Below are 50,994 nucleotides of genomic sequence, written 5' to 3'. Positions count from 1 at the left end.
TCACAGATAACACAGATAATTTATGTCACACAGAAATCACGGAAATCACAGAAATTTTATCTCACACAGATCTCACAGATAACACAGATAATTTATGTCACACAGAAATCACGGAAATCACAGAAATCTTATCTCACACAGATCTCACAGATAACACAGATAATTTACTGTGACTCACGGTATTTGCCTTCGTCCTTATCATCAAGCATGGAGAGGTAGGACTGGTAGCGGCTCTCGGCAATATAATGGTCCTCGAGGGCCTTGAGCACGGCACAGCCCGGTTCGTGGGTGTGGGTGCAGTTGGAGAAACGGCAGTCCTTGGAGAAATGGAAGATATCCTTGAAATAGCCGGTAATCTCCTCAGGCTCCATGTCGAAGGTGCCGAAACCCTTGATGCCTGGAGTGTCAATGAGGTATGAAGGTGAAGGGTGAGAGGTGAAAGGTGAAAGGGGAGAGGTGAAAGGTGAAAGTTGAGAGGGTGAAGGGATGGGAATCATCTCGGAGAAGGTGGTGGTGTGCATGCCCATGTTGTGGGCATCGGAGAGCTCGGCGGTGCGGAGGTTGACGCCTGGCACGAGACGATTGATGAGGGTGGACTTCCCCACCCCACTATTGCCGCTGAGTACGGTGATCTTGTTTTCGAGCAGCGGACGGAGGTCGTCGATGCCCTGACCCGTCTCAGCGGAGATCTGCCGACACTCATAGCCGATGGTCTCGTAGAGGTTGACCATCGCCTCCTGATAACGTCGTTCATCCTCGTCGAGCAGGTCGGTCTTATTGAAGATGAGCACCACCGGCACACGGTAGGCCTCGGCCGACGCCAGGAAGCGGTCGATGAATGTGGTGCTGGTCTGCGGGTTGGCCACGGTGACCACCAGGAAGGCCTGATCCACATTGGCGGCGATGATATGACTCTGCTTGGAGAGGTTGATGCTCTTGCGGATGATGTAATTACGGCGGTCCTCGATAGACGAGATAAAGCCCCCATCAAACTCTACCCTGTCGCCCACGGCCACAGGGTTAGTAGAGCGAATGCCCTTCAGTCGGAAATTTCCCTTTATCTTACAATCAAACAGTTGGCCATCGTCTGCCTGGACGGTGTACCAACTGCCTGTGTTCTTTACGACAAGACCTTTCAATTAATTGAGAATTGAGAATTGAGAATGGAGAATTAGACTGTCATAATCTCCTTGTTCTTTGCCTCGATGAGCACATCCAGTTTCTTGATGTACTTGTCGTGCAGCTTCTGCAACTGGTCCTCGGCATCCTTCTCGTTGTCCTCAGAGAGACCGTCTTTGATGGCCTTCTTCAGTTTCTCCTTGATGTCGCCACGAACGTTGCGCACCTCAACCTTAGCCTTCTCGGCAATCTTGTTGCACTGCTTCACCAGGTCGCGACGGCGCTCCTCAGTGGGCTGCGGGATGGCCAGACGGATAACCTCACCATTGTTTTCGGGCGTGATGCCTACGTCGCTATCCATGATAGCCTTTTCAATATCACGGATCTGCTTCTTGTCCCAAGGCTTGATGGCGATGGTACGCGCATCGGGGCAGTTGACCGTAGCCACTTGGTTGAGGGGCACGCGGCTACCATAGGATTCCACACGGACGCCATCGAGGATGGCGACATTAGCTCGGCCGGCACGGATGCGGTTCAGTTCCTCTTCCAGGAACATGGCAGCCATCTCCATGCGTTCCTCAGCCTGCTGTAAAGTCTCTTTTACGTCTATCATAATTATTACGTTTAGTTGATTCTGCTGACAAATTTAGCACTTTTATTTGAATTGTACAACAAAATACAGAGTTTTTTACAAAAAAAAGCAAGGCAAAGGCGCTTTTTACCAAATTATTTCATATCTTTGCACCAAAATGTTAAGCTTATGAAAACAATAAGAACCCTTTTGACTCTTCTTGCACTCGTGTTTAGCGTCAGTGGTTTTTCAGACAACTACAAATATTTAGCCATCAGTCAGACCAATAACGAGACACAATATGAGTTGAGTCAAATTCAGAAGATAACCTTCGACAGCAACGACATGATCATGACGTTGACCAATGGCGGCGAGCAACGTCTGCCACTGGCCTCACTGCAGAAACTGTTCTTTTCGAACGGCAGTGTCGATGCCATCACAACGACTAAGAACGACCTGTCGACTGTGAGGGTGAAAGATGGGCAACTCCATGTACAGGTGGCCGATGGCGAACACCTTATTATTTATAATATGAAGGGCGAGGCCGTGTTCAGCGCCTCGAAGCCCACAACAAGTATCATCGACAACCTGCCTAAAGGCATCTATATCGTCAAGACCGGTCATAAGAGTCAGAAGATTATCAAATAGCCTAAGACATGGTATTTGTATTGCTGTTCCTTTTAATAGCGTTTGCTGCACCAGTCCATGCTCAGACCACGGAGACACCGGAGGTTCCTGCCAAGGAATATACCGAAGAGAATCCGTTGGTGTATGAGGATGCCTGGGACCTGTGGCCTTACGTCTTCCTGAATGAGAACGGCGAGGCCGTGGGCTATAATATCGACCTGCTGAGGATGATCTTCAATGAGTTGGACATACCCTACCGTATAAAGCTAAAGCCCACACAGGATGCCCTGAACGACCTGAAGGCCGGACGTGCCGACCTGATGTGCGGCATGGATGCCCATTTCCATAATGAATATGCACAGTATGGCAAGAGCGTCATCCAGATCTTCACCCATAGTGTGGTGCATAGGAAGGACGAGCCCGTGGTTATCAAGACTATTGACGACCTGGCCAACCATCGTGTGCTGGTGCATGGCGGCAGCTTCAGCCACCACCTGATGCAAGGGCGCGGATGGGGCAAGAATGCCATCCCCTATAACGATATGCAGGAGGCTGTGCAGTATGTTCACAACCATGCTGGCAGTCAGATTGTGTGGAACACGATGTCGCTGAAGTGGTTGATTCATAAGTTCAACTATGAAGACCTGGAGCTGACACCGGTGAACGTCCCTCATGGCGACTATAAGTTCATGTCGAACGACACCCTACTGCTGGAGCAGATGGACAGCGTGTTTGCCTTGCTTAACTCCACAGGACGCCTGCAGCCCATCCAGAACAAATGGTTCTACCCTGAGCGCAAAGAAACAGGTATTCCCTCGTGGATATGGACGATTGCCGTTGTCATGCTGGTGCTGATTTTCATCACGCTGATGTTCTACATCTTCTACCGGCTGTATGAGCGGAAGGTCACCATGGACTTACAACGCACCATCACCCGTCTGACGCTTATTCTGAATACAAGTAAGGTGCATGTATGGCTGTTTGACATTGAAAAGCGCACCGTTACCAGCATCAACTCAGAAGGCAAGCAGAAAACATTCCCGCTGTCGCCCAACTTCATGCTGTACTATCTGATACCCGAGGATTATGAACACCTATGCAAGCTCATCGACGAGATAGCCCATCAAGAGAAGAAGGAACGTGAGAACCTTGAAGTGCGTGTGACCAAGGGTGACAGCAAGGACATCTACACCTTCTCGGTGGATTTTTCGGTGTTGCGGCGCAACAAGAACGGAGAGGCCACACATATCATTGGTGCCACCACGAATATCACGGAGAAAAGACTGCGCCAGCAGCAGCAGAAAGACAGTATGCTGCGCTATCGCCATATCTTCAACTCTGCTATGGTCGATAACGTGTCGTACGACGAACACGGCTTCATCAACGACATGAGCGAGAAAGCCTCCAAGGCCATCCCTGGCGGCGTACAGCGTGTGGTCGATGCAAAAATCTCGATTAAGGACGTGTTAGGAGACCCCAATCTGTCGATTGATGACATGGAGTACACCTACCTGACACAGATTTATAAGTCACCCGACGACCCCAGGACCTTGAACCAATTCTTGAAACGTGACGAGCTCTACTACGAGTTGCAGCTGTTGCCCGTCCGTGACGATGACGGAAAGCTGTTGGCTATCTACGGTACGGGGCGTGATGTTACGGAGATTGCAAAGTCGTATTCCCGTCTGCAGAAGAACATTGTTCAGATGGAGGAAGCTACGAACGAGCTGAAAGACTATATCCGCAACATCGACTATGTGATGACGAACGGTGGCGTGCGCATTGTGAACTATTCTCCCGACACCCATATGCTGACCATCTATAGCGAGATTGGTCGTGTGCAGCAAAGGCTGACGCAGACCCGCTTGCTGTCGCTGGCCGCTGAGGAGTCGAAGAAGACGGCCCTGCGTGTGCTGAACAGCATGGACACCCAGACACAACAGCCCGTGAAGGCTGCCGTCAAGTCAATACTGCGATTGAAGGGGCAGAAACGACTCTACCTGTATTTCTCGTTCGTGCCAGTCTTTAATGACAAGGGCGCGGTGAAATACTATTTCGGTATGTGCCGTGATATTAGTGACATCAAGGCCACTGAGGAGCAGCTGGCCCATGAGACGGTGAAAGCTCAGGAGGTGGAGACGGTGAAGAATGCCTTCCTTCGCAACATGAGTTTCGAGATTCGTACCCCGCTGACCTCTGTGGTGGGCTTTGCCGAGCTCTTTGACATGGAGCATAGCGCCGAGGACGAGCGGTTCTTTATCGAGGAGATCAAGAACAACTCACGCAATCTGCTCACCCTGGTTAACAACATCCTGTTCCTCTCACGTCTCGATGCCGGCATGATTGAGTTGAAGACCATGCCCATCGACTTTGCCGGTGTGTTTGAAGGTCGCTGTCAGTCCGTGTGGACACAACACCAGCAGCCTGGGGTGAACTATTTCATCGACTCACCCTATGAGCGTCTGGTGCTGGATATTGACCTGACTAACTTGTCTGTAGTCATTGACAATATCATTACCAATGCCGTACAGCAAACCACGAAAGGCTCTGTCCGAGCCAGCTATGACTATAATGGTGAAGACCTGACGGTGACCATTCAAGATACAGGTCGCGGCATTCCCGAGGATCAGATTGAGCATGTCTTCGGACGTTTTGTCACCACTGGCAGTGGTAGCAGCGGACTCGGTCTGGCCATCTGCCAGGAGGTGGTGAAGTTGATGGGCGGTAGGATTCGTCTGAAGTCCGAGTTTGGAAAGGGTACCATCGTGTGGATTACCATACCATGCATCTGTAGGGAGATGGTGAGGAAGTGAGGTGAAAAGTGAAAGGTGAAAGGTGAAAAGTGAAAGGTGAAGGGTGAAAGGTGAAGGCTGCGATTAAGCGAGAACAATGGCAAGTTTACTTGACCATTGTCGAGCGAGAGCAGACTAGACCGAAGGTCAAAGGTGAAAAGTGAAAGGTGACGGGAGGATAGACCAAAGGGCCCCGAAGGGGTCAAATAACCTAGCATAGGGGCTTGCCCCTATGACAGATAAGAGAAATGAATATGAGCATAAATATATATAGGTACGGAAGTGGAAAGAGGTTAATAGCGGTGCTATTATCCTTGCTGTCCTTTGCGACTGTCCCTGCCTCAAATAACTTCGGATATACAGAGGAACATCCGCTGGTTATGGTATGTGACTGGGACTTCCGCCCCTATGAGTTTATTGACAGTGAGGGACAACCCAGCGGCTATAATATCGACGTGCTCAACCTTATCTTCGATAAGCTTGACATTCCCCACGTCTTTGTCATGCAGGAATGGCATACGGCCACCGATATGTTTAAGAATCATGAGGCCGACCTGATTCACATGCTCTACACCTTCTATCAGAAAGCCCCTTACGTGACCACCCGTAAGTTTATTAACTACTACAACGTGAAGGTGGCACGACGTAGCACGACACCTGTCTTGAACAAGATTAACGACCTACATCATGGCGACACGCTACTGCTGAAGAAAGACGACTATGCTGCCACAGTCCTTTTTGAACGGGGAAAACTACCCATGACTGTTGAGTATCACTCGCCTAAAGACGCTCTGACGGGCATCAGTCAAGGCATTTACAAATATTACATCTGGGGCGAGGTACCACTCACCAATAAGATTAAGGAACTGGGACTTGACAGCATCGTCCTCGACGATATCGACATCCCCACAGGTGAGCTGCGTATCATTGGCTATAACAAGGAACTGGTTGACATCATCGACGACCAGTACACCCGACTGGAACAGGCCGGCGACCTGCAGAAGATCTACGACCACTGGTTCCATCCGGAACTGGAGCACGATGATGCCTCGCCAGTGGCACTATTGATTGTGGCCGGGCTCCTGCTGGTTTCTATCATCGTGGTGATGCTTACCCGTCTGGTGAGAAAAAGGGTGAACGACAGCGTGAGAGAGAGTGCCGACCTGAAGCAGATGATGGTTCAGGTGCTGAACATGGGCGACTACTTCGTGATAGAGTGGGACTTCAAGAGCAATATGCTCCGCAACAAATACGGCAAGCTGTTACCTGACGAAGGCATGAGACCAGAGGAATTCCTGAAGCACATGCCACATGATGAGGCAGAACGCCTTCATACATTCAACTCCCAGCTGGCCATGGGCACCTTGGATCACTTCGACATGCACCTCAGCTTCAACTATGGAACGGCCGAACAGCCCAATTGGAGGAGCTACTATGGCAGCGGCGTCGTGGAGAAGCATCATGGCAAACCGCAATATATTGTCTATACCATCAAGGACACTACCGACGAGGTGAATGAGGAACGGCTTATCAAGAACGACATGAACAAATATAAGCAGATGTTCGACACCAACCTCATTGCCATGTCGTTCTATAATGCTGACGGTGTGTTACTCGACATCAACAAGAAGATGCGTGAGCTCTGTGAGATTACAGATGATGACGATCTGTATTTCCAGAAGAGCATACTCTTCAGTTTCCCCAACCTCAAAGGCGTCTATATGCCTGGTTCAAGAGAGGTCATGTACGTCTGCCAGCATCTTAATGAACCGCTGTTGGGCATCAACAAATATATTGAGTTCCGCGTTCGTCCCGTGATAAACGATGACGACGAGCTGGTCTATTATATCGTTACCAGCCGCGACATCACCGCTGAGCGCAATATGTATCTGGAACAACGTAAACACGACCAACGACTCCAGACCATCAACGATACTATCAAACACTACGAGATTCAGCTCAGCTACCTGTTGGAAGAGAGTCTGATGTATATCTGGAGCTACCGTCCGGCCGAGAATGTTATCAACATCACACGTACACCAGGCAAAACGGAGTTTACGGAGACCATTGAGGATTATATTGAAACTATCAGACCCGATGCACGTCAGCAGGCCATGACAGAGGTGCAGAGTGCTATGCAGCAGGGCAAGTCATATACGGTCATCCTACCCTTCAACAGGACACCGCTCGACAAGGAACCCACCTGGTATTCCGTCTCAGGCATACCTATCTTCAACAAGGATGGTCAACTCGTAGAATATTTCGGACTCTCGAGAAATATCACCAGTTTGATGGAGGCTCAGGAAAAGTTGCGTGTTGAGACAGCCCGCGCCGAGGACTCCGGACGACTGAAGGCTGCCTTCCTGGCCAATATGACGCATGAGATCAGAACGCCTCTAAATGCTATCGTGGGCTTCTCAGACCTTCTACCAATGGTAGAGGATGCTGCTGACAAGCAGGAGTTCATGCGTATTATCCGTAACAACTGCGACATGCTCCTCAGACTGATTAACGATATTCTCGAGGCCTCGAATATCGAGTCACGTCCCTTGGCCATTGAGCCTGCCGACGTGGACTTCGCCCAAGCCTTCGATGATATCTGTCAGACGCTGGAACAGCGTGTGCAGGAGCCTGGCGTACAATTTATCAAGGAGAACCCCTACTCCACCTTCAATGCTTATCTCGACAAGGGACGTATCCAGCAGGTCATCACTAACTTCGTGACCAACGCCGTGAAATACACCCATCAGGGACATATCAAGGTGGGCTATAGACAGGAGGACAAGAATCTCTACATCTATTGTGAAGACACGGGTGCCGGCATTCCCAAGGAGAAGCAGGCGATGGTGTTTGAACGCTTTGTCAAGCTGAACGACTTTGTGCAGGGCACTGGTCTTGGACTGAGCATCTGCAAAAGCATTGCCGAGCGCTGTGGCGGTAATATCGGTGTGGAGAGCGATGGTGAAGGAACAGGTTCTACCTTCTGGATCCGTATTCCTTTTGAGAAGAGTGAACAACCTACGGTCAACCAGTAAAAAACACCACTATGCAGATTAGTAAGTACATGCTTGCCAACGAACGTGACGCCTTGTGGGGACTTACCGTCACCACCATCGGTTACGAGGAGATAGGTCCTAACGACCCCTACCCTACACGAGGTCATGCTGACGGCTATTACTTCGAGTTGCAGAAAGGACGTGTGCTGCCCGAGTATCAGCTCCTATATATTATAGAAGGTGAAGGTGTGTTTCATAGCAGGAATGTGAAGGAAGCCCCGCTGAAGGAAGGCGATTTCTTCCTGCTCTTCCCTGGCGAGTGGCACAGCTATCACCCCACCGGCAAGCAAGGCTGGAAGAAATACTGGATAGGATTCAAGGGACAGAATATCGACGACCGTGTGAGGGCGCAGTTCCTGTCGCCCACCAAACCCATCTATCATGTGGGCTATTCGGCGGAGATTGTGGCCCTTTACAAGCAGGCTTATGCTGCCGCCTTGGAGGAGGCCGCCTACTCACAGCAGTTGATGGCAGGCATCGTGAATCATCTGATTGGCATGATGTATTCACTGGAACGTAATATCCAACTGAAGAGCCGTAACCAGACCCATGTCGAGATGATCAGCAAGGCCAGACTCCGCATTCGTGAGTCGCTGGAGAGTCCACTGACCATCCAGCAGGTGGCAGAAGAGATGGGCGTGAGCTACTCTAATTTCCGTAAGCTGTTCAAGGAGCATACGGGACTCTCACCTGCCACCTACCAGCAAGACCTGCGTCTGCAGCGTGCCAAGGAGCTGCTGAGCACCACCGATATGAGCATAAAAGAAATAGCCTACCGACTCGACTTCGAGTCGCCAGACTATTTCTCTGCAAAATTCAAACTCAAGACGGGCCGGAAGCCCAGTGAGTTGAGAAATCAATAGAAGAGTTTCTCTACCCAGTAGCAACCGATACCGGCCAGATAGCCCACGAAGGCTATCCATGTTATCTTCTTCAGGTACCAGCCGAAGGATATCTTCTCCAATCCCATCACTACCACGCCGGCAGCCGAGCCGATAATCAGCATAGAGCCGCCCACACCGGCACAATAGGCCAGCAGTTGCCAGAAGATTCCGTCGATGGCCATAGCACCTTCGGCAGCCACAGGATACATACCCATACAGCCAGCCACCAGAGGCACGTTGTCGACGATGGACGACAGCACACCGATGATACCGTTGATGAGGTAGTAGTTGCCGGCAAAGGCTTCGTTGAGTCCCTCACCCATGGCTGTCAGCACACCAATCTCCTGCAGTACGGCCACTGCCATGAGGATGCCCAGGAAGAACATGATGGTGGAGAGGTCTATCTTTGAGAGCAGGTCGGTGACACGTTTTGCCATCGTGTCATCCTCACTTGTCTGCTGCATACGATGGAACACCTCCGTGGCGGTCCACAGCACACCCAACACCAGCAGGATGCCCATGAACGGCGGCATGTGGGTCAGCGTCTTGAAGATGGGAACGAAGATCAGACCACCCACGCCCAGAGCGAAGATTATCTTACGCTGGTTCTTGGTGAATGCCGACACCTCGTTGACCTTCAGGTTCTGTTCTTTGTCAAACTTTCCTTTCAGCGAGAGGCTCAGGATGAGTGCCGGAATCACTATGGATACGAGCGACGGGATGAATATCTCGGTCAGCACGCCTTGTGTGGTGATAACGCCCTTGATCCACAGCATGATGGTGGTCACGTCGCCGATGGGCGAGAAAGCGCCACCCGAGTTGGCTGCGATGATGATAAGACCTGCATAGATCAGACGCTCCTCGCGGCTCCGCACCAGTTTGCGCAGCACCATAATCATCACAATCGATGTGGTGAGGTTGTCGAGGATGGCCGACAGGAAAAACGTCATGAAAGCCACACGCCACATCAGTTTCCGCTTAGAGCGCGTCTTGATGGCGTCACGCACAAAGTTGAAACCACCGTTAGAGTCAACAATCTCCACGATGGTCATGGCACCCATGAGGAAGAACAGCGTCTCGCCTGCATCGCCCAGATGGTGCTGGATGCGAGATGAGACATAGCCGACGCCATCGGCCACCTCAGGGAAGAATCCCTGTACGCCCACCATCAGCAAAGTCCAGCATCCCACGCACATCAGCAGTGCGATGGCCGCCTTGTTGATTTCGAGCACACTTTCCAGGGCAATGCACAGATAGCCCAACACGAAAAGTGCAATAATCAATACTGTCAATGTCATCTTTTTACCTTATTATATTATCTTGTTTCAATTTGGCTGCAAAGGTACACATTTTCCACGTAACCTCCAAAACAAACTACCAAAAACCTCGGTCTAAATATCAAATTGTCATGTCCTATACAAGGATTTTGTCGTACCTTTGCCAGCAAATATTTCATAACCTAGAAAACAAGCATTATCGGATATGCAAGACAAGTCATATTTCTTTGCCATAGACCTGGGGGCTACCAGTGGACGCACCATCATCGGTCATATCGTAGACGGCAAGCTGCAGCAACAGGAGGTGACACGATTTGCCAACAACCTGATTGTGCAAGGCGGCCACTACTATTGGGATATCCATGCCCTGTATTTCGAGATGATACGTGGACTGAAAGAGGTGGCCAGCAGGGGGTTGGACATCACCTCGATAGGTATCGACACCTGGGGTGTGGACTTTGTATGCATCGGTGATGACGGTGCCATCCTAAGGAATCCAAGGGCTTACCGTGACCCGATTACCTTTGAGGCTATGGACGACTACCTGAAGACTGTCATTTCAAAAAAAGAGGTATATGACATAACAGGTATCCAGTTCATGAACTTCAACAGTCTATTCCAGCTCTATGCCATGCGGAAAGAGAACAACTCGGCCCTAAAGCATGCCGCAAAAATACTGTTTGTGCCCGATGCGCTGACTTGGATGCTAACGGGCGAGATGGTATGCGAATATACCATTGCCTCGACATCGCAGATGCTCGACCCCAGGACAAAACAGTTGGACGAACGACTGTTGGCTTCAGTAGGGCTGACAAGAGAGGCGTTTGGAAGGATGGTGATGCCAGGAACGAAGATTGGTGTGCTGACCGAGGAGGTGCAGCAGTTGACGGGTCTGGGTGCTGTACCTGTGATTGCCGTCGCCGGACATGACACTGGGTCGGCAGTGGCTGCGGTGCCCGCCAAGGATGAGCAGTTTGCCTATCTGAGCAGTGGCACGTGGAGTCTGATGGGCATTGAGACCCAAGATGCCATCATCAACGACCTAAGCTACGAACGAAATTTCACCAATGAGGGGGGCATCGAAGGCACCACACGTTTCCTGAAGAACATCTGTGGCATGTGGCTCTACGAGCGTTGCCGACTGGAATGGCCAGAAGAGGTGCGCCGTCTCTCCCACCCCGAGCTGCAGGGCAGTGCCATGAACGTAGAACCTTTCCGCAGTCTCATCAACCCCGACGATGCGCTCTTTGCGGCACCCACAAGTATGATTGAGGCTATCCAGCAGTACTGCCGTCAAACCAATCAGCCTGTGCCCGAGACACCGGCTGAGATCTGTCGTTGTATTTTTGATTCGCTGGCATTGCGGTATAGGCAGGTGTTTGAATGGTTGCAGGAGTTCAGGGGCTCGACAACGGAATCGTCGAGCACAGTGAGTGTGCTGCATATCATTGGCGGCGGCAGTCTGAATAAGTACCTCAACCAGTTTACGGCCAACTCCACCGGTGCCACCGTGCTGGCTGGTCCGCAGGAATGCACCGCCATCGGCAATATCATGCTACAAGCTCAGGCCGCCGGTATGGTGAAGGATATCTGGGAGATGCGTCAGATCATCGCCAACTCGACAGAGCTGGTTAGGTACGAGCCCCAGGACAAAGAGATTTGGGATGCGGCCTATAAGAAATTCTTAACAATCACTTCGAGATAACGAAATATCGTAATAACGAAATAACGTAATAACGAAATAACAAACTACAAAATAACAATATAAAAAAATGAAAGCAAATCTTATTGAACAGGCTTATGCCGTAGCTAAGGACCGCTATGCAGCCATTGGCGTCAATACCGACGCAGTATTAGAGCAGCTCCAGAAGCAGCAGATCTCCCTGCATTGCTGGCAGACCGACGATGTGGTGGGCTTCGAACGTAACGAGGCCCTGAGCGGTGGTATCCAGACCACAGGTAACTACCCCGGTCGTGCCCGGAATATTGACGAGGTGCGTCAGGACATCGAGTTTGTGAAGACCCTGCTGGGTGGCAACCATCGTCTGAACCTGCACGAGATCTATGGTGACTTCGGCGGACAGTTCGTTGACCGTGACGAGGTGGAGGTGAAGCATTTCCAGAGCTGGATTGACTGGGCTAAAGAGAACAATATGAAACTGGACTTCAACAGCACATCGTTCTCGCATCCCAAGAGTGGCAACCTCACCCTAAGCAACCCCGACAAGAGCATCCGTGACTTCTGGATTGAGCATACCAAGCGTTGCCGTCGTATTGCCGATGCCATGGGTAAGGCTCAGGGCGACCCCTGTATCATGAATATCTGGGTGCACGACGGTTCGAAGGATGTGCCTGTACAGCGTAAGAAGTATCGTGAGATTCTGGCTGCCTCGCTCGACGAGATTATGGCAGAGAAACTTGACGGCGTGAAGAACTGCTTCGAGGCCAAGTTGTTTGGTATCGGTCTGGAGAGCTATACCGTAGGCTCTCATGATTTCTATACTGCCTACTGTGCTACCCGCAAACAGATGTACACGCTGGATACTGGTCATTATGAGCAGACAGAGAACGTCAGCGACTTCGTTTCTACTCTCTTGATGTATGTGCCGGAGCTGATGCTGCATGTAAGTCGTCCCGTACGTTGGGACTCTGACCATGTGACCATCATGAACGACCAGACCCTCGACCTGTTCAAGGAGCTGGTGCGCTGCGATGCCTTGGACCGTGCCCATGTGGGACTCGACTATTTCGATGCTTCCATCAACCGTATTGGAGCATATATAATAGGTTCGCGTGCGACTCAAAAGTGCATTCTCCAAGCTCTGTTGGAGCCAAAGGAGCTGTTGCGTCAGTATGAGGACAACGGTCAGTATTTCGAGCGTCTGGCCTTGATGGAAGAGGCGAAGAGTCTGCCCTTCGGTGCTGTATATGATTACTTTAACCTGAAGAACAATGTGCCTGTGGGTGAGGAATATATCGCCTGCATACAACAGTACGAGAAGGACGTGACGTCGAAAAGATAAATTGGCGTCATATCGACATAACGTTATAACGAAAGAAGACAATGGGAAAATCCAGTTCTTTAAAGAGCACACTGGCTGTGTCTCTGAATAATTACCTCGACGCAGGCGCCATCGTGGCGGGGTCGAGCGGCATCACGCTATGGCAGAACTATCTGGGACTGAGCGAGATGCATCTGGGATGGCTCAACGCTCTGAGTGCCAACGCCATGGGTGCTGCCATTGGAGCCATCATTGGTGGTTTCCTAGCAGATAAGTTCGGACGTAAGTTCATCTTCACCTATAACCTGCTGGTCTATATGCTGGGCATGCTGATTGTGATGTTCTCCTTCAGCTATCCCATGTTGCTGGGCGGTTTCCTGATAACAGGCATCTCGGTAGGTATCGGTGTACCTGCTTCGTGGACCTATATCTCAGAATCGTCGGAAGTGAACAACCGAGGTCGTAACATCTGCATCTCACAGATGTCATGGGGTGTCGGTCCCATGCTCATTCTGTTCTTCGGTATGCTCTTTGCCCCCGGTGGCTATCTCTATGCCCCTGTGGAATCGCTGGCTCACGCCGTTATTGGCACCGAGGCCGCCCAGGCAGCCGTTGAGGTATTCTCGTCACGTGTGGTGTTCTTCACCCTCTTTGTCGTAGCCCTCGTGGCATGGACGCTGCAACGTCAGCTCGACGAGAGTGCGGAGTTTACAGACCAGAAGGCCAGTGACAAGAGCAGCGGTATCGTGGAGAATATCAAGATGCTGTTTACTAATAAGGTGGCTGTACGTTCGGTCATTTTCCTGGCAACCATCTATCTGACGTGGAACCTCGTGGCCTCGGTGATGGGTTTCTTCATGCCCCATGTCTATGAGACCGCAGGTGGCCTGAGTAATGAGACCGCCAACATGCTGAGCTGTGTCAGCTGGGTGTTCGTGGTCATCACCACCTTTATCATCTCATTCTATGTCGACAAGGTGGCTCACCGTTTTTTCTATATCTTCGGACTCGCAGCAGCACTGACAGCCTGGATTCTGGTGATTGGCGGCACGGTGACGAGTATCGCCGGCATCTGGGTGTTTACCATCCTGTGGGGCCTCAACAATGGTAGTTCGGTACAGGTGTTCTATGCCCTCTGGGGCTCGGAGCTTTTCCCTGCCAAGTTCCGTGCTGGTGCCCAAGGCCTGATGTTCTTCATCGTTCGTGGTCTGTCGGCTGTCTGGGGACTCGTTTTCACCTTTATCTATGGTGAGAATGGTGAGGGTTTCACGCTGGCAGCCTATTGCATGGTGGCACTGCTGGTGATTTCGTTGGTAGTGGGCCTTATCGGTATGCCAAACACCCGAGGACGGTCGCTAAACGACATCACGAAGGAGCGATATGGGGAAAATTATTAATTATTTAACAAAATATTTGGACTTTTCAAAAAAAAGCATTAACTTTGCCCCAAATTGCTAACAAACTAAAAAACAAGAATTAATTATGAAGATCAGAATCTTACTTTCTGCATTGGCAATCATGTTTGCCATGAATGTTTCCGCTCAGGAGACAAAAGACTATCCCCACGCATTTGTTGGTGTGCAGGGTGGCGTGATGAGAGCATTCAATGGTGAGGGTATCGATCGTAAATGGAATCCGATGGCTGCCATTTCTTTGGGCTACAACTTCACCAATGTTTTCGGACTGCGTTTGCAGGCTAACGGAAGCACTTGGAACGCTAAGTTGGACGATGGTTCAGAATATAAGAGCAAGGCTGCCAATATCGATCTCGATATGATGTTCAACCTTTCTAACCTGTTCTTCCCCAACCAGAGGAACTTCGTGAACGTCATCGCCATTGCCGGTGCACCCTTCAACCTGGCTATCCCCCATGCCTGGGTAGACAACTATACCTATGCCAACTGCGAGGGTACCGACCGTTGGAACAAAGCCTGGAAGGCCGGCGGTATGATTGATTTCAATATCTCAAAGAACTGGGGTATCAACCTGGAGGCTGGTGCCAACTATATCACTCAGAAGACCAGCGGCTACGACTATAACAAATGGTGGCCTTACGCTATGGCCGGCGTTACCTTCAAGTTTGGACATAAGAAGGTGAAGAGCGAACCCGCTCCTGTCATTGAGCCCGTTGAGGAGCCCAAGCAGCCCGAGGTAGCACCTGCAAAGCCTTATGTTGAGCCCAAACCCGAGCCCAAACCCGAGCCCAAGCCCGTGGTGAAGCAGCCCGTGAAGATTACTGAGAACATCTTCTTTGACCTGGGTAAGGCCGAGATTAAGCCCGAGCAGGCTTCGAAGATTGACGATATCGTGAAGTGGGCCAACCAGAACCCCAATGCCAGCATCCTGTTGACAGGTTATGCTGACAAAGAGACTGGTAATGCCAATGTGAACATGAAGATTGCCAAGCAGCGTGCTGATGCCGTGAAGGCAGCCTTGATTGCCAAGGGTATTGATGCCAGCCGTCTGACCACCGATGCAAAGGGTGACACCGAGCAGCCGTTCAGCAACAACGACGACAATCGTGCCGTGATTGCCTTAGGCGAGGGTAAGTAATCCCTTTTCACTATACGAAACCATCCAAAAGGGCGGTCGCAAAATATTGCGTCGCCCTTTTTTTTGTCAACGGAATGATGTTTTTCTTGGTAGTGAAAAATAATTTGATTAACTTTGCACGCAAATTTAGAACATAACAGAACGGAGATGAAGATTTTACTCTTAGGAAGTGGCGGCCGCGAGCACGCCCTGGCTTGGAAAATTGCTCAGAGTGAGCGAGTGGAGAAACTGTTTATTGCCCCTGGCAATGCAGGCACATCAAACTGTGGTGAGCGCTCGACCTCTGGTCGCTCTGCCATTGCAGAGAACGTTAACATGAAGGCTGACGATTTTGAAGCCATCAAGCAGTTTGTGGTAGAAAAAGGCATCGACATGGTGGTGGTGGGACCGGAAGACCCACTGGTAAAGGGTATCTACGACGATTTGAAGGCCGATGTCCGCACCAAGAATGTGCCCGTGATTGGTCCGTCAAAAGCCGGTGCTGTGCTGGAAGGCTCAAAGGATTTTGCCAAGGGCTTCATGCAGCGTCATCATATTCCCACAGCCCGTTATGAGACCTTTGACGGCGAACACCTACAGGAAGGTCTGGCATTCCTGGAAACCTTAGAGGCCCCCTATGTGCTGAAGGCCGACGGTCTGTGTGCCGGCAAGGGCGTGCTGATACTCCCCACGCTCGACGAAGCCAAAAAGGAACTTAAGGAGATGTTGGGCGGTATGTTCGGCAATGCCAGCAGTCGTGTAGTCATCGAGGAGTTCCTCAGCGGTATTGAGTGCTCTGTCTTCGTACTGACCGACGGCGACCACTATAAGATTCTGCCCGAAGCCAAGGACTACAAGCGTATTGGCGAGGGCGACACCGGTCTGAACACCGGCGGCATGGGCAGCGTCAGTCCTGTACCTTTTGCCACGAAGGAGTGGATGCAGAAGGTGGATGACCGCATCATCCGTCCTACCGTGGAGGGCTTAAAGGCAGAAGGTATTGACTATAAGGGATTTATCTTCTTCGGACTCATCAATGTGAAGGGCGAGCCTATGGTGATTGAGTACAACTGTCGTATGGGTGACCCTGAGACGGAGAGCGTGATGTTGCGTCTGAAGAGCGACATTGTGGACCTGTTTGAGGGTGTAGCCGAGGGCAATCTGGATCAGCGTAGCATTGCGTTCGACGAGCGTGCAGCCGTTTGTGTGATGCTGGTCAGCGGCGGTTATCCGCAGGAATATAAGAAGGGCTATCCTATCACTGGCATCGATCAGGTCAACGGCTCTGTGGTCTTCCATGCCGGCACGGCGCTGAAGGATGGTGAGGTGGTGACCAATGGTGGTCGCGTCATTGCGGTCTCTTCTTACGGTAAAGATAAGGAGGAAGCACTGAAGAAATCGTTTACCGAAGCTCAGAAAATTAAGTTCACAGACCAATATTTCCGCAGGGACATTGGTAAGGATCTTTGAAAGGTGAAAGGTGAAAGGTGAAAAGTGAAAGGTGAAAGGTGAAAGGTGAAAAGTGAAGGCTGCGATTAAGCGAGAACAATGGCAAGTTTACTTGACCATTGTCGAGCGAGAGCAGACTAGACCGAAGGTCAAAGGTGAAGGGATAAGGTGAAGCGACTTCAGAACAGGATAGCAGAGAGTGGTATTATCCTGCCAGTGGCGGCAGTCTATACTGTCTTGATATGGTTACTGGCCGGTCTGGTCACTCATAACTGGTGGCCTCAGTTGGTATGTCTTACTGCTTCAGCCTATCTGTTTGTGGAAATCAGCAACAGCAACGCACTGATTAGGATACGCAGTCGCATGGTGACTACCACCTTTCTCATCCTGACATGCCTGTATCCCGAAGCATTCGCCTCGTTATCTGGCGGTTTCACTCAACTGGCATTCATCATTTCCACCCTACTGCTGTTTCACACCTATCAAGACAGGCTATCAACAGGAATAGTCTTTTATGCCTTCCTGTGCATCAGCCTTTGTAGTTTGAGATTTGTTCATATCCTATTCCTGGCACCTGTGCTCTGGCTGCTGATGGAGACGCAGTTACAGTCGCTCAGTCTGCGCACCCTCTCTGCCTCTATCATTGGCCTGATCACCCCTTATTGGTTTTTGGCACTGTGGTTCATCTACATTCAGGACTTCACCTTGGTATGGCAGCATTTTGCGCTATTGGGGACTTTTGAGTTTCCTTACGACTATACACAGATTACACCTAACCAGCTGCTGGTTTATTGTTTTTTGCTGATACTGTCGGTATCAGGCATCATTCATTTCTGGCGCAACAGCTTTGAAGACAAAATCCGCATCCGTATGCTCTTTGGGTTCTTTACACTGATTATGCTGCTGGTGATGTTGTTTATTGCGTTACAACCTCAGCATTTCGACCCACTGATCCGCATCGTGATTATCTGTGCCAGTCCGTTGGTGGCCCATCTGCTCACGTTGACCTCATCCCGCATCACCAACATTGCCTTCTTTGTGATTCTGGCTGTTTGTCTTTTAATCACCGGCATTAATCTATGGACGCTTTTATAGAACTGCTGACAGGCTACGGCTATTGGGGCATGCTGATGGCCGCTTTCCTGGCTGGCAGCGTCTTTCCGTTTTCGAGCGAGACGGTGATGCTCATCCTGCTGGGCTCCGGTCTTGATGGCTGGCAGTTGGTCATCTACGGTTCTATAGGCAACACGTTAGGGTCGATATTCAATTATTTCGTGGGACGGCTTGGCAAGCTGGAATGGATAGAAAAATACCTGAAAATCAAGAAGAAGAACATGGAACGTGCCCAACGGTTCATGGCAGGACGAGGGGCCTGGATGGGCATCTTCGCCTTTCTGCCTATCCTGGGTAGTGCCGTCACCGTGATATTAGGACTGACGAGAGCAAATATGCTCATCTCGTTTGTCAGCATCGCCATCGGCAAGTTCCTGCGTTACTGGCTGCTGGTTTATGGTGCCAACTGGCTCTTCTGTTAATTAATGTAGAGCGGTAGTAAATTCTTTACTTTTCACTCTTCATTTTTCACTTAAAATGACTACCTTTGCACACTGAAAGAATTTTAACGTTAAAAAATAAACCTCTAAAATGAAACAATTCCGTCTCGTGGACAATATCTTCGGATGGCTCACCTTCCTTGTGGCAGCCTTCGTCTATTGTTCAACTATCGAGCCTACAGCCTCGTTCTGGGACTGTCCTGAGTTTATCACCACTGGCTATCGCTTGGAAGTAGGACACCCACCTGGTGCACCTTTCTTTATGTTGACCGCCAACCTGTTCTCGCAGTTTACCAGCGACCCCACACAGGTGGCACGGATGGTGAACATGATGAGTGCCTTGCTTTCAGCCACCTGTATCCTGTTCCTGTTCTGGAGTATTACGCACCTGGTGCGCCGTTTGCTCATTGACAAATGGGAAGAGCTGGAGACGTGGAAGCTCGTGGCCATCGAGGCCAGCGGACTGGTAGGCGCCTTAATCTATACCTTCAGCGACACCTTCTGGTTCTCGGCTGTCGAGGGTGAGGTCTATGCCTACTCTTCGGCCTTTACCGCTGTGGTGTTCTGGCTGATACTGAAATGGGAGGACCATGCCGACGAGCCTCACTCAGACCGCTGGCTGGTACTGATTATGTATATGACGGGCCTCTCTATCGGTGTTCACTTGCTGAACCTGCTGTGTTTGCCCGCCATTGTGCTGGTGTATTATTACAAGCGCTATCCCAATGCCAACATCAAGGGCAGTATCGTAGCCCTGCTCATCTCGTTTGTGTTGCTGGCTGCCGTGCTCTATGGTGTGGTGCCAGGCATCATCACCGTAGGTGGCTGGTTCGAGCTGTTCTTTGTCAACGTGCTGGGTATGTCATTCAACACAGGTGAATATATCTATCTGTTCCTGCTGGTGGCCCTGGTTATCTGGGCTATCTACGAGACACAGACCGCCAAGGAAACCAAGGGTAGCTGGATGCGTCAAAACATCGCATTCCTGTTGGCCATCGCCATGCTGGGTATTCCCTTCTACGGCTTTGGCTGGAGTGCCTTCTTCATCGGTGTTGTGGTGCTGGGCGCCCTGGCTGCCGTGCTCTTCGTGCCTGGCATGAAGAAGCAGCTTATCTCGCCCCGCTTGAAGAATACTACGCTGCTCTGTCTGCTGATGCTGATGATTGGTTATTCTACCTATGCCGTCATTGTGATCCGTTCGGCAGCCAACCCGCCGATGGACCAAAACTCGCCTGAGGATATCTTCACGCTGGGTAACTACCTGAGCCGCGACCAGTACGGCTACCGTCCGCTGCTCTGGGGACAGGCCTACAGCTCGGAATATAAGATTGACAATGAGGGACGTGTGATGATGGACGACGGAGCACCTATCTACCAGCGTAAGGAGAAGAAGAGCGCTGACGAGCCCGACACCTATTTCATTGTCAGCACCAAGGATAAGCCCAAGTATGCGCAGAACATGCTGTTCCCGCGTCTCTACTCTAACAACCAGCGTCATGTGGCAGCCTATAACAGTTGGACCACCTCACCTGACATTGGTTCGAACGAGACCAAGGAGCCCTCGAACTACCGTCAGGGTAGTATGGTCACCATGCCTACACAATGGAAGAACCTGAAGTTCTTCATCAACTACCAGTGCAACTGGATGTACTGGCGCTATTTCTTCTGGAACTTCGCCGGTCGTCAGAACGACATTCAGGGACATGGCGACCTGGTGCACGGCAACTGGCTGTCGGGTATTTCCTTTATCGATAATGCCCGTCTTGGAGACCAGTCGCTGTTGCCCGATGACTTGAAGAACAACAAGGGTCATAACGTGTTCTACTGTCTGCCTCTGCTGCTGGGTCTGATTGGTATCTTCTGGCAGGCCATGATGCGCGGCAGAAAGGGTATCAAGCAGTTCTGGGTGGTGTTCTTCCTGTTCTTCATGACAGGTCTGGCCATCGTGGTCTACCTGAACCAGACACCTGAGCAGCCCCGTGAACGTGACTATGCTTATGCTGGTTCGTTCTATGCCTATGCTATCTGGTGCGGTCTTGGTGTGGCTGCCCTTATCGACATTATCTGCGGTAAGCTGAAGAAAAAGCCCGTATGGCTTGTAGCTATCATTGGTCTCGCCTGTCTGGCTGTACCTATCCAGATGGCCTCGCAGACCTGGGACGACCACGACCGTTCTGGTCGTTACACCTGTCGCGACTTCGGTCAGAACTACCTGATGACGCTGCAGGAAGAGGGTAACCCCATCATCTTCACCAATGGTGATAACGATACCTTCCCGCTTTGGTACAACCAGGATACGGAGGGCGTACGTACCGATGCCCGTGTCTGCAACCTCTCTTATCTGCAGACCGACTGGTATATCGACCAGATGATTCGTCCTGCCTACGACTCTCCTGCCCTACCTATCACCTGGAGTCGCTTGGAGTACTGTTCCGGCACGAACGAATATATCCGTGTGGACAACAAGATTCGCAAGGCTATCACGCTGCTGCAGCAGGAGTATCCTAAGGAGACCGCCCAGCTGTTTGGCGATGATCCATACGAGTTGAAGAATGTCCTGAAATACTGGGTACGTGACCATCGTGATGGCGACCTCAAGCGACGTCAGGCCGAGGCAATCATGTATGCTCAGATGAAGATGCCCGAGATTGCCGACGATCCTTACTATCAGTTGGATCAGAGTCTTAACGTCATCCCCACCGATACTGTCTATCTGACCATCGACAAGGAGGCTGTGAAAAAGAGCGGCATGCTGATTCAGGGCGACTCTATCCCTGACCGCATGGTCATCTCGCTGAGCGGACTGAGTGGCGTGGATAAGAGCAAGCTGATGATGCTGGAGATGCTGGCCAACGCCAACTGGACTCGTCCTATCTACGTGGCTTATACCGTAGGTGAGGAGAACTATATGAACCTGGGCGATAACTTCGTACAGGAAGGACTGGCCAACCGCATCACGCCGTTCACCACGAATATCAACGAGAATCCGTTGCCCGGCATGACCAACTTCGATACTGAGAAGACCTACACTAACGTGATGAAGCGCTTCAAGTTCGGAGGCATCAGCGAGCCTGGCGTCTATCTCGACGAGACGGTGATGCGTATGTGCTACACCCACCGTCGTCTGCTGGTGAAGCTCGCCATGAACCTGGCTGCCCAGGGCGACAACAAGCGTGCCGCAGAGGTGCTGGCCCGTGCCGAGAAGGAGCTGCCCGAGTGTAACGTGCCCCACGACTACCAAGGCTACTCTATTGAGATGGCTCAGACCTATGCAGCCATCGGCGACAATGCCCGTGCCAAGAAGTTGGTGGACACGCTGTGGAAGAAGTCAGACCAGTATGTCACATTCTTCCTGTCATTAGACAAGGATAAGTTCAAGGGCGAGGAGTATAACTGCCAACTGCATATGTTCTACATCATGCAGAAGCTGATCACCATTGCCGAGAGTATTGACTCGAAGTTGGCTGACAACTACTCTGACAGGCTCTATACGCTACTCGACCTGTATACCAAGAAAGGTGGTCGTATGCCACAACGTTAAAAAAGAGATATGTTTATTGAGCAACCCGCCGTCTATCTGAGATGGCTTTACCCTAAGGCCCTATGGCGAATGGACCGTCGCGAACGAGCAGTCTATCTGACGTTCGATGACGGTCCCATCCCTGAGGCTACGCCCTTTATTCTGGACGTATTGCGGACCGAAGGTGTTAAGGCCACCTTCTTCTGTGTAGGCGACAATGTCAGGAAGTATCCTGAGCTATTCCAACAGATACTGGACGAAGGACATGGTGTGGGCAACCACACCCATAACCACATCGGCGGCTTGCGACATACCATCAAGGAATATAGTTATAATGTGGAGAAGGCCAACGCCTATATCCACAGTCGACTGATGCGTCCGCCCCATGGTTGGATGCGCCTGAGCCAGTATGCCTGGCTCAGCAGGAAGTTCAAGGTGGTGATGTGGGACGTCGTCACCCGCGACTATTCCAAGTGGCTGACGGCCGAAGAGGTGGTGAACAACGTGAAGAAATACGCCCGTAACGGCTCTATCATCACCTTCCACGACTCCCTGAAGTCGATAGAGAAGCTAAAGACGGCCTTGCCACAAAGCATCAAATGGCTCAAAGAACAAGGCTATGCCTTTAAGACTTTTGATATTTAGTTTCGAAATAACGTTATAACGAAATAACGTTATAACGAGGCAACGAAAGCGTTAAACCGTAATCTCGCCACTGCCGTAACAACGGTGGTGGCGATTATCGTAAATAACACAAAACTGCCCTGGTGCCACCCCATGGATACGGTCCTGAGAATGGATGATGAAACGTCCCTCGCCCACCTGCTCTAACGTAGCAGGATGGTATTCCGGCGTGTGACGTATCTTAAAGGTAATTTCGCTATCGGGCATCTCACCGTTGATGCTGTGGAAACCGTGAATGGGGAAGTCCTGCTTATAGGCCGTGTCTGGGTCGTAGCCATGAGACACATACAGGACATTCTTCTCCACATCTTTCTTCACGATAAACCAAGGACCACCGCCAAAGCCGAGGCCTTTACGCTGACCGATGGTATAGAACCAATGTCCATTATGACGGCCTATCAGCTTGCCCGTCTCCAGTTCGATGACATCGCCGGGCAGTTCACCCACATACATCTTTATATAGTCGGTATAGTTAATCTTGCCCAGGAAACAGATGCCCTGCGAGTCCTTGCGCTTGGCGTTGACCAGGTGTTCACGCTCAGCAATCTGGCGCACCTCATCCTTGACGTAGTGACCTATGGGGAAAATGGCCTTCTGCAGTTGCCAGTCGTAGATTTGGGCAAGGAAGTCGGTCTGGTCCTTCACAGGATCGGGACTGGTGGTGAGCCATTTCTTACCGTCGATGATCTCTGTCTGAGCGTAATGGCCCGTGGCGATAAGGTCGTAGTCATGGCCACGCTTCTCATGGAAAGCACCGAACTTGATGATGCGGTTACACATCACATCGGGATTGGGCGTCAGTCCTGCACGCACCTTGTCCATCGTATATTTCGTTACCTGATCCCAGTATTCGCGATGACAGTCAACGACCTCTAATTTACAGCCATACTTATGTGCCACAGCCGTAGCCATCTCCATATCCTCCTCGCTGCTACAGTCCCACTCCTCCTTCTCCTCAGGACCAATCTTGATATAGAAGCAGTCAGGATGCAGGCCCAGTCGTGCAAACTCATAGACCACGACCGAGCTGTCGACACCACCTGACAGCAGCACGGCAATACGCTTATTCTCCAATTCCTTGCTATTCATTTTTACGTTTTGTGATTTTCCAGCCTATGGCAGCCACGATGACAGACATCAGCGGACTAATCAGATTAAAGAAACAATAGGGCAGATAGGTCAGCGTTGGGACTCCCAGCACCGTTGACTGCGTCATGCCACAGGTATTCCAGGGAATGAGCACAGAGGTCACCGTGGCGGCATCCTCTGTGGTACGACTCAGCAGTCGGCTCTCGTAGCCCTCCTCCCGATACACCTCTTTATAAATGTCGGCATTGAGTACGATGGAGATAAACTGGTCGCCAGTAGTGATGTTCAGGAAGATACCCGTACCCACCGTCGATGACACCAGACTTACCCTACTACGTACCCATCGCAGGATGACCCCCGTAATGCTCTCAATCATCCGGCTGGCCACCATAGCGGCACCAAAACACATGGCACAGAGTATCAGCCAGATGGTGTTCAGCATACCTGCCATACCGTTGGTTGATATCAGTTCATTGAGTGAGGCATCGCCTGTATCTACTGCCGTGGCGCCATAATAGGTGACGGCCAGTCCGCGTGTCAGCGTCGAGACCGTCGGCATCGAGGCCGATGAAGTCATCTCCGCTCCTGCCACCTCACAGAGGATATGTGGTTGAAGAATCAATGCCACGATGCCTGCCATGACTGACGAGGCAAAGAGCACAATGAGCGAGGGTACACGCTTGGCAATCAGCACACCTGTCAATATGGGTACCAAGAGTGTCCATAGCGAGATATTGAACTTGTTGGCAAGCCCCTCAGAGTACGCACCCACCTGCACCTCCACAGCGCTGTCTGTCCCCAGACCAGCCACGAAGAAGATGACAATCGTTATCAGGAAGGTAGGCACGGTGGTGTACATCATATATCGGATATGCACAAAGAGGTCTGTACCCGTAGCCGACGAGGCCAGGATGGTGGTATCGCTCAACGGTGACATCTTATCGCCGAAATAAGCACCAGAGATGATGGCGCCTGCTGTCCACGCCTCTGACATTCCCAAGGCATGACCGATGCCCAGCAATGCCACGCCGATGGTAGCGATGGTGGTCCACGAGCTACCCGACAGCAGCGACACCAAGGCACAGATGACACACGACGACACTAGGAAAAGCTGTGGCGACATCAGCTGCACACCATAATATATTAAGGTGGGCACAATGCCGCTGATCATCCACGAGCCAGCCAACATGCCCACACACAACAGGATGAGCAGTGTGATGCTCACCTCGCCCAAAGTCTTTTTGATCTGCTGTTCAAACGTCTTCCACGACATCCGATAGACGGCCATCGACAGACAGACACATACCGCCATACCCATGAGCAACGCTATCTGACTGCCGCCATTCAGCGAGTCGCTACCAAACAGCGCAATCACCACCCCCAGAAAGCCTATCAGCACAACGACGGGGATGATAGCTATCAGTGGATGAGGTATTTTGTTTATCTTTTGCATGACTGCCTTGTAGTTTACCTTTTGAAGGTGCAAAAGTAGCAATTATTTCCCAAATGGCAAAAAGTTCTTCCGAGAGTTTGCGGATTTAAAAAAAAATAATTATCTTTGCAACCAAATGACACTTACACCAAGACTAAAAAACTTATGACAAAAAAAGAACAGACAGACATGAACCGACGGGCGTTCCTGAAGCGTTTAGGCTGGGGAGCAGGTTCTGCTATGGCCCTGATGGCTATGGAGCCACTGAATGTGCTGGCCAAGGACAAGTCGGAGAAGGTGACCGAGAACCGCATGACCTATCGTGTGCAGCATGGCTCAGGCGAGCAGATTTCGCTATTAGGCTTCGGCATGATGCGCCTGCCCAATAATCAGGACGAGGTGAACCAGTTGGTGGACTATGCCATTGAGCACGGCGTGAACTACTACGACACGGCACCAATGTATATGGGCGGACAGTCGGAGGTGCTTATGGGCAACGCCCTGTCGCGTCATCCCCGAGACAAGTATTTTGTAGCCACGAAGATGTCAAACCAGAACCGCCGCTCGTGGTCGTTCGATGATTCGAAGGCCATGTACGAACGGTCGATGGAGAAGTTGAAGGTTGACTACATTGACTATTACCTGCTCCACGGCATCGGCGGTGGCATGGACACGCTGAAAGGACGTTTCCTGGACAACGGCATCCTCGACTTCCTGCTCAAGGAGCGCGAGGCCGGACGCATCAAGCATCTGGGCTTCTCATATCATGGTGATGTGCGTGACTTTGACTGGCTCTTGGACCGTCAGGAGGAGTATCACTGGGACTTCGTGCAGATACAGATGAACTTCCTGGACTGGCGTCATGCCTCGATGCGTGGTGGACGTCGCTCAGATGCCGATGCAGAATACCTCTATGACAAATGTAAGAAGACGGGCGTCCAGTGTGTCATCATGGAGCCGTTGCGTGGCGGTGCCTTCGGACGTATGGCACAAGAGCTGACCGACCAGCTGAAGGCGGTGCACCCCGACGACAGTACAGCCCGCTGGGCATTCCGCTGGGTGGGTTCCTATCCTAATGTGTTGACCATCCTCAGTGGCATGAACCGCATGGACCATCTGGAGGAGAATATCAAGACATTCTCGCCCATCGACCCGTGTACTGAGACAGAGAACCAGCTGTTAGCAAAGATTGCCGACCAGATGTCGGGTATCCCCATCATTCCCTGCACCACCTGCGAGTATTGCATGCCGTGTCCGTTTGGTGTGAATATCCCTGGCAACTTCGCTGCCTACAACGAGTCTGTAAACAACCACCTGCTGCCTCTGCCCGATAAGACGGCAGCTGACTTCGACACACGTCAGCAGGCCTTTATTGACAACTATAAGAAGGCATTGCCCGATGAGAAGGCATGGGCATCAAAATGTCAGGACTGCGAGGTCTGCCTGTCGAAATGTCCGCAGCAGATTCGCATCCCCAACCAGTTGTCACGCATCGTTGAGACGCTAAGAAAGAGATAAACCGTTATTTCTTGAACAACCCCTTAAAGAAGCCACCGATAGCACTACCTACCCTGCCGGTGGCTTTTGCTATGCTGTCGCCTGTAGCCTCCAAGCCCTCACCAAGACGGTCACCACGATAGGCCAGCATCTTACGGGTATAGCGGCCTTTCAGCATGTTATACTCCTCAACCTGATGGTCGGTGAGCTGGGGCTTGATGGTCCGATACTGCAACATCAGCGTGTCCTGTCGTGCCATGAGCGAGTCGGCCAGCGGCTTCGTCAGCGAAGGCTGAGCCATCACGAACGCCGTAAACTGACGGTAGGCATTCATAAACTGGAGTGTATCAGACTGCTGCAAAGTCTTTGCAGGCTGTACGTTCTGAGCATTCTGATTGTTCTGTGCGCTAACGGCGGTCAACGTCATCAGGGCTACTATGGTGATTGTTATCTTCTTCATATCCTTTTTTACTTTTTACCTTTGACCTTTTCCCTTTAAAGGCTATTTTGGGCGCAAAGATACAACATTATTTCATAAACGCTTTGTCTATTGACATTTTTTTAGTAATTTTGCAAACACAAAACCTAATTATTCTCAACAATATGAAGAAAATACTAACCCTACTCCTGTTGGGAGTGACGCTTTCGGTGACGGCACAGACAGCCCGTGAAGAGATTCGGAAGAATCCATATCTGGCCGGTTCAAACTATGTGGACTACAACCGCCAGATTCCCGAATTCCAATATACAAAGGCGCCTGATGGCTATGTGCCGTTTTATTTCACCCACTACGGTCGTCATGGCTCACGCTGGCTCATCGGCAAGGATGACTATAACCGTGTGTTACGTCCTCTGCAGAAAGGTCGCAAATACGGCAAGCTAACCCAGGAGGGCGAGCGGTTGCTGAATGAGTTGGAGAAATTCAACATCACCACCTATAAGCGACTGGGCGAGTTGACTACCGTAGGCGAACGCCAGCATCATGGCATTGGCAGTCGCATCGCCAAGAACTTCCCAGAGATATTTCTCTCCAAGAATGTAGCTATTGATGCCCGTAGCACGGTGGTTATCCGTTGCATCCTTTCTATGGAGGCAGAGTGTGAGGAGCTGATGGCTGCCAACCCCACCGCCCGCATCCACAACGATGTGAGTGAGGCCTTTCAGTATTATCTGAACCAGGAATGGGAAGGCAAGGTGAAGGAGAGCAGTGGTCACGTCAACAGACGTCAGGTCGCTGAGTTCAACGATAGGAATACCCACCCTGAGCGTTTGATGAAGGTGCTGTTCAACGACCCACAGTGGACGGCTGACAGCATTCACCAGCGTACGCTGATGCGCCAGCTTTTCGAGATGGTCATCAACATGCAGAGTCATGATGGCGCTCCCACCAGCCTCATCAACATCTTTACCGAGGACGAGCGCTACGACCTGTGGCGTCAGAACAATGTGGGCTGGTATCTCCGTTATGCCAACTCGCCGATGACGGATAATAATATGCCTTTCAGCCAGTTTAACCTGCTAACGAACATCATCGAGACGGCCGACACCTGTGTAGCCCTTGGCAAACCCCAGGCCACCATGCGTTTTGGCCATGAGGTTTGTGTGATGCCGCTGGCCTGTCTGATGGAGCTTGGCAACTGCAACATTAGCATAGAGAATCTGGACGACCTGGACAAGCACTGGCAGAACTACAAGATTTTCCCCATGGGCTGTAATATCCAGCTGATATTCTACAAGCCCGAGAAGGGCGAGGGCGACATTCTTGTGAAGGCCATGCTCAACGAACGTGAGGTCACGCTGCCCGTCAAACAGGCCACCGCCACACCTTATTATTATAAGTGGAACGACCTGCGTCAATACTGGGCCAACAAACTCGACAAATTCAAGGAAGAATAATTTAAACTAACATCAACATGAAGAAATTATTATTGATTATCTGTGTCCTGGCCACGAGTCTAACGGCACAGGCTCAAAACGATTTTACGGAAAGGCCCAAGTTAGTTGTAGGCATCGTGGTTGACCAGATGCGTTGGGATTATCTGGGCCGTTACTACGATCAGTTGCCGGAAGGTGGTTTGAAACGATTGATTAAACAAGGCTATTCCTGCAACAACTGCCTGATTAATTATGTACCCACGGTGACGGCCATCGGACATACGTCAATATATACAGGCACTACCCCAGCCTATCACGGCATCTGCGGCAACTCGTTCTATGTGGATGGCCGTCATGTGGGCTGTGTGGCTGACAGCACCGTTAAGACAGTTGGTTCAACCACCAGCAAAGGACAGTCATCGCCCTATCTGTTGCACGCCACCACCATTGGCGACCAGCTGCGCCTGCATACCGACTTCCGTTCAAAGGTCATCGGTGTCAGCTTCAAGGACCGTGCTGCCATCCTGCCTGCAGGACGAGGTGCCAATGCCGCCTACTGGATGGACAACAAGACAGGTTGCTTTGTCACCAGCACCTACTATATGCAGGAGTTGCCCGACTATGTCAAAAAGGTGAATGCACAGATGGCCAAGAACGAGGAGCTGAAAAATGCGGGCGAGGATATTGCCCTCTATCCCCTCTGCGGACACCTCATCACCGATATGGCTATTGCCGCTCTGAAGGGCGAGAACATGGGACATAACGGCACCACCGACATGCTCTGCGTGAGCTATTCCGAGACCGATGCCATTGGTCATAAGTGGGGCACCCGCGGCGAGCATACCGACGAGGCATATCTGGAGCTTGACAAGGATATCAGACGTCTGCTGACGGCCCTCGACGCTCAGGTAGGGCACGAGAACTACCTGCTGTTCCTGACTGCCGATCACGGCGGAGCACATAACTGGGAGTTCATGCAGAATCATAAACTGGCTGGGGGCAAGTGGCTTTATCAGGACCTGCAGAAAGAGGCTGAGGCATACGTTGCCAAGAAGCTGAGAGCCACGAAGGCTGTCATCGCCGATATCACCGTGTACCGCGTCTACCTCAACCACCAGTCCATCGCTGACCAGAACCTTGAGCTCGACGCCGTGAAGCAATGCCTCATCGAGTTCTTCAGCAAGGCACCCAACGTCATCCATGCTGTAGACTATCAGAAAGTACGCACCAGCAGTCTGCCCGAGCGTCTGATGAACATGGCACTCATGGGCTATCATCCCCGTCGTTCTGGCGACCTGCTCATCATCACCGAGCCCAACTACTATGAGTATGGCGAATGGTCGTCGCCTGTAGGCACCACCCACGGCGAGTGGAACCCGCACGATGCTCACATCCCCCTGCTCTTCTATGGCTGGCATATCAAGCACGGCGAGAGCAGTCGCGAGGTGCATATCAACGACATCGCCCCCACGGTGTGTCAGATGATGCACATCCAGCAGCCCAATGCCTGCTCGGGAGAAGCGATACAGGAGGTTTTTGAGGATTGAGAGTTGAAAGTTGAGAGTTGAACTTTTGGAGCAGCGAGAGCCATCAAGCTTGCTTGTTTGGCTGAGTCGTGACAAAAGTCAACGAAGTTAAAGTTGAGAATTATGAAGAGACTGATTTATCTTTGCATGCTGTTGATGTGTAGCATCAGCATGAGCGCACAAAGTGCCGACAAGCTCTACGATGAGGGCAAGAAACTATACGATGCCGAGCAGTACGACAAGGCCGTACCCATGCTTCAGGCTGCTGCCGAGAAGGGACATAAGAAGGCGCAGTACCGCCTGGGCCGTTGCTACGACAAGGGCAATGGCGTGAAGGAGGACAACAAGAAAGCCTACGAGTGGTATATGAAGTCTGCCAAGCAGGACTATGCCAAGGGCATGTATCAGGTGGGGCGCTGTTATCTGAAAGGCAAGGGCGTAGCAGCCAACGAGGACGAGGCCCGCAAATGGCTGAAGCGCGCCATCAACGACCCCAAGCATGGTGACGAGATTCTGAAGGACTTGCGCAATGCGAAAGCCGACGGCGAAGAGGCCGCCCGCATCCTCACCCTCTTAGGCAAGAAATAACACTACGCCTTGTCAGAGGAGTTATCTCACCACATCCTCCTTCTTGAGTTCTACCACCTTACCGTAGCGCGAGAGGGCTTTGAGACTGGTGAGTTTTTTGTCGCCAATGATGATCCACACGCGATTGCGGTTGGTGGCGATATGCTGCTGGTGGAACTTGATGACATCCTGAGAAGTGACGTCTGGCAGCAGACGGGCGATATCGGCATTGGGATCGATAGTATTGCCCAAAGTATGCTGATTGGCCACGAAGGCGGGCATATCACGGAAGGCGGGATAGCTGTTTTGGATATCGTTGAGCACGCTCTGACGGGCAGCATCCAGATTATTCTCTTTCATCGGCATCTGGCGCAGCAGCGAGTCGACGGTGGCAAGTGCTTCCATCGTCTTGTCGGCTTGGGTGCCAGTGGCTGTGATGTAGCCCTGAACGGCCTCAGGATGTTGGGCAAGACTGGTGGTATAAGCTTTTCCACCAGTGCTGTAGGCCAGGGAACGGAACTCGCGAACATTCTGGAAGAGGACTGACGACATGCTGCCGCCGAAATATTCGTCGAAGAGTGACAGCTTGGCACGCTCGTCGACTGTGGGCAGCGGACTGATGGCATCGTAGCTTACCACATAGTTTTGGCGCGACTTGGGCACATTATAGAAGTAAACAGTAGGCTCTGAGTACTGCTGCAACGGGCGGAAGGTATCGGCTGGACGGCGTGTACACTGGCTCAACGGCAATGTCTGCTGCGATACGGCAGCTACATCGTCTATTGACTTGGTGCCGCAATAGAGCAGCTCGCAATCGTACTGCTGCAATTCGCGGAACAGACTGAGTAAATCTTCGTTCTTAAGCGCCTTGACCTCCTTCTTGCTGAGCTGGTTCAGGTATGTTGACTTGCTGCCGTACATCACACGCTCTCTCATCGGCGTGAGCACATCGTCCTTCTGTTTGCCAAAGCTCTTGCGATCCACCTTGTCGGCATCCTTGGCATCGCTCAGAGCCTCGTTGTCGCCCTTGGCCGAGCGCAGGAAGTGGGCCAGCAGACGGAGGGCTGACTCGAACTGAGTGTCAGGACCAGTAAGACTGAAGCCGAAGGTCTTGTTGCCAGCGCCTACCTCCATCGTGGTGTTTATCTGCTGCCAGGCCTTCTCCAACTGCTGCTTCTTGAGCGAGTCGGTGCCCAGAGCTGAGAGATAGGTTGCCAGTATGTCGAGTCCTGGTGTGTGCAATTTGCCATCCTTGAATCGCAGCGTAAACGTAAAGATGTCGTTGACAGGATTCTGCTTATAGAATAAGGTGGCATGATTGCTCAGCTGCTTGGTGTCGACATCCTTCTGGAAATCGACGGTGCGGATATCGGCCTGTTTTACAGGTATCTGCTCCAGTTGTAGGGCGAAGGCCGACTTGGCATCCATATTCTTTGGCGAAATGGGCTTGTAGCCAGGCTGCTTAAGGGTTTCCTTATCGGGTGTGCCGTATTTCTTGACCAGCGTGACGTGGTTGGCATTGTAGTACTTCTTGGCAGCAGCCACCACATCAGCCTTAGTGAGGCGCTTGATGCGTTCAATCTTGTCGAGCGCATCCTGCCAGGTCTTGCCTTTCGAGAACAGGTCGACCATCAGTTCAGAACGACTGCTGATGGTTTCCAGCTCCTGTTCTGCATCCATCACCATCTCTTGTTTCAAGGCCTCCAACTGCTCGTCGCTGAAGTTGCCAGCCATCACCTGCTGGATCTGCTCCATCACACGTCCCTCGGCAGTCTTCATCTTTCCAAACAGCTTTGGGATGATAATCACGGCAGTACCAGCGGCATCGTCGAAGCCTACGTTTGTGGCGAGTGCTGCCAACACCTTATGCTCGTTCATCAGCGAGTCGAGCAGGCCAGCCTTGCCGTTGGATAGCAGTCCGTTGGCCAGCTCCAGAGCATTGGCATCGGGCTCGTAGTCGGTAGCTCCCTTGAATACCAATGCCTCTGCACCAATAAGCGGTATGGGGAGTATAACCTCCTGTCGCTCGCCAGTTTGGAAATCAGGCATCGGGCTATAGCCTCGCTGTGGCGCTGGGCCTGTCTGCACGCGACCAAACGTCTTCTCCAACAGGGCTGTCAGGTCGTCGCTGGGCGTAATGTCGCCACAGAGAATCAAGCCCATATTCGAGGCGATATAGTACTTCTTATAGAATTCGGCCATATCCGACAGGCGTGGGTTCTTCAGACTCTCTGTAGAACCAATGATAGGATAGGCATAAGGCTGAGTCTTGAACACAGCACCCATGATTTTCTCCATAGCCTCGCCCATGCCATCGGCCGAACGGTTCTTTTCTTCGTACACATTCTCAAGCTCGCCCTGAAAACCGCGATACACAGGGGTCATCAGTCGCTCAGAGTTGAGCCAGCACCACTGCTCAATGAACTGGGGCAGGAACTCATTGTGATAGTAGGTCATATCGTAGCCCGTACCCGCATTCAGCTTACTGCCGCCATACTTTGATATCAGGCGGTTGAACTCGTTGGGTATCACATAGTCGGCAGCCTTCACACTCAGCTCGTTGATATGCTGCTGAATCTGCTTTCGCACAGCATCGTCCTTGGTCTGCGACAGCAGGTCGTACTGGGCAGAGATGCTATCCAGCAAGGGCTTTTCGGCAGCATAGTCGATAGTACCCATGCGGTCGGTACCCTTAAACATGATATGCTCAAAATAGTGGGCGATACCTGTGTTGGGACAGTCCTTGGCGCCAGCCCTGACCACAACGGCTCCAAAAATCTTGGGCTGCGAGTGGTCCTCGTTCAGCCAAACGGTCATGCCGTTGCTCAGTTTCAACTCCTTAACATCCAACTGTGCCGCAGCTGTGATTGTGACCAGCAATGCAGCCATCGAGAAAACTATTCGTCTCATAAGCAAATTATTATCCTCCTGCAAAATTACGAAAAAGCAAACAAACAGCCAAACGATTTGCCTGCTTTTTTGTTTTTATGGGCTGGTGTGTCCTTCCACAACGAAAAATACGGGGGTGGTCATAACTTTTTTATTAATACTGGTGAATAATTCGAATTTTTTATGTAAGTTTGCATCGAAAACTACAAGAAGAACTAAGAAAGGGCATGAAAAGGATTAAAATTCAAGCATTGGCACTGTTATCACTAACAGCATTTACTGTCAATGCACAGAACACGCCAGTAAGTCAGATGGAAACACTGGATCGTGGTCTCATTGTTATACCTACAACCAACACAAAACACTTTATCTCGTGGCGTATGCTGGGTACCGACAATGAGGACGAGACTCGTTTCGACATTCTGCGCAACGGCACAGCCATTGCAATGGATGTCTATGCTACTTGCTATACGACGACAGGCGGCAACGCCAATTCTGAGTATCAAGTGGTGACAAAAGTGAATGGCGAGCCAGTAGATACTTCCGACATCGTAATGCCCTGGGCAAAGAAATATCTTCCGCTGACGTTAGACCGACCCGCTATGGGAGCATTAGGCGGCACCTACTCGCCCAACGACTGTTCGGTGGGCGATGTCGATGGCGACGGACAATATGAGATTATCGTGAAATGGGACCCAAGCAACTCAAAAGATAATTCGCAGGGCGACAAAACGGATAATGTCTTTATTGACTGCTACAAACTCGACGGCACCAAGCTTTGGCGTATTGACTTGGGTGTAAACATTCGCGCTGGTGCTCACTACACACAGTTCCAGGTATATGACTATGATGGCGACGGCAAGGCAGAATTGATGTGTAAGACTGCTCCTGGTTCGAAAGACGGAAAAGGGATTTATGTGAATCAGGCGGCTACCGACGCGAAAATCAAGGCAGCTAATAATACTAAAGACTGGCGAAACAGTGGTGGTCGCATCAATGGCGGTCATGAGTACCTCACTGTGTTCAACGGATTGACTGGCGAAGCCATCCATACCATTGCCTACTACCCTACCCGTAATGCGAAAGCAGAACTGAGTGAGGCGGCAGGCACCTTCAACTGGGATGACCGCAGCGGCAAGAGCGATAAGGGTGACTACGGCAATCGCGGCGAGCGCTATCTGGCTGCCACAGCCTATCTCGATGGGCCTGACAGCAACCCCTCTGGCATTTTCTGTCGCGGTTATTATACCTACGCCTATATCTGGGCGGTGGACTTCGACGGCTCTCAACTAAAGACACGTTGGCTCCACATGAGCAACACCAAGACGCAATACAAGGTGATGGATGCCAGCGGCACAACAAAGACCTACACTGGCAAGGCATGTTCTTCTGGACTCGGTCGTAACACGATGTACGCCAACGGCAACCATAATATGTCTATCGCAGATGTTGACGGTGACGGAAAGGATGAAATCATCTGGGGGTCGGCAGCCTGCGACGATGACGGTAAGATGCTCTATGCCGTTGGCTTCGGTCATGGCGATGCTATCCATCTGGCAGACCTCGACCCAGACCGTCCTGGCTTGGAACTGTTTGATGTGCATGAGGAGAAAGGTACATACGCATGGGATATGCACGATGCCGCTACAGGTGAGATTATATGGAAAGGCGGACAGAGTGGACAAGACAATGGACGTGGCTGTGCAGCTGACATCGTCGCAGACAAGAGAGGTCAGGAATTCTGGTCGGCCTATGGCGGTTTCGACAGCAATGCTCGCATCCAGGAGCCATTTAATGCCATCACAGGAACGCAGGCTGGAACCAGCAAACCTGCCATGAACTTCCGTATCTACTGGGATGGCGACTTACAGGACGAGCTGCTTGACGGCACAACCATCTCAAAATACGGAGGTTCTACACTGGGCGTCGGCACCACACCAATTGACAATCTCGGCAGTCCTTCATCATGCAACGGCACCAAGGCCACTCCCTGCCTGTCAGCAGACATCTTCGGAGACTGGCGCGAGGAGCTTATCCTATGGAGCACCACCGACAATGCTACGCTGAATATCTACAGCACTGCTACTACCAGCTTCTACCGTATGCCCACCTTGATGCACGACCATACCTACCGTATGGGCATCTGTTGGCAGAACACGGCATACAACCAGCCGCCACACCTGGGCTACTATCTGCCTGATGCCATGCTGCCAATGCTCTTAAAAAAAGAGTTTACTGTCAACATGGGCGAGGAGTTTGAATTAGAGACTATGACCCGTTACGTCAAGTCGATAACGCTGAAAAATACCATCCTGCCTGATGGGACTAAGCAACCCCTCTTACCCGATAGTATGACTCGATCTTTTGACACCAATAGCAAGATATTTGCGCTGAAGGGAATCACTGACCAGACTGGCGACTACCAGATTGCCATAGGCTTAACACAACTGGGCGGTGGCAGCGTAGCAGATACGATTACCATCCATTCAGTGAATACTACAGGTATAGAAACTGTGAACAGCGAGTCACCCTCTAACAATCTGTATTACGACCTACAGGGACGACAGCAAAATGTCTTAAAGCCAGGTATCAACATTATCCGCCAAGGCAATAGGACAAGAAAGGTATTCATTAAACGGTAACGTGCAGAAATCGCTCACTATAATCGGCATATTCCTTTGTCTTGTCCTGCAGGGCTGCGATGACCAGCAGGATCAGGAAGATATGATGATGACCAATGATACGTTGGCCGTCAGTCTCTGTGACTATTTCGATGGACGAGGCACTCCCAACGAACGCATGCTGGCTCATTATATCCTGGCGCGTACCTATATTGATATGGACGAGATTCCACTGGCTCTTGAGGAACTTCAAAAAGTGGTAGCCAGTGCCGATACCACAGCTGCTGACTGCGATCGACGTCTGCTTGCCAGAGTGCATCGTCAGATGAATATGCTGCAAGAACAGCCTTCAGAGTCATCATACCTTTATCTTTGGCTTGTGCTTAGTGGATTTTTTGTCTTGTGTATTGGTAGCGTGCTGTTGTTGAGTAAGAAGAGAGACGGCAAGGAGAAGGCTGATTTGCCACAGAAAGATGATTCTGTAGAGTCGTCTGTCTATGAGAAGATGACAGAGACAGAGGCCTATCTCCGATTCAAGGATTTGAGCAAACACCCTCAGCAAAGCATCACAAAGGAGGACTGGGCTTCGCTTGAGGCGATGGTTGATGAGTATCTGCCTGACTTCAGAAAGAAAGTTGACCCAAGTCATAGCATGAAGGATGCCGATTATCGCATCTGCATGCTCATCCGTCTGCGCTTCTCTCCTTCTGAGATTGCTGTATTCCTGGATATCACACTCCAAAATCTGTATTCGCGTCGCAAGCAGTTATTGAGTAATGTGTTTCATGTTACAGGCAAGCCTCAGGAGTTTGATCAATTTATACAAGAATTGTAAGATTGTATCAATTGGCTGATAATAAGCGGGTTATGTTGCCTTGTTAAGGGTCTGTTTATTGGCTGTTTACTCGTTGTTTAATCATTTCATTCTGAAAATTTGGAAGGAAAGCACGAAACGATTACCTTTGCAGCGTGGTTAATAACTAAAAGGTAATCTGGATATGAAACATCTAAATCTATTCGTACTTACGATGATGCTGCTGATGTGCTTGCCGTCAGCAAATGCTCAGAACGCTCAAACAAAGAAGAACGCTCAAGATTCCGTGAGTTCTAAAATATGGGATGGCGACTATGGGGAGATCATGCCCCAATTCCCTGGTGGCGATAAAGCTTTAAAGGAATTCATCCAGAAGAACCTCAGATACCCCACAGAAGCTATGAAAAAAGGCATTCAGGGCCGCGTCATCGTTAGTTTTAATGTGGAGACAGATGGCAGCATTACTGATGCCAAGGTCGTAAAAGCCGTTGACTCCTTACTGAATAATGAGGCTCTTCGCATCGTCAAGTCTATGCCCAAATGGCAACCTGGAGGAATGATGTCAAAAGGAAAAACGGTACTGACGAAATACAAATATACGATTCCCGTCATATTTAAACTTGATGTCGAGACGAGACCATCCTTTCCAGGAGGCTATAAAGCCTTGCAGGAATTCATAGAGAAAGAAAAGAAATACCCCGATGAAGCCTTAAAGAAAAGAGAGGAAGGAGCAGTTTACGTTGTTTTTACCGTCGACACACTTGGTAATGTAGTTCATCCTAAAGTCGCTACTAGTGTCTCACCCTCGTTAGACAGAGAGGCACTACGCATCGTTAGAAAAATGCCGAAATGGATACCCTCAAGGGAAGGAAATAAAAAAATCAACATGGATTTCACCGTAATCATCAGGTTCAGCGCACCACCATTACCACTAGGTCCTGAAGAACATGTAATTAGGATAACATGTAACGATCTTGCAAAGGAGCTAGAGGCGCCCGCTGACACCAACAAGATATACGATGTAGTTGAAACGATGCCGTCTTTCCAGGGCGACCTGACGACATATTTATATAATGAAACACGTTATCCCGCTATTGCTGAAGGTACAGGTGCAGAAGGGCGTGCTATCGTGACTTTTGTCGTGGAGAGAGACGGCTCTATCAGTCGTGTCGAGGTTGTCAAGTCATTGGCCTTTGATTTCGCCATTAAGATAACAGATTACATGACAGCTGAGTATCGCCAAAAGGCTAAGGCATACAACAAGGCACTCCAAGCTATGGACGAGGAAGCCGCTCGCGTCATCAAAAGCATGCCTAAATGGAATCCAGGCAAGTATCACGATGAAGTTGTTCGCGTAAAGTTTACGCTCGCCGTATCTTTCAAACCCCACAAGAATTCACATAACACCAAATAATATGAAACATCTGAAGCTATTCACACTTGCAACTGCTTTGCTGGCTGCCTTAAACACATTCGGACAGGCAGACAATGTTAAACCCATGTCGTTTGACCAACTTGGAACACAATGGTCAGAGTACGAAAAGCGCGACATGGACAAGAACTTCCTGTCCCTCTATAGTAAGCTGTATAAAGAGACTGTGAGTGTTGACGAGATGAAGCAGGCCTTCTATAAGAATAGGAACGTGAAGGCGAAAGACAAGGAGATTCGTTATGAGGATTTCGTAGTAATAAAGCCGCAGCTCCGTCCTGGCGATACCTATGTGAGAGCGTATCCCACGCTGAAGGACCATCCTGAGAAACAGGTCAGCGAGGGTGAGGAAATCATGTTGGTCAATCCAAAATGGTATATGGGATTCGTTGTGTCGCCAAGGGCTTACTACCAGATTTATAATGGTGGCAATAGGACTATTGCCGCACCTGATGCCTGGTATTCAGATTTCTTTGCATATGCCGCCTATCGCCCAGTCCTTCAATGGGACGGACCATACAATTGGCATCAAGACACAGGTTGGGGTGCCCGTCTTATTGGAACCTTGCACGCCATGAGGACAGCAGAGCATTGGGGACTGAAAGGCGAGAAGCAATTCTCCGTATTGTTATACACGAAGACATATCCCAGAAGTCATCGAGTGTCCTACTCGATTGAACTCCTGGAGCCACAGGAACCGGATAAAGACACCCAGAAACTCTTTGAGAGTCTGAAAGATTTCGTAGAGCGTATTCCCTCCAAAGCCTTTGCCCCCTACTTCACCACCGACTTGCGTCAGATGACAGGTCGCTATTATCGGGTGACAGTAAATAAATGCGGTTGGCTAATAGAGGACTATCTGAACCTTTAGAAGATAAAAGACAGGTGTTTGAAATCTCTCACATGAAAAGAGATCAAACACCTGTGATTTCCAACCATGACAGAAGGGCGTTTTCAATCTTCCTTTGGTACATACAAACACATTTTATGGACGACTTTTTGGCAAGTTAAACACATTTTCCTGCCGACTTTTGAGGCAAAATTACACATTTTCTTCATATTCCAACACAATAATTCGAGGAAAATGTATTATTGTAAATCAGTTTAACCATTCTCCGTCCTGACGGAATTAGAGTCCGCTCCCTACGGACTGGGAGTCCGCAGGGGACGGACTTATTTCTCTAACTAGGCAGTAAAAATTCCCTAGTTAGGGAATAATTTTTTCCTAGTTAGGGAAAGAAAAATCTATAGTTAAGCAGGAAGAAACGGCATGCTGATGATAGCGAGATACGTTCTCGCTTATGGTGAGATACGTTCTCGTTGCGAACGAGAAGGCATCAATCTCAAAAAGAGAAACATCGAGTTGCTGATAGAGAAACGACGTGTTGCTTATTAAGACTCCACCTTTGCAGCATTAAATCTGCGAAATGCACGATTAATGCTAGGTTTGCGCAGGGTGGGGTGTTATGCCAACACTCCCCCTAACACCCCACCTAACACTAACCCCAACACTCCACCCTCTGAAAAAACCGCAATCTATTTTTGTTTTTTTCGAGCATTTAATATGCAAAAAAATCGCGTTTTTTGACAGGGAAATTTTGCAAACCGCATATTTTTTTGTACCTTTGCACTTGCAAAAACTGATAGGCATGATGCTATGAGAAACACTTAATAGCCAACCATCGCCTAAACCTTTAAAATTATATTAACCATGAGTAAAGAACTTACCATTCACGGTGAGGCTCTAGGAGCTTCACAGCAGGGAACGCTTGCCGCAGAGCAGTTCCTGAAAGACAATTACTTGTTCCGTTTCAACGAGTTGAGCGGAAAGGTGGAGTATGTAACCCTTCCTGCCAGCGAGAAGCCTGAATGGCGCGTGCTGACGCAGAAAGCACTTAACAGTATTATTATCCACGCTAAGCGTGAGGAGATCAGCGAGAAGGGGAGTCCCAAGACAGACATCGTGGAGCTGTTGCAGTCGGACGAGGTAGAGGTATTCAACCCTATTCAGCATTACCTGAGGAACTTGCCTAAGTGGGACGGACAGAATCATGTAGCTCAACTCTTCGGGCGACTGCCAGGCGTCAGCTCAGAGCAGATGGAGTTCCTGTTTGTATGGCTTCGCTCTGCTGTGGCCCACTGGCTTCAGATGGACACCCTTCATGGCAATGAATGTGTGCCTACGCTGATTGGCAGTCAGGGATGCGGCAAGACCACCTTCGTGGCCCGATTGCTGCCTCCAGAACTTCGCATGTATTTCCTGGACCATCTTAACCTGTCGAATAAGTTTGATAAGGAGATGGCGCTGACCAACAACCTGATAGTCAACCTTGACGAGCTGGATGCCATCCGTCCCAGTCAGCAGGCAGCCCTGAAGCAGACGCTGTCAAAGAGTAAGGTGAACGGACGTCCTATCTATGGCGCCTCGCAGGATGACCGTCCCCGCTATGCCTCGTTCGTGGCTACTACAAACAATCCTCATCCCCTGTCGGATGTCACAGGCAGTCGCCGATATATCTGCGTCACTATCCCTGACGGACAGTATATCAATAATGATGGAGAAATAGACTATGAGCAACTTTATGCGCAGGTGATGTATGAACTCCTGGAACTGAAATCGCCTTTCTGGTTTAATAATGATCAGGTGGCGCGTATCCAACAACTGAACCTCAACTACATGGAGCAGAAGGATATTGCAGAGGTTGTGGAGGCTTGTATCCGCAAGCCGAAGGAGGGCGAGCAGGGCATTCGCATGAAGAGCGGCGACATAGTGAGCCTGATTCGTCAGGAGTATCCTACGATCAAGGCAGACCACAGCACGAAGATTCATCTGGGTATGGCCTTGAAGGAACTAGGCTTTGAAGGTAAGACTCATGGTGGACAAACCTATTACAAAGTCGTTCCGCTCAAGGCTGCCTGAACACGATGAGGGTGTAGTGTTAGGGGGAGTGTTGGGTGTAGTGTTGGGGTTAGTGTTAGCGAAACACTAACCCCTTCGCTTTCCCTTTGTACAAAGGCTTTTCCAGAGATTGGGTGGGGTGTAAGGCCAAAATCGAATAGTATCATCGAAAAAGTCATCCAGAAAATAGTCTCAGTAATATTTGTATGACAAAAATATTTTATCTATCTTTGCAACATGAAACTAATTAATCAACTTCCAAATCATATTTGTTCGGTTATAGCATTACTGCTTTTAACAGTACTATATTCTTCGTGTGCCACAATCATATCAGGAACATCGGCCAAGATTCAGATAGACGGTGCTGTTGATGAACATGTGAATATTGTTACTTCCAAAAATGTTTATCGTGACATATCTCTACCAACTACCGTTGAAGTAAAGCGCCGTAGTCTTGACGGACAACATATACAAATCAGTTCAGAGAATTATGCTTTTAGTGATATTGTATTGCGGAAATCCAATAACCCTTGGTCAATCTTAAGTGCAGCTTTATATGGCGTTCCTCTTCTTGTGGATCTTATGACGAATGCTGCTAGTGAACCTGCGCAGGACCATTTCTTCATCACTCCCGATGCGCCGCGTTCACAGGCCGATTCGCTTTATCGGGCCGATTCTTTGCGATGGGCTGAAGCAGAAAGAGAGGTTAAGGAGCAACAACGGGCACGTCAACTGCCCATACGCGATAAAAGGCATGAACTGCGTGGCAGTTTAGGATTTGGAGAGTGCCAGGCCAGTCACGATAAAGATAAGATGATAAGCACGTATAAGGATTATTTTGGCGTAACGAATGCCTTTGAATGTGGAGATATCTTTGGCGATGCTTTTGTTCAGGCTGGTATAGAATATCATTATTGACTCAACAGGAAATGGGAGATAGGTATGCTAGTCAATTGGGGTGTTTCGAATGATAACTATGACACCAGGAATGATTTCGATTACTACTATAGTTCTTATGGCTATCCTCATCTTTATGGTTATGCCAATGAGCATTGTAACTTTTTTGTCTTTGCCCCATCAGTAAGATACACTTGGTATGAAACCCCTGGTATTCGCAGTTATTCGCGCATAGCCTTGGGAACGATGCGTCATCACCTCAAATTTGACTACGCTAATTATTATTGGAGTGCTTATGACCCTTTACCTGACATCAGCACACAAAAGCCAGAGCAAACTGGTGGCGTGGAGATGATAAAATGGCGTATGGCCTACCAACTGACGGCAATAGGTGCATCTATAGGCGGTAATTCCTTTAATTTCTTTGGGGAACTGGGCTACGGTAATCTTGGCATAATTCGCCTTGGAGTTGGCTTTGTGTTCTGACGACATGCGTGTGTTTATTGACTGTTTACTCATTGTTTAGTTTCTGTTTAATTGTTTTCCTTCTGAAAATTTGGAGACTAAATAAATAGGAATTATCTTTGCAGCGTGATTATCAACTAAAAGCCAAAGATGATGAAAACAAAAGTGAAAACGATGTTGATGAGTCTGCTGATGTGCTCAGTTTGTTGTGCTCAGCATATCAAGCCGAGACCATCCTTTCCAGGAGGCTATAAAGCCTTGCAGGAATTCATAGAGAAAGAAAAGAAATACCCCGATGAAGCCTTAAAGAAAAGAGAGGAAGGAGCAGTTTACGTTGTTTTTACCGTCGACACACTTGGTAATGTAGTTCATCCTAAAGTCGCTACTAGTGTCTCACCCTCGTTAGACAGAGAGGCACTACGCATCGTTAGAAAAATGCCGAAATGGATACCCTCAAGGGAAGGAAATAAAAAAATCAACATGGATTTCACCGTAATCATCAGGTTCAGCGCACCACCATTACCACTAGGTCCTGAAGAACATGTAATTAGGATAACATGTAACGATCTTGCAAAGGAGCTAGAGGCGCCCGCTGACACCAACAAGATATACGATGTAGTTGAAACGATGCCGTCTTTCCAGGGCGACCTGACGACATATTTATATAATGAAACACGTTATCCCGCTATTGCTGAAGGTACAGGTGCAGAAGGGCGTGCTATCGTGACTTTTGTCGTGGAGAGAGACGGCTCTATCAGTCGTGTCGAGGTTGTCAAGTCATTGGCCTTTGATTTCGCCATTAAGATAACAGATTACATGACAGCTGAGTATCGCCAAAAGGCTAAGGCATACAACAAGGCACTCCAAGCTATGGACGAGGAAGCCGCTCGCGTCATCAAAAGCATGCCTAAATGGAATCCAGGCAAGTATCACGATGAAGTTGTTCGCGTAAAGTTTACGCTCGCCGTATCTTTCAAACCCCACAAGAATTCACATAACACCAAATAATGTGAAACTCTTTGATGATTTGAAAGAATTCGTAGAGCGTATTCCCTCCAAAGCCTTCGCCCCCTACTTCACCACCGACTTGCGTCAGATGACAGGGCGCTATTATCGGGTGACAGTAGACAAATGCGGCTGGCTGATAGAGGACTATCTTAATCTGACACCATGAGTAGCATAATGTAAGTCCGTCCTGACGGACTTATTTCTGCGTAATGCACGATTAATACTGGCTTTGCGCAATGTAAACACGAAAAAGGGCCGGACAAAGTCCGACCCTTCGTGAGTTTGCTATGTATTTCCCTAGTTTACAACTAGCGATAAGCCAATGCTTATTTCACTTCCTCGATAATCTTGGCACCCTCTTTCAGGGCTTCCATGTTGAGGGGAATCAACGAGTGATGACGCTCGGGCAGAGTCTTGAAGAGTGCCTTCTCCACGCCCTTGTCGCTGACCACGGGAGCCACCTTGAGCAGTCCGCCGAGGATAATCATATTGAACACCTTGCTGTTCTTCATCTCGGCAGCCTTGTCCATTGCGTTGATCTCGTAGATGGTGATATCCTTGCGGGTGGGCTTGTTGATGATGCCGAAGCCATCGTAGATGAGGATGCCACCAGGCTTGATCTTGGGTTCGAACTTCTCGAGCGAGGGCTGGTTGAGCACCACAGCGATGTCGTACTTCGAAAGGATGGGCGAAGAGATGCGCTCGTCGCTGACGATGACCGTCACGTTGGCTGTACCACCACGCTGCTCAGGACCATAGGCAGGCATCCATGTGACCTCCTTATCCTCCATCAGTCCACTATAGGCCAAGATCTTACCCATTGAGAGCACGCCCTGACCTCCGAAACCTGATATGATAATTTCCTTTTTCATTTCTTACAATTTATTTTATTGCCTTTTTGTTTTTCCTATATTCTTTCCACTGACGAATCAGTTCCTGTTTCTTTGCAGCATCGCATGGCACTACAAGGAAGGTGGCTCCCAAGCGGTCGTCTTCGCTCTTGAAGTTGACATCGGTAAATTCTCCGTCCTTCAGCAACAGGTAATGCTTGGCATGAGAAGCAACAACAATGGGGTTCTCCACAGTCCAGGAGTCTCTTTCCATGACATAGTGCTCACCCCAGACGTTCAGTTCCCTGTTGGTGGCCTCGAATTTGGCACATATCATCTTGTCGGCAAGGAACTCCTTATAGGCACTGAGCACTTTCTTGTCCTTGGGGTTCTTGAGAAGCAATTCCTCATAGTTATCCACAATCAGGGGCCATACATCGCCATAGACTCTGGGCAAGGGCTGTCCTTGCTCGTCAACGAACATTTTCTGGACTTTGTTGGTGAGGATGTCGATGGATTCCAGGGTGTTTCCAGCCTGTAATTGCGCCATTGCCAACATGAAATAGGCTTCGCCCTTCTGCTGTTCAGACACATCGGATGCTTTCTCCATGATGTCGATAGACTTAAGGGAGTAGTAGCGAATGGTATCATAAGCGCCCTCTGGCAAATAAGTCATGGCCATGAGAAAATAATCGAGAGCATCGGCCTTGGTGGGCTGATGATCTAAAGCGGTTTGCATCTCGATGCATTTGGTAATCACCTCACGCACTTGCGGTATGCAAGGATTGCCCCGATGGCTGAACAGATAGGCCTTCATACGATAGGCATTAATCACACTCGTATCGTTGGCAACAGGTGCTACCGCCTCTTTGAGGCTGATGAAGCGGTCGGCTATCTTCACCGACACTGATGGTGCGAACTTATGCTCCAAAAAGAGAGAGAGAACGTCTTGCTGCCACTGGACGTTGGTGGTGTCCAGTTCTGCACGAACGAGCAGTGACTCGAAGGCATAGTCCAGTTTGTTGCGCTTGATGTAGCTTTGTGACTTGTCGTAGAGTTCTTGGGCATACTGCTCTGTGGTCTGGCCCTCCTTCGGCAGACGATCGAACTCCACCAGCGACTTCTGGTGCAGCGCCTCCCACTCGGCATCAGTAAATACAGGCATAGGTCTGTCCAACTTCTTCCAGCGCTCTCGCACGTCCACTCTGGCGTTATTACCCCGATAGTCGATGTACGAGGTGGCCATCACACTGTCGTTTTCCATGTGGAAAGTGAAGTGATAGTCGCGCTGGTAGTTGACTTCGGAGTGATAGAAGGCATGGTCGACAAACGACGTATCGTTCAGCATCTTGTAATAGGACATGAACCACACGCTACTGACAGTAAAGTCGCTGTTGAAACTCTGGCCAAGCAATTTTCCATCAGGCATGAAGGTTTTCACGGAGGTGGTAGGGAAACCCTTGGAATCCAGCATCACCCACGAACCCACGAGAGAAGATTTCTGTGCCAGTGCCGTCAGAGTCAACAAACCCGATGCAAAAAGGACAAGCAGTCTTTTCATTACTGTAATTCGTTGTCTTACTTACTATCCGTCGTATCCTTGAGATCTCCTTTGGGATAGAAGGGGAACATGTTCTCCTTCATCCATTCGTTAGCCTTAGCGGGAGTGAGCTTCCAACCGCTGTTACAGGTAGAGACGAACTCCACAAGTGAAGAGCCCTTGCCAGCCATAGAAGCCTCGAATGCCTTGCGCAGCGCCTTCTTGGCCTTGTTGATAGAGGCTACAGACTCAACGCTCTGACGAGTGACATAGCAGGTGCCCTCGAGCTGAGCAGCGATATCGGCCATCTTCAGGGGATAGCCATGCAGCTGAGGATCGCGGCCATAAGGACAGGTAGAGGTCTTCTGACCAATCAGCGTGGTAGGAGCCATCTGACCACCCGTCATACCATAGATGGCATTGTTGACGAAGATAATCACGATGTTCTCGCCACGATTCAGGGCGTGGATGGTCTCGCAGGTACCGATACAAGCCAGGTCGCCGTCACCCTGATAGGTGAACACGAGGCGGTCGGGCCAGCAGCGCTTGATACCCGTAGCCAGTGCGGGAGCACGTCCGTGGGCAGCCTCCTGCCAGTCTATATCTATATAGTTGTACGCGAAGACGGCACAGCCTACAGGGCTTACGCCTACGGCCTTGTCTTCCATACCCATCTCTTCGATGACTTCGGCAATGAGTTTATGTACCACGCCATGGCTACAGCCTGGGCAGTAGTGCATATTGTTGTCGTTCATCAGCGTCGGCTTCTTGCAGACGATGTTCTCTGGTTGAACTATTTGATTTCTATCCATAACTTACATGACCTTCTTTAAAGCTTCAACAATCTCCTCGGGATCGGGCACGATACCACCCAGACGACCGAACTGCTCTACAGGCACAGCACCATTCACAGCGAGGCGAACATCCTGTACCATCTGACCAGCATTGATCTCAGCCACGAGGATACCCTTCACCTTCTTCGACAAAGCCTCAATTTGCTTCGTGGGGAATGGGAACAGTGTGATAGGACGGAACAGGCCGACCTTGATACCCTGCTCACGGGCAATCTCTACGCTCTTCTCTGCGATACGGGCTGCAGAACCGAAGGCTACGATAGCATACTCTGCATCGTCCATCAGCTGCTCTTCATAGCGAACCTCGTTCTCCTGAATCTTCGCATATTTCTCCTGGAGGGCGATGTTACGCTGCTCCATAATCTCAGGCTTCAACTCCAGAGAAGTAATCACCACACGCTCACGGTTCTTAGGCTTACCAGTAGAAGCCCAAGGACACTGCTTGATCACCTCCTCGTCCGTACGACGGGGCTTGAACGGGGGCAGCACCACCTTCTCCATCATCTGTCCGATGACACCATCAGAAAGAATCATGGCAGGGTTGCGATACTTGAAGGCCAGTTCAAAGGCGAGATCCACGAAGTCTGCCATCTCCTGAACAGAAGAGGGAGCCAGCACGATCACCTTATAGTCGCCATTACCACCACCACGGGTAGCCTGGAAATAGTCTCCCTGCGAAGGCTGGATCGTTCCCAGACCAGGACCGCCACGCTGCACATTCACAAACACGCCAGGCACCTCGGCACCAGCCATGTAGGTGATACCTTCCTGCATCAGGGCGATACCAGGAGAACTCGACGAGGTCATCGCACGCTTACCAGCACCGGCAGCGCCATAGACCATGTAAATCGAAGCCAGCTCACTCTCAGCCTGAACCACCTGCATACCAGTGGTCTCCCAAGGCTTCAGCTCAGCCAGCGTCTCAATCACTTCACTCTGCGGAGTAATAGGATAGCCGAAATAGCCGTCGCATCCGCAACGAATAGCAGCGTGGGCAATAGCCTCGTTGCCTTTCATCAATACAACTTCTCTTTTCTCTTCAGCCATAGCTTATTCCTCCACTTTTTTACGATACACAGTGATACAACCGTCTGGGCAGACAATGCCACACGAGGCACAGCCTACACAGGCTTCCTCGTTGACAGCCTCCACGTAGGGATAACCGTGCAGATTCACTTTGTTGGCCAGGGCGATGACCTTCTGAGGGCAGGCGATGATGCAGAGGCTGCATCCCTTACACCTCTCAGTATCGACCACGATGGCGCCTTTCAATTTAGCCATATTTTGTCGTTTAATATATTAACCTCTTACAAAATTGGGTGCAAAGGTACGAATAAGTGAGCAAAAAGCCAAATAATATTTGGACTTTTTCGAACGAAAGTACCTTCGACCGTGGGTCAGAGGTAGTGAAAATAAAGAAAAAGCAAAGAAAAACACAATTTTTCTTTCATTTACGAACGAAAGGACGACATATAATAACGACATCGGGGGAACATTGCTGCTCCCCCGGTGTCGTACAACCTCTTTTCCTTAAAGACCTTTGTTCTGTAGAGTAGCTCCTAAGAGCATCATGTAAGTGTTAAACTGCTCGTCGTTGAGCACGCGGTGCATCTGCTGTACATCCTTTCTTACGGCCTGGTGAACCAGGAATCGGCGCTCGTGGCCTCGTGCGGTGGCTGCCTCCAGAACCTCATCGTTGAAGTTTTCCTGAATGACTTCTACAGCTTCCATCTGGTCGTTTGTGAGATCCAGTTTTGCTGCCAGGCGATTGATGTCGAAACTCATGTCGTAGTCAACTACATGTCTGTGTGTTCTGAAACCCTCGGTCTCGGCGTTAGCAAACGACATTGTCATTACAGCTACCAAAGTCAGTAAAATCTTTTTCATTTTTGTTCCCTTTCTTTTTTTACTCGGAGCTTTCGTCTTTCTGTTATCCTGATTTGTTATCCTGAGACTTGGCTCCTACGGTTAGTTATTATTTTTGTTAATATTTTTGTTATCCTGTTTGTTATCCTGTTTTCTGTCTTTTTGACGCAACAGTATAACGAAGGTTTAAACAAAAAACGAAAAAAAAGTTTTGCTAAGAATCGAAATGCCGATATACAGGACGTTTCCGAGGCGAAAAAATTTTTTCGGTCAAGGGGTAGATTATACCTCAAAAGGATGAAAAAAACCGTAGGCGGTCGGCCTACGGGTTGTACATGTCCTTGCAATAGAAGGCCATGATATCGTCGAGCATACGCTTGGCCTCGACTGCAGGACTGTCAGGGTCAAGCTCTATGGCTCGTATGTAACAGTTGATGGCTTCGTGCCATTTTGACTCTTTACGAAAGGCATTGCCCTTTTCGTACCACTCCTGAGCGGTCAACATTCTAATTAGGAATTAGTAATTAGAAATTAGCAATTATGATTACTTGTAATACTCCTTTTTGCCAGCGGCGAGGGTATTCTTCATCAGCGAGCAGATGGTCATAGGACCTACGCCGCCAGGAACAGGCGTGATGAAAGAGCACTTGGGAGCCACCTCGTCGAACTTCACGTCACCATTCAGACGGAAACCGCTCTTACGAGTGGCATCAGGCACACGAGTGGTACCTACGTCAACAATAACGGCACCCTCCTTCACCATATCAGCCTTAACGAAGTCGGGCTGTCCGATAGCCGCAATGATGATGTCGGCCTCCTGACATTCTTTCTTCAGGGTCTTCGAGCGAGAGTGGCATACGGTAACGGTGGCATCGCCATACTGTTTCTGCATCATGAGCTGTGCCATAGGCTTACCCACGATATTCGAACGACCCAGGATGACGCACTTCTTGCCACTGGTCTCGATGTTATAACGCTTCAGCAGGGTGATGATGCCGAGGGGTGTAGCCGAGATAAAGCAGGGCAGTCCGATAGCCATGCGACCCACGTTGATGGGATGGAAACCATCCACATCCTTGCGATAGTCGATGGCCTCGATAATCTTCTGCTCGTCGATGTGCTTGGGCAAGGGCAACTGCACGATGAAACCATCGACATCGTCGTCCTTGTTCAACTTATCGACACAGGCCAGGAGCTCCTCCTCGGTGATATCGTCCTCATAGCGGATGAGGGTCGACTTGAAGCCACAAGCCTCGCACGCGAGTACCTTATTCTTTACATAGGTCTCAGAACCACCGTCGTGGCCCACCAATACGGCAGCCAGGTGGGGCTGTTTGCCTCCGTTCTCAACAATCTTTTTCACTTCCTCGGCAATCTCAGCCTTAATAGCGGTTGCCGTTGCTTTTCCATCAATCAGTTGCATAATATTGTTTGCTGTTTAAAAGTCATATAAAAAGCCATGAAGCGGCCCTGTTTAGGGTCGCTTCATGTTTTTCATAGCGGCAGCCATCTGGGCCATCTTGCCCTTATCCATGCCGCTCACCATCTTCATCATCTTACGGGTCTGGTCGAACTGCTTCAGCAAGCGGTTCACATCCTCCAGCTTGGTGCCAGAGCCTTTGGCGATACGCACCTTACGACTCTGGTTGATGATATCAGGGTTAGCGCGCTCCTTAGGAGTCATCGAGTTGATGATGGCCTCAATGCCCTTGAAGGCGTTGTCGTCGATGTCGAGATCCTTGATTTGCTTGCCCACGCCAGGAATCATCGAGGCGAGGTCCTTGATGTTACCCATCTTCTTGATCTGCTGAATCTGACCCATGAAGTCAT

General features: G+C 50.1%; 42 protein-coding genes (1 of these 42 cut by a window edge). 26 read left to right on the top strand and 16 right to left on the bottom strand.

What is annotated here, in order from left to right; genetic code table 11:
• Positions 1–164: 164 nt before the first annotated feature.
• Together rsgA and frr are read right to left on the bottom strand one after the other, a co-directional pair.
• Positions 165–1,139: a ribosome small subunit-dependent GTPase A gene (gene rsgA, locus Q0R57_RS05660; protein WP_294744496.1), complete on the bottom strand. Its 975-nt coding sequence runs from the start codon at positions 1,137–1,139 to the stop codon at positions 165–167.
• 32 nt (positions 1,140–1,171) lie between these two features.
• On the bottom strand, positions 1,172–1,732 hold the full coding sequence (gene frr / locus Q0R57_RS05655; protein WP_294744494.1) for a ribosome recycling factor: 561 nt from the start codon (positions 1,730–1,732) through the stop codon (positions 1,172–1,174).
• Between the two features lie 147 nt (positions 1,733–1,879).
• On the opposite strand from frr, the gene Q0R57_RS05650 reads away from it, so the two are divergent.
• The 4 genes from Q0R57_RS05650 to Q0R57_RS05635 all read left to right on the top strand — a co-directional run bounded on the left by Q0R57_RS05650 (position 1,880) and on the right by Q0R57_RS05635 (position 9,028).
• Positions 1,880–2,338, top strand: a complete 459-nt coding sequence (locus tag Q0R57_RS05650; RefSeq protein WP_294744491.1) for a T9SS type A sorting domain-containing protein — start codon at positions 1,880–1,882, stop codon at positions 2,336–2,338.
• Positions 2,339–2,346: 8 nt separating this feature from the next.
• A complete protein-coding gene (locus Q0R57_RS05645; protein WP_294744489.1) occupies positions 2,347–5,130 on the top strand; it encodes an ATP-binding protein in 2,784 nt (927 codons plus the stop codon).
• A 233-nt stretch (positions 5,131–5,363) separates the two neighbouring features.
• Positions 5,364–8,144, top strand: a complete 2,781-nt coding sequence (locus tag Q0R57_RS05640; RefSeq protein ID WP_294744487.1) for an ATP-binding protein — start codon at positions 5,364–5,366, stop codon at positions 8,142–8,144.
• An 11-nt stretch (positions 8,145–8,155) separates the two neighbouring features.
• On the top strand, positions 8,156–9,028 hold the full coding sequence (locus Q0R57_RS05635) for an AraC family transcriptional regulator (protein WP_294744486.1): 873 nt from the start codon (positions 8,156–8,158) through the stop codon (positions 9,026–9,028).
• On the opposite strand, the gene nhaD is transcribed toward Q0R57_RS05635, so the two are convergent.
• A complete protein-coding gene (gene nhaD / locus Q0R57_RS05630; protein ID WP_294744483.1) occupies positions 9,022–10,347 on the bottom strand; it encodes a sodium:proton antiporter NhaD in 1,326 nt (441 codons plus the stop codon). The two genes, Q0R57_RS05635 and nhaD, sit on opposite strands and share 7 nt — an antisense overlap.
• Before the next feature lie 184 nt (positions 10,348–10,531).
• Here nhaD and Q0R57_RS05625 point away from each other — a divergent pair, with 184 nt between their 5' ends.
• The 9 genes from Q0R57_RS05625 (at position 10,532) to Q0R57_RS05585 (ending at position 23,027) form a co-directional block, all read left to right on the top strand.
• Positions 10,532–12,031, top strand: coding sequence for a rhamnulokinase family protein (locus Q0R57_RS05625; RefSeq protein ID WP_294744481.1), 1,500 nt, complete (start codon positions 10,532–10,534; stop codon positions 12,029–12,031).
• 67 nt (positions 12,032–12,098) lie between these two features.
• Positions 12,099–13,349 carry an L-rhamnose isomerase gene (locus Q0R57_RS05620; protein ID WP_294744479.1) on the top strand — a complete coding sequence of 417 codons (1,251 nt, stop codon included), beginning with the start codon at positions 12,099–12,101 and terminating at the stop codon, positions 13,347–13,349.
• Between the two features lie 41 nt (positions 13,350–13,390).
• Positions 13,391–14,725, top strand: coding sequence for an MFS transporter (locus tag Q0R57_RS05615; protein WP_294744477.1), 1,335 nt, complete (start codon positions 13,391–13,393; stop codon positions 14,723–14,725).
• A gap of 85 nt (positions 14,726–14,810) precedes the next feature.
• Positions 14,811–15,881, top strand: a complete 1,071-nt coding sequence (locus Q0R57_RS05610; protein WP_294744475.1) for an OmpA family protein — start codon at positions 14,811–14,813, stop codon at positions 15,879–15,881.
• Between the two features lie 147 nt (positions 15,882–16,028).
• A complete protein-coding gene (purD, locus tag Q0R57_RS05605) occupies positions 16,029–17,330 on the top strand; it encodes a phosphoribosylamine--glycine ligase (protein WP_294744474.1) in 1,302 nt (433 codons plus the stop codon).
• A 147-nt stretch (positions 17,331–17,477) separates the two neighbouring features.
• Positions 17,478–18,404: a hypothetical protein gene (locus tag Q0R57_RS05600; protein WP_294744473.1), complete on the top strand. Its 927-nt coding sequence runs from the start codon at positions 17,478–17,480 to the stop codon at positions 18,402–18,404.
• Positions 18,389–18,844: a VTT domain-containing protein gene (locus tag Q0R57_RS05595; protein ID WP_294744471.1), complete on the top strand. Its 456-nt coding sequence runs from the start codon at positions 18,389–18,391 to the stop codon at positions 18,842–18,844. Before Q0R57_RS05600 ends, Q0R57_RS05595 begins: the two co-directional genes overlap by 16 nt.
• A gap of 109 nt (positions 18,845–18,953) precedes the next feature.
• Positions 18,954–22,403, top strand: a complete 3,450-nt coding sequence (locus Q0R57_RS05590) for a DUF2723 domain-containing protein (RefSeq protein WP_294744469.1) — start codon at positions 18,954–18,956, stop codon at positions 22,401–22,403.
• A 9-nt stretch (positions 22,404–22,412) separates the two neighbouring features.
• Complete coding sequence (locus Q0R57_RS05585) at positions 22,413–23,027, top strand: polysaccharide deacetylase family protein (RefSeq protein ID WP_294744467.1); 615 nt, start codon at positions 22,413–22,415, stop codon at positions 23,025–23,027.
• Positions 23,028–23,078: 51 nt separating this feature from the next.
• Here Q0R57_RS05585 and mnmA read toward each other — a convergent pair whose 3' ends face one another.
• Both mnmA and Q0R57_RS05575 read right to left on the bottom strand, forming a co-directional pair.
• A complete protein-coding gene (gene mnmA, locus Q0R57_RS05580; RefSeq protein WP_294744465.1) occupies positions 23,079–24,155 on the bottom strand; it encodes a tRNA 2-thiouridine(34) synthase MnmA in 1,077 nt (358 codons plus the stop codon).
• The gene (locus tag Q0R57_RS05575) at positions 24,148–25,608 is read right to left on the bottom strand and encodes a Na+/H+ antiporter NhaC family protein (protein WP_294744463.1); all 1,461 of its coding nucleotides are present in this window, start codon (positions 25,606–25,608) and stop codon (positions 24,148–24,150) included. Before Q0R57_RS05575 ends, mnmA begins: the two co-directional genes overlap by 8 nt.
• A 144-nt stretch (positions 25,609–25,752) precedes the next feature.
• Here Q0R57_RS05575 and Q0R57_RS05570 point away from each other — a divergent pair, with 144 nt between their 5' ends.
• Positions 25,753–27,105: an aldo/keto reductase gene (locus Q0R57_RS05570; protein ID WP_294744461.1), complete on the top strand. Its 1,353-nt coding sequence runs from the start codon at positions 25,753–25,755 to the stop codon at positions 27,103–27,105.
• 4 nt (positions 27,106–27,109) lie between these two features.
• Here Q0R57_RS05570 and Q0R57_RS05565 read toward each other — a convergent pair whose 3' ends face one another.
• The gene (locus tag Q0R57_RS05565) at positions 27,110–27,544 is read right to left on the bottom strand and encodes a hypothetical protein (protein ID WP_294744459.1); all 435 of its coding nucleotides are present in this window, start codon (positions 27,542–27,544) and stop codon (positions 27,110–27,112) included.
• Positions 27,545–27,687: 143 nt separating this feature from the next.
• On the opposite strand from Q0R57_RS05565, the gene Q0R57_RS05560 reads away from it, so the two are divergent.
• The 3 genes from Q0R57_RS05560 (at position 27,688) to Q0R57_RS05550 (ending at position 31,073) form a co-directional block, all read left to right on the top strand.
• A complete protein-coding gene (locus Q0R57_RS05560) occupies positions 27,688–28,980 on the top strand; it encodes a histidine-type phosphatase (RefSeq protein ID WP_294744457.1) in 1,293 nt (430 codons plus the stop codon).
• A gap of 17 nt (positions 28,981–28,997) precedes the next feature.
• Complete coding sequence (locus Q0R57_RS05555) at positions 28,998–30,506, top strand: alkaline phosphatase family protein (RefSeq protein WP_294744455.1); 1,509 nt, start codon at positions 28,998–29,000, stop codon at positions 30,504–30,506.
• A 102-nt stretch (positions 30,507–30,608) separates the two neighbouring features.
• Entirely contained in the window at positions 30,609–31,073 is a 465-nt protein-coding gene (locus Q0R57_RS05550; protein WP_294744453.1) for a tetratricopeptide repeat protein, read from the top strand.
• Between the two features lie 21 nt (positions 31,074–31,094).
• On the opposite strand, the gene Q0R57_RS05545 is transcribed toward Q0R57_RS05550, so the two are convergent.
• A complete protein-coding gene (locus Q0R57_RS05545; RefSeq protein ID WP_294744451.1) occupies positions 31,095–33,962 on the bottom strand; it encodes a M16 family metallopeptidase in 2,868 nt (955 codons plus the stop codon).
• Between the two features lie 206 nt (positions 33,963–34,168).
• Here Q0R57_RS05545 and Q0R57_RS05540 point away from each other — a divergent pair, with 206 nt between their 5' ends.
• From Q0R57_RS05540 to Q0R57_RS05500, 9 genes are all read left to right on the top strand, one after another.
• Positions 34,169–36,583 (top strand): rhamnogalacturonan lyase, encoded by a 2,415-nt coding sequence (locus Q0R57_RS05540; RefSeq protein ID WP_294744450.1) that lies wholly within the window; start codon positions 34,169–34,171, stop codon positions 36,581–36,583.
• A 1-nt stretch (position 36,584) separates the two neighbouring features.
• On the top strand, positions 36,585–37,397 hold the full coding sequence (locus Q0R57_RS05535) for a hypothetical protein (protein ID WP_294744448.1): 813 nt from the start codon (positions 36,585–36,587) through the stop codon (positions 37,395–37,397).
• A gap of 163 nt (positions 37,398–37,560) precedes the next feature.
• Positions 37,561–38,790: a TonB family protein gene (locus tag Q0R57_RS05530; protein WP_294744446.1), complete on the top strand. Its 1,230-nt coding sequence runs from the start codon at positions 37,561–37,563 to the stop codon at positions 38,788–38,790.
• A gap of 1 nt (position 38,791) precedes the next feature.
• Positions 38,792–39,676, top strand: a complete 885-nt coding sequence (locus Q0R57_RS05525) for a DUF5030 domain-containing protein (protein WP_294744444.1) — start codon at positions 38,792–38,794, stop codon at positions 39,674–39,676.
• 840 nt (positions 39,677–40,516) lie between these two features.
• The gene (locus tag Q0R57_RS05520) at positions 40,517–41,725 is read left to right on the top strand and encodes a VapE domain-containing protein (RefSeq protein ID WP_294744442.1); all 1,209 of its coding nucleotides are present in this window, start codon (positions 40,517–40,519) and stop codon (positions 41,723–41,725) included.
• 216 nt (positions 41,726–41,941) lie between these two features.
• Positions 41,942–42,622: a hypothetical protein gene (locus Q0R57_RS05515; protein WP_294744440.1), complete on the top strand. Its 681-nt coding sequence runs from the start codon at positions 41,942–41,944 to the stop codon at positions 42,620–42,622.
• A 24-nt stretch (positions 42,623–42,646) separates the two neighbouring features.
• Positions 42,647–43,087, top strand: a complete 441-nt coding sequence (locus Q0R57_RS05510) for a hypothetical protein (protein ID WP_294744438.1) — start codon at positions 42,647–42,649, stop codon at positions 43,085–43,087.
• A 129-nt stretch (positions 43,088–43,216) separates the two neighbouring features.
• Complete coding sequence (locus tag Q0R57_RS05505; RefSeq protein WP_366516829.1) at positions 43,217–44,074, top strand: TonB family protein; 858 nt, start codon at positions 43,217–43,219, stop codon at positions 44,072–44,074.
• A 1-nt stretch (position 44,075) separates the two neighbouring features.
• Positions 44,076–44,240: a DUF5030 domain-containing protein gene (locus Q0R57_RS05500; RefSeq protein ID WP_294744436.1), complete on the top strand. Its 165-nt coding sequence runs from the start codon at positions 44,076–44,078 to the stop codon at positions 44,238–44,240.
• A 160-nt stretch (positions 44,241–44,400) separates the two neighbouring features.
• On the opposite strand, the gene Q0R57_RS05495 is transcribed toward Q0R57_RS05500, so the two are convergent.
• From Q0R57_RS05495 to ffh, 9 genes are all read right to left on the bottom strand, one after another.
• Positions 44,401–44,946 (bottom strand): 2-oxoacid:acceptor oxidoreductase family protein, encoded by a 546-nt coding sequence (locus Q0R57_RS05495; RefSeq protein ID WP_294744435.1) that lies wholly within the window; start codon positions 44,944–44,946, stop codon positions 44,401–44,403.
• A gap of 10 nt (positions 44,947–44,956) precedes the next feature.
• Positions 44,957–46,465, bottom strand: a complete 1,509-nt coding sequence (locus tag Q0R57_RS05490) for a hypothetical protein (protein ID WP_294744433.1) — start codon at positions 46,463–46,465, stop codon at positions 44,957–44,959.
• Between the two features lie 17 nt (positions 46,466–46,482).
• The gene (locus tag Q0R57_RS05485) at positions 46,483–47,256 is read right to left on the bottom strand and encodes a thiamine pyrophosphate-dependent enzyme (protein WP_294744431.1); all 774 of its coding nucleotides are present in this window, start codon (positions 47,254–47,256) and stop codon (positions 46,483–46,485) included.
• A 3-nt stretch (positions 47,257–47,259) separates the two neighbouring features.
• Complete coding sequence (locus Q0R57_RS05480) at positions 47,260–48,345, bottom strand: 3-methyl-2-oxobutanoate dehydrogenase subunit VorB (protein ID WP_294744429.1); 1,086 nt, start codon at positions 48,343–48,345, stop codon at positions 47,260–47,262.
• 3 nt (positions 48,346–48,348) lie between these two features.
• Positions 48,349–48,579, bottom strand: coding sequence for a 4Fe-4S binding protein (locus tag Q0R57_RS05475; protein ID WP_294744427.1), 231 nt, complete (start codon positions 48,577–48,579; stop codon positions 48,349–48,351).
• A gap of 249 nt (positions 48,580–48,828) precedes the next feature.
• Entirely contained in the window at positions 48,829–49,185 is a 357-nt protein-coding gene (locus tag Q0R57_RS05470; protein ID WP_294744425.1) for a hypothetical protein, read from the bottom strand.
• Between the two features lie 301 nt (positions 49,186–49,486).
• Positions 49,487–49,666, bottom strand: coding sequence for a tetratricopeptide repeat protein (locus tag Q0R57_RS05465; protein WP_294744501.1), 180 nt, complete (start codon positions 49,664–49,666; stop codon positions 49,487–49,489).
• A gap of 42 nt (positions 49,667–49,708) precedes the next feature.
• On the bottom strand, positions 49,709–50,587 hold the full coding sequence (gene folD, locus Q0R57_RS05460) for a bifunctional methylenetetrahydrofolate dehydrogenase/methenyltetrahydrofolate cyclohydrolase FolD (protein WP_294744423.1): 879 nt from the start codon (positions 50,585–50,587) through the stop codon (positions 49,709–49,711).
• Between the two features lie 51 nt (positions 50,588–50,638).
• Positions 50,639–50,994, bottom strand: partial view of a signal recognition particle protein gene (ffh, locus tag Q0R57_RS05455; RefSeq protein ID WP_294744421.1) — the end only. Its footprint extends 988 nt past the window's final position; the window shows 356 of its 1,344 coding nt (coding positions 989–1,344); its start codon lies off the right edge, out of view; its stop codon occupies positions 50,639–50,641.

Origin of the sequence: uncultured Prevotella sp. (assembly GCF_946407605.1) — a bacterium.
GTDB lineage: Bacteria > Bacteroidota > Bacteroidia > Bacteroidales > Bacteroidaceae > Prevotella.
The sequence above is the reverse complement of the archived record's forward strand: the minus strand, read 5'-3'. Positions and strand labels throughout refer to the sequence as shown.

Excerpts from the sequence above, each read along its gene's own strand:
- Q0R57_RS05545 (WP_294744451.1), bottom strand. The coding sequence starts at position 33,962 with ATGAGACGAATAGTTTTCTCGATGGCTGCATTGCTGGTCACAATCACA.
- Q0R57_RS05645 (WP_294744489.1), top strand. The coding sequence starts at position 2,347 with ATGGTATTTGTATTGCTGTTCCTTTTAATAGCGTTTGCTGCACCAGTC.
- Q0R57_RS05590 (WP_294744469.1), top strand. The coding sequence starts at position 18,954 with ATGAAACAATTCCGTCTCGTGGACAATATCTTCGGATGGCTCACCTTC.
- Q0R57_RS05480 (WP_294744429.1), bottom strand. The coding sequence starts at position 48,345 with ATGGCTGAAGAGAAAAGAGAAGTTGTATTGATGAAAGGCAACGAGGCT.
- Q0R57_RS05565 (WP_294744459.1), bottom strand. The coding sequence starts at position 27,544 with ATGAAGAAGATAACAATCACCATAGTAGCCCTGATGACGTTGACCGCC.
- Q0R57_RS05485 (WP_294744431.1), bottom strand. The coding sequence starts at position 47,256 with ATGGATAGAAATCAAATAGTTCAACCAGAGAACATCGTCTGCAAGAAG.
- Q0R57_RS05510 (WP_294744438.1), top strand. The coding sequence starts at position 42,647 with ATGCTAGTCAATTGGGGTGTTTCGAATGATAACTATGACACCAGGAAT.
- Q0R57_RS05555 (WP_294744455.1), top strand. The coding sequence starts at position 28,998 with ATGAAGAAATTATTATTGATTATCTGTGTCCTGGCCACGAGTCTAACG.
- Q0R57_RS05625 (WP_294744481.1), top strand. The coding sequence starts at position 10,532 with ATGCAAGACAAGTCATATTTCTTTGCCATAGACCTGGGGGCTACCAGT.
- Q0R57_RS05650 (WP_294744491.1), top strand. The coding sequence starts at position 1,880 with ATGAAAACAATAAGAACCCTTTTGACTCTTCTTGCACTCGTGTTTAGC.
- Q0R57_RS05560 (WP_294744457.1), top strand. The coding sequence starts at position 27,688 with ATGAAGAAAATACTAACCCTACTCCTGTTGGGAGTGACGCTTTCGGTG.
- Q0R57_RS05475 (WP_294744427.1), bottom strand. The coding sequence starts at position 48,579 with ATGGCTAAATTGAAAGGCGCCATCGTGGTCGATACTGAGAGGTGTAAG.
- Q0R57_RS05570 (WP_294744461.1), top strand. The coding sequence starts at position 25,753 with ATGACAAAAAAAGAACAGACAGACATGAACCGACGGGCGTTCCTGAAG.
- folD (WP_294744423.1), bottom strand. The coding sequence starts at position 50,587 with ATGCAACTGATTGATGGAAAAGCAACGGCAACCGCTATTAAGGCTGAG.
- Q0R57_RS05470 (WP_294744425.1), bottom strand. The coding sequence starts at position 49,185 with ATGAAAAAGATTTTACTGACTTTGGTAGCTGTAATGACAATGTCGTTT.
- Q0R57_RS05595 (WP_294744471.1), top strand. The coding sequence starts at position 18,389 with ATGGACGCTTTTATAGAACTGCTGACAGGCTACGGCTATTGGGGCATG.
- Q0R57_RS05550 (WP_294744453.1), top strand. The coding sequence starts at position 30,609 with ATGAAGAGACTGATTTATCTTTGCATGCTGTTGATGTGTAGCATCAGC.
- Q0R57_RS05610 (WP_294744475.1), top strand. The coding sequence starts at position 14,811 with ATGAAGATCAGAATCTTACTTTCTGCATTGGCAATCATGTTTGCCATG.
- Q0R57_RS05620 (WP_294744479.1), top strand. The coding sequence starts at position 12,099 with ATGAAAGCAAATCTTATTGAACAGGCTTATGCCGTAGCTAAGGACCGC.
- Q0R57_RS05615 (WP_294744477.1), top strand. The coding sequence starts at position 13,391 with ATGGGAAAATCCAGTTCTTTAAAGAGCACACTGGCTGTGTCTCTGAAT.
- frr (WP_294744494.1), bottom strand. The coding sequence starts at position 1,732 with ATGATAGACGTAAAAGAGACTTTACAGCAGGCTGAGGAACGCATGGAG.
- Q0R57_RS05505 (WP_366516829.1), top strand. The coding sequence starts at position 43,217 with ATGATGAAAACAAAAGTGAAAACGATGTTGATGAGTCTGCTGATGTGC.
- purD (WP_294744474.1), top strand. The coding sequence starts at position 16,029 with ATGAAGATTTTACTCTTAGGAAGTGGCGGCCGCGAGCACGCCCTGGCT.
- Q0R57_RS05490 (WP_294744433.1), bottom strand. The coding sequence starts at position 46,465 with ATGAAAAGACTGCTTGTCCTTTTTGCATCGGGTTTGTTGACTCTGACG.
- Q0R57_RS05635 (WP_294744486.1), top strand. The coding sequence starts at position 8,156 with ATGCAGATTAGTAAGTACATGCTTGCCAACGAACGTGACGCCTTGTGG.
- Q0R57_RS05515 (WP_294744440.1), top strand. The coding sequence starts at position 41,942 with ATGAAACTAATTAATCAACTTCCAAATCATATTTGTTCGGTTATAGCA.
- Q0R57_RS05495 (WP_294744435.1), bottom strand. The coding sequence starts at position 44,946 with ATGAAAAAGGAAATTATCATATCAGGTTTCGGAGGTCAGGGCGTGCTC.
- Q0R57_RS05520 (WP_294744442.1), top strand. The coding sequence starts at position 40,517 with ATGAGTAAAGAACTTACCATTCACGGTGAGGCTCTAGGAGCTTCACAG.
- nhaD (WP_294744483.1), bottom strand. The coding sequence starts at position 10,347 with ATGACATTGACAGTATTGATTATTGCACTTTTCGTGTTGGGCTATCTG.
- Q0R57_RS05640 (WP_294744487.1), top strand. The coding sequence starts at position 5,364 with ATGAGCATAAATATATATAGGTACGGAAGTGGAAAGAGGTTAATAGCG.
- Q0R57_RS05540 (WP_294744450.1), top strand. The coding sequence starts at position 34,169 with ATGAAAAGGATTAAAATTCAAGCATTGGCACTGTTATCACTAACAGCA.
- Q0R57_RS05530 (WP_294744446.1), top strand. The coding sequence starts at position 37,561 with ATGAAACATCTAAATCTATTCGTACTTACGATGATGCTGCTGATGTGC.
- Q0R57_RS05575 (WP_294744463.1), bottom strand. The coding sequence starts at position 25,608 with ATGCAAAAGATAAACAAAATACCTCATCCACTGATAGCTATCATCCCC.
- mnmA (WP_294744465.1), bottom strand. The coding sequence starts at position 24,155 with ATGAATAGCAAGGAATTGGAGAATAAGCGTATTGCCGTGCTGCTGTCA.
- Q0R57_RS05585 (WP_294744467.1), top strand. The coding sequence starts at position 22,413 with ATGTTTATTGAGCAACCCGCCGTCTATCTGAGATGGCTTTACCCTAAG.
- Q0R57_RS05525 (WP_294744444.1), top strand. The coding sequence starts at position 38,792 with ATGAAACATCTGAAGCTATTCACACTTGCAACTGCTTTGCTGGCTGCC.